This window comes from Sphingomonas sp., from assembly GCF_019635515.1.
Lineage (GTDB): Bacteria > Pseudomonadota > Alphaproteobacteria > Sphingomonadales > Sphingomonadaceae > Sphingomonas.
Map to the genome: position 1 here is coordinate 755,001 of NZ_JAHBZI010000002.1, position 54,774 is coordinate 809,774.

The 54,774-nt window shown below is 66.3% G+C and carries 56 protein-coding genes, 2 tRNA genes and 2 rRNA genes (1 of these 60 cut by a window edge); 36 read left to right on the forward strand and 24 right to left on the reverse strand.

All coding sequences use genetic code 11. The features are described 5' to 3' along the window. The 3 genes from KF730_RS16010 to KF730_RS16020 all read left to right on the forward strand — a co-directional run. Positions 1-2,505 (forward strand): 23S ribosomal RNA (locus tag KF730_RS16010) (it extends 290 nt beyond the left edge of the window). A 130-nt stretch (positions 2,506-2,635) separates the two neighbouring features. After that, positions 2,636-2,750: ribosomal RNA gene (gene rrf / locus KF730_RS16015) — 5S ribosomal RNA — on the forward strand. 91 nt (positions 2,751-2,841) lie between these two features. Then, positions 2,842-2,918: transfer RNA gene (locus KF730_RS16020), tRNA-Met, on the forward strand. A gap of 74 nt (positions 2,919-2,992) precedes the next feature. Here the strand turns inward: KF730_RS16020 and KF730_RS16025 are convergent. Beyond that, a complete protein-coding gene (locus KF730_RS16025) occupies positions 2,993-4,168 on the reverse strand; it encodes a crosslink repair DNA glycosylase YcaQ family protein (RefSeq protein WP_294099047.1) in 1,176 nt (391 codons plus the stop codon). A gap of 173 nt (positions 4,169-4,341) precedes the next feature. Between KF730_RS16025 and KF730_RS16030 the strand changes: the two genes are divergently transcribed. Next, positions 4,342-5,583, forward strand: a complete 1,242-nt coding sequence (locus tag KF730_RS16030; protein WP_294099049.1) for a threonine synthase — start codon at positions 4,342-4,344, stop codon at positions 5,581-5,583. 388 nt (positions 5,584-5,971) lie between these two features. Here KF730_RS16030 and KF730_RS16035 read toward each other — a convergent pair whose 3' ends face one another. Further along, on the reverse strand, positions 5,972-6,478 hold the full coding sequence (locus KF730_RS16035; protein ID WP_294099051.1) for a rhodanese-like domain-containing protein: 507 nt from the start codon (positions 6,476-6,478) through the stop codon (positions 5,972-5,974). A 121-nt stretch (positions 6,479-6,599) separates the two neighbouring features. Between KF730_RS16035 and KF730_RS16040 the strand changes: the two genes are divergently transcribed. Beyond that, complete coding sequence (locus KF730_RS16040) at positions 6,600-8,039, forward strand: amino acid permease (protein WP_294099053.1); 1,440 nt, start codon at positions 6,600-6,602, stop codon at positions 8,037-8,039. An 82-nt stretch (positions 8,040-8,121) separates the two neighbouring features. Next, the gene (locus KF730_RS16045) at positions 8,122-8,604 is read left to right on the forward strand and encodes an FKBP-type peptidyl-prolyl cis-trans isomerase (protein WP_294099055.1); all 483 of its coding nucleotides are present in this window, start codon (positions 8,122-8,124) and stop codon (positions 8,602-8,604) included. A gap of 349 nt (positions 8,605-8,953) precedes the next feature. Here KF730_RS16045 and acnA read toward each other — a convergent pair whose 3' ends face one another. Further along, complete coding sequence (gene acnA, locus KF730_RS16050) at positions 8,954-11,623, reverse strand: aconitate hydratase AcnA (RefSeq protein ID WP_294099057.1); 2,670 nt, start codon at positions 11,621-11,623, stop codon at positions 8,954-8,956. A 273-nt stretch (positions 11,624-11,896) separates the two neighbouring features. Here acnA and KF730_RS16055 point away from each other — a divergent pair, with 273 nt between their 5' ends. From KF730_RS16055 to KF730_RS16070, 4 genes are all read left to right on the forward strand, one after another. Then, a complete protein-coding gene (locus KF730_RS16055) occupies positions 11,897-13,252 on the forward strand; it encodes a hypothetical protein (RefSeq protein WP_294099060.1) in 1,356 nt (451 codons plus the stop codon). A 74-nt stretch (positions 13,253-13,326) separates the two neighbouring features. After that, a complete protein-coding gene (locus tag KF730_RS16060) occupies positions 13,327-14,385 on the forward strand; it encodes a hypothetical protein (protein WP_294099062.1) in 1,059 nt (352 codons plus the stop codon). 29 nt (positions 14,386-14,414) lie between these two features. Then, positions 14,415-15,449, forward strand: a complete 1,035-nt coding sequence (locus tag KF730_RS16065) for a hypothetical protein (RefSeq protein WP_294099065.1) — start codon at positions 14,415-14,417, stop codon at positions 15,447-15,449. Positions 15,450-15,509: 60 nt separating this feature from the next. After that, positions 15,510-16,037, forward strand: coding sequence for a superoxide dismutase family protein (locus KF730_RS16070; protein WP_294099068.1), 528 nt, complete (start codon positions 15,510-15,512; stop codon positions 16,035-16,037). A gap of 1 nt (position 16,038) precedes the next feature. Here the strand turns inward: KF730_RS16070 and KF730_RS16075 are convergent, their stop codons facing one another. After that, positions 16,039-17,598 carry an MFS transporter gene (locus KF730_RS16075; protein ID WP_294099072.1) on the reverse strand — a complete coding sequence of 520 codons (1,560 nt, stop codon included), beginning with the start codon at positions 17,596-17,598 and terminating at the stop codon, positions 16,039-16,041. A 234-nt stretch (positions 17,599-17,832) separates the two neighbouring features. Here KF730_RS16075 and KF730_RS16080 point away from each other — a divergent pair, with 234 nt between their 5' ends. Together KF730_RS16080 and KF730_RS16085 are read left to right on the forward strand one after the other, a co-directional pair. Beyond that, on the forward strand, positions 17,833-19,338 hold the full coding sequence (locus tag KF730_RS16080; protein WP_294099074.1) for a DUF389 domain-containing protein: 1,506 nt from the start codon (positions 17,833-17,835) through the stop codon (positions 19,336-19,338). Positions 19,339-19,418: 80 nt separating this feature from the next. Next, entirely contained in the window at positions 19,419-20,744 is a 1,326-nt protein-coding gene (locus KF730_RS16085; RefSeq protein ID WP_294099075.1) for a Xaa-Pro peptidase family protein, read from the forward strand. A gap of 5 nt (positions 20,745-20,749) precedes the next feature. Here KF730_RS16085 and thpR read toward each other — a convergent pair whose 3' ends face one another. Beyond that, positions 20,750-21,283 carry an RNA 2',3'-cyclic phosphodiesterase gene (gene thpR / locus KF730_RS16090; RefSeq protein WP_294099076.1) on the reverse strand — a complete coding sequence of 178 codons (534 nt, stop codon included), beginning with the start codon at positions 21,281-21,283 and terminating at the stop codon, positions 20,750-20,752. A 123-nt stretch (positions 21,284-21,406) separates the two neighbouring features. Between thpR and KF730_RS16095 the strand changes: the two genes are divergently transcribed. The 3 genes from KF730_RS16095 (at position 21,407) to KF730_RS16105 (ending at position 23,635) form a co-directional block, all read left to right on the forward strand. After that, complete coding sequence (locus KF730_RS16095; RefSeq protein WP_294099077.1) at positions 21,407-22,147, forward strand: Bax inhibitor-1/YccA family protein; 741 nt, start codon at positions 21,407-21,409, stop codon at positions 22,145-22,147. A 143-nt stretch (positions 22,148-22,290) separates the two neighbouring features. Next, a complete protein-coding gene (locus tag KF730_RS16100) occupies positions 22,291-22,656 on the forward strand; it encodes a hypothetical protein (protein WP_294099079.1) in 366 nt (121 codons plus the stop codon). A 28-nt stretch (positions 22,657-22,684) separates the two neighbouring features. Further along, positions 22,685-23,635, forward strand: coding sequence for a cation diffusion facilitator family transporter (locus KF730_RS16105; protein WP_294099082.1), 951 nt, complete (start codon positions 22,685-22,687; stop codon positions 23,633-23,635). A 57-nt stretch (positions 23,636-23,692) separates the two neighbouring features. On the opposite strand, the gene KF730_RS16110 is transcribed toward KF730_RS16105, so the two are convergent. From KF730_RS16110 to KF730_RS16125, 4 genes are all read right to left on the reverse strand, one after another. After that, positions 23,693-24,124, reverse strand: coding sequence for a hypothetical protein (locus KF730_RS16110; protein WP_294099084.1), 432 nt, complete (start codon positions 24,122-24,124; stop codon positions 23,693-23,695). 147 nt (positions 24,125-24,271) lie between these two features. After that, the gene (locus KF730_RS16115; RefSeq protein ID WP_294099085.1) at positions 24,272-25,654 is read right to left on the reverse strand and encodes an RNB domain-containing ribonuclease; all 1,383 of its coding nucleotides are present in this window, start codon (positions 25,652-25,654) and stop codon (positions 24,272-24,274) included. A gap of 1 nt (position 25,655) precedes the next feature. Further along, positions 25,656-26,057, reverse strand: coding sequence for a DUF559 domain-containing protein (locus tag KF730_RS16120; RefSeq protein ID WP_294099086.1), 402 nt, complete (start codon positions 26,055-26,057; stop codon positions 25,656-25,658). A gap of 74 nt (positions 26,058-26,131) precedes the next feature. Beyond that, positions 26,132-27,436, reverse strand: coding sequence for an amidohydrolase (locus KF730_RS16125; protein WP_294099088.1), 1,305 nt, complete (start codon positions 27,434-27,436; stop codon positions 26,132-26,134). Between KF730_RS16125 and KF730_RS16130 the strand changes: the two genes are divergently transcribed. Then, positions 27,435-28,064 (forward strand): hypothetical protein, encoded by a 630-nt coding sequence (locus tag KF730_RS16130; protein WP_294099091.1) that lies wholly within the window; start codon positions 27,435-27,437, stop codon positions 28,062-28,064. The two genes, KF730_RS16125 and KF730_RS16130, sit on opposite strands and share 2 nt — an antisense overlap. Positions 28,065-28,152: 88 nt before the next feature. After that, positions 28,153-29,250: a hypothetical protein gene (locus tag KF730_RS16135; protein WP_294099093.1), complete on the forward strand. Its 1,098-nt coding sequence runs from the start codon at positions 28,153-28,155 to the stop codon at positions 29,248-29,250. Positions 29,251-29,283: 33 nt separating this feature from the next. Here KF730_RS16135 and KF730_RS16140 read toward each other — a convergent pair whose 3' ends face one another. From KF730_RS16140 to KF730_RS16150, 3 genes are read right to left on the reverse strand one after another with little or no spacing between them, the layout of a single operon-like run. Further along, positions 29,284-29,907 carry a DUF4893 domain-containing protein gene (locus KF730_RS16140; protein ID WP_294099094.1) on the reverse strand — a complete coding sequence of 208 codons (624 nt, stop codon included), beginning with the start codon at positions 29,905-29,907 and terminating at the stop codon, positions 29,284-29,286. A gap of 13 nt (positions 29,908-29,920) precedes the next feature. Continuing rightward, positions 29,921-30,703 (reverse strand): 3-hydroxybutyrate dehydrogenase, encoded by a 783-nt coding sequence (locus KF730_RS16145; RefSeq protein ID WP_294099095.1) that lies wholly within the window; start codon positions 30,701-30,703, stop codon positions 29,921-29,923. A 14-nt stretch (positions 30,704-30,717) separates the two neighbouring features. Continuing rightward, a complete protein-coding gene (locus tag KF730_RS16150) occupies positions 30,718-31,851 on the reverse strand; it encodes a patatin-like phospholipase family protein (protein ID WP_294099098.1) in 1,134 nt (377 codons plus the stop codon). A gap of 122 nt (positions 31,852-31,973) precedes the next feature. Here KF730_RS16150 and KF730_RS16155 point away from each other — a divergent pair, with 122 nt between their 5' ends. From KF730_RS16155 to KF730_RS16195, 9 genes are all read left to right on the forward strand, one after another. Then, positions 31,974-32,864, forward strand: coding sequence for a neutral zinc metallopeptidase (locus tag KF730_RS16155; RefSeq protein ID WP_294099100.1), 891 nt, complete (start codon positions 31,974-31,976; stop codon positions 32,862-32,864). Positions 32,865-32,943: 79 nt separating this feature from the next. Beyond that, complete coding sequence (locus tag KF730_RS16160) at positions 32,944-34,023, forward strand: YjgN family protein (protein WP_294099102.1); 1,080 nt, start codon at positions 32,944-32,946, stop codon at positions 34,021-34,023. Further along, positions 34,007-35,080: a M48 family metallopeptidase gene (locus KF730_RS16165; protein WP_294099104.1), complete on the forward strand. Its 1,074-nt coding sequence runs from the start codon at positions 34,007-34,009 to the stop codon at positions 35,078-35,080. The genes KF730_RS16160 and KF730_RS16165 overlap by 17 nt, the downstream gene beginning before the upstream one ends. A 24-nt stretch (positions 35,081-35,104) precedes the next feature. Beyond that, positions 35,105-35,848 (forward strand): alpha/beta hydrolase, encoded by a 744-nt coding sequence (locus KF730_RS16170; RefSeq protein ID WP_294099107.1) that lies wholly within the window; start codon positions 35,105-35,107, stop codon positions 35,846-35,848. Beyond that, a complete protein-coding gene (locus KF730_RS16175) occupies positions 35,827-36,558 on the forward strand; it encodes a tetratricopeptide repeat protein (RefSeq protein WP_294099110.1) in 732 nt (243 codons plus the stop codon). The genes KF730_RS16170 and KF730_RS16175 overlap by 22 nt, the downstream gene beginning before the upstream one ends. Positions 36,559-36,590: 32 nt before the next feature. After that, the gene (locus KF730_RS16180) at positions 36,591-37,007 is read left to right on the forward strand and encodes a VOC family protein (protein ID WP_294099112.1); all 417 of its coding nucleotides are present in this window, start codon (positions 36,591-36,593) and stop codon (positions 37,005-37,007) included. Between the two features lie 137 nt (positions 37,008-37,144). Then, the gene (gene gloB, locus KF730_RS16185; RefSeq protein ID WP_294099114.1) at positions 37,145-37,876 is read left to right on the forward strand and encodes a hydroxyacylglutathione hydrolase; all 732 of its coding nucleotides are present in this window, start codon (positions 37,145-37,147) and stop codon (positions 37,874-37,876) included. A 36-nt stretch (positions 37,877-37,912) separates the two neighbouring features. Then, positions 37,913-38,302 carry a hypothetical protein gene (locus tag KF730_RS16190; protein WP_294099116.1) on the forward strand — a complete coding sequence of 130 codons (390 nt, stop codon included), beginning with the start codon at positions 37,913-37,915 and terminating at the stop codon, positions 38,300-38,302. An 11-nt stretch (positions 38,303-38,313) separates the two neighbouring features. Then, on the forward strand, positions 38,314-38,712 hold the full coding sequence (locus tag KF730_RS16195) for a DUF6491 family protein (protein WP_294099143.1): 399 nt from the start codon (positions 38,314-38,316) through the stop codon (positions 38,710-38,712). A 6-nt stretch (positions 38,713-38,718) separates the two neighbouring features. Here KF730_RS16195 and KF730_RS16200 read toward each other — a convergent pair whose 3' ends face one another. The 5 genes from KF730_RS16200 to hslV form a co-directional block, all read right to left on the reverse strand. Then, positions 38,719-39,147, reverse strand: coding sequence for a hypothetical protein (locus KF730_RS16200; RefSeq protein ID WP_294099144.1), 429 nt, complete (start codon positions 39,145-39,147; stop codon positions 38,719-38,721). Between the two features lie 205 nt (positions 39,148-39,352). Continuing rightward, entirely contained in the window at positions 39,353-40,645 is a 1,293-nt protein-coding gene (gene hslU, locus KF730_RS16205; RefSeq protein WP_294099153.1) for an ATP-dependent protease ATPase subunit HslU, read from the reverse strand. A 48-nt stretch (positions 40,646-40,693) separates the two neighbouring features. After that, positions 40,694-41,764, reverse strand: coding sequence for an FAD-dependent oxidoreductase (locus KF730_RS16210; protein ID WP_294099172.1), 1,071 nt, complete (start codon positions 41,762-41,764; stop codon positions 40,694-40,696). 17 nt (positions 41,765-41,781) lie between these two features. Next, positions 41,782-42,150 (reverse strand): hypothetical protein, encoded by a 369-nt coding sequence (locus tag KF730_RS16215; protein ID WP_294099174.1) that lies wholly within the window; start codon positions 42,148-42,150, stop codon positions 41,782-41,784. Then, on the reverse strand, positions 42,147-42,704 hold the full coding sequence (hslV, locus tag KF730_RS16220; RefSeq protein ID WP_294099181.1) for an ATP-dependent protease subunit HslV: 558 nt from the start codon (positions 42,702-42,704) through the stop codon (positions 42,147-42,149). Before hslV ends, KF730_RS16215 begins: the two co-directional genes overlap by 4 nt. Here hslV and KF730_RS16225 point away from each other — a divergent pair. From KF730_RS16225 to KF730_RS16240, 4 genes are read left to right on the forward strand one after another with little or no spacing between them, the layout of a single operon-like run. Further along, positions 42,703-43,281, forward strand: coding sequence for a helix-turn-helix transcriptional regulator (locus KF730_RS16225; RefSeq protein WP_294099182.1), 579 nt, complete (start codon positions 42,703-42,705; stop codon positions 43,279-43,281). The two genes, hslV and KF730_RS16225, sit on opposite strands and share 2 nt — an antisense overlap. Positions 43,282-43,323: 42 nt before the next feature. Next, on the forward strand, positions 43,324-43,665 hold the full coding sequence (locus KF730_RS16230) for a hypothetical protein (RefSeq protein WP_294099184.1): 342 nt from the start codon (positions 43,324-43,326) through the stop codon (positions 43,663-43,665). Positions 43,666-43,707: 42 nt separating this feature from the next. Then, positions 43,708-44,130 carry a hypothetical protein gene (locus tag KF730_RS16235; protein WP_294099185.1) on the forward strand — a complete coding sequence of 141 codons (423 nt, stop codon included), beginning with the start codon at positions 43,708-43,710 and terminating at the stop codon, positions 44,128-44,130. A gap of 14 nt (positions 44,131-44,144) precedes the next feature. Further along, a complete protein-coding gene (locus KF730_RS16240) occupies positions 44,145-44,516 on the forward strand; it encodes a hypothetical protein (RefSeq protein ID WP_294099187.1) in 372 nt (123 codons plus the stop codon). 130 nt (positions 44,517-44,646) lie between these two features. On the opposite strand, the gene KF730_RS16245 is transcribed toward KF730_RS16240, so the two are convergent. Next, positions 44,647-44,723: transfer RNA gene (locus KF730_RS16245), tRNA-Pro, on the reverse strand. Between the two features lie 158 nt (positions 44,724-44,881). Here KF730_RS16245 and yajC point away from each other — a divergent pair. The 5 genes from yajC to KF730_RS16270 all read left to right on the forward strand — a co-directional run bounded on the left by yajC (position 44,882) and on the right by KF730_RS16270 (position 49,483). Continuing rightward, positions 44,882-45,226, forward strand: a complete 345-nt coding sequence (gene yajC, locus KF730_RS16250) for a preprotein translocase subunit YajC (protein WP_294099188.1) — start codon at positions 44,882-44,884, stop codon at positions 45,224-45,226. Then, entirely contained in the window at positions 45,226-46,818 is a 1,593-nt protein-coding gene (secD, locus tag KF730_RS16255; protein WP_294099190.1) for a protein translocase subunit SecD, read from the forward strand. Before yajC ends, secD begins: the two co-directional genes overlap by 1 nt. A 12-nt stretch (positions 46,819-46,830) precedes the next feature. After that, positions 46,831-47,799 carry a protein translocase subunit SecF gene (gene secF / locus KF730_RS16260; protein ID WP_294099193.1) on the forward strand — a complete coding sequence of 323 codons (969 nt, stop codon included), beginning with the start codon at positions 46,831-46,833 and terminating at the stop codon, positions 47,797-47,799. Beyond that, a complete protein-coding gene (locus KF730_RS16265) occupies positions 47,800-48,171 on the forward strand; it encodes an Mth938-like domain-containing protein (protein WP_294099195.1) in 372 nt (123 codons plus the stop codon). It begins immediately after the preceding gene. A gap of 193 nt (positions 48,172-48,364) precedes the next feature. Then, positions 48,365-49,483 (forward strand): DUF3089 domain-containing protein, encoded by a 1,119-nt coding sequence (locus tag KF730_RS16270; RefSeq protein WP_294099197.1) that lies wholly within the window; start codon positions 48,365-48,367, stop codon positions 49,481-49,483. 104 nt (positions 49,484-49,587) lie between these two features. Here the strand turns inward: KF730_RS16270 and KF730_RS16275 are convergent, their stop codons facing one another. From KF730_RS16275 to KF730_RS16285, 3 genes are all read right to left on the reverse strand, one after another. Further along, positions 49,588-50,028, reverse strand: a complete 441-nt coding sequence (locus KF730_RS16275; RefSeq protein ID WP_294099201.1) for a hypothetical protein — start codon at positions 50,026-50,028, stop codon at positions 49,588-49,590. Positions 50,029-50,049: 21 nt separating this feature from the next. Then, entirely contained in the window at positions 50,050-51,243 is a 1,194-nt protein-coding gene (locus KF730_RS16280; protein ID WP_294099204.1) for a glycosyltransferase, read from the reverse strand. A gap of 77 nt (positions 51,244-51,320) precedes the next feature. Beyond that, positions 51,321-51,680: a glycine zipper 2TM domain-containing protein gene (locus tag KF730_RS16285; RefSeq protein WP_294099205.1), complete on the reverse strand. Its 360-nt coding sequence runs from the start codon at positions 51,678-51,680 to the stop codon at positions 51,321-51,323. Between the two features lie 988 nt (positions 51,681-52,668). Between KF730_RS16285 and KF730_RS16290 the strand changes: the two genes are divergently transcribed. Then, positions 52,669-53,070 carry a low affinity iron permease family protein gene (locus KF730_RS16290; RefSeq protein WP_294099206.1) on the forward strand — a complete coding sequence of 134 codons (402 nt, stop codon included), beginning with the start codon at positions 52,669-52,671 and terminating at the stop codon, positions 53,068-53,070. An 11-nt stretch (positions 53,071-53,081) separates the two neighbouring features. Here the strand turns inward: KF730_RS16290 and KF730_RS16295 are convergent, their stop codons facing one another. The 3 genes from KF730_RS16295 to KF730_RS16305 form a co-directional block, all read right to left on the reverse strand. Next, complete coding sequence (locus KF730_RS16295) at positions 53,082-53,510, reverse strand: OsmC family protein (RefSeq protein ID WP_294099207.1); 429 nt, start codon at positions 53,508-53,510, stop codon at positions 53,082-53,084. A 65-nt stretch (positions 53,511-53,575) separates the two neighbouring features. Continuing rightward, entirely contained in the window at positions 53,576-53,983 is a 408-nt protein-coding gene (locus KF730_RS16300) for a glycine zipper 2TM domain-containing protein (protein WP_294099208.1), read from the reverse strand. Between the two features lie 61 nt (positions 53,984-54,044). Beyond that, the gene (locus KF730_RS16305; protein ID WP_294099209.1) at positions 54,045-54,758 is read right to left on the reverse strand and encodes a hypothetical protein; all 714 of its coding nucleotides are present in this window, start codon (positions 54,756-54,758) and stop codon (positions 54,045-54,047) included. Between the last annotated feature and the right edge of the window lie 16 nt (positions 54,759-54,774).

Here is a 54,774-nt window from a genome sequence, read left to right on the forward strand (position 1 = left end):
GAGCGAACGCGGACCAGGCCAGTGCCTTCAATTCAAGTAGCAGAACACTCTGGAAAGTGTGGCCGTAGCGGGTGACAGCCCCGTATGCGAAACTGATGTTGAAGGACTTGAGTAGGGCGGGACACGTGTAATCCTGTCTGAACATAGGGGGACCACCCTCTAAGCCTAAATACTCGTACATGACCGATAGTGAACTAGTACCGTGAGGGAAAGGTGAAAAGCACCCCGATGAGGGGAGTGAAACAGTACCTGAAACGGATTGCCTACAAGCAGTGGGAGCCTCTTTATGGGGTGACCGCGTACCTCTTGCATAATGGGTCTGTGACTTAATGTACCAAGCAAGCTTAAGCCGATAGGTGTAGGCGCAGCGAAAGCGAGTCTGAATAGGGCGAATTAGTTTGGTGTATTAGACCCGAAACCCGGCGATCTAGGCATGACCAGGATGAAGGTGCGGTAACACGCACTGGAGGTCCGAACCGATTAACGTTGAAAAGTTACCGGATGAGTTGTGTTTAGGGGTGAAAGGCCAATCAAGCCGGGAAATAGCTGGTTCTCCGCGAAAACTATTGAGGTAGTGCCTCGCATGTTTACCGTAGGGGGTAGAGCACTGGATGGGCTAGGGGGTCGCGAGATCTACCAAACCTAACCAAACTCCGAATACCTACGAGTATAGTGCGGGAGACAGACGGCGGGTGCTAAGGTCCGTCGTCAAAAGGGAAACAGCCCTGACCTACAGCTAAGGTCCCCAAGTCATCACTAAGTGGGAAAGCATGTGGGAATCCCAAAACAACCAGGAGGTTGGCTTAGAAGCAGCCATCCTTTAAAGAAAGCGTAACAGCTCACTGGTCTAAATAAGGGTTCCTGCGGCGAAGATGTAACGGGGCTAAAGTGATGCACCGAAGCTTAGGATGTGATCTTTTAGATCACGTGGTAGCGGAGCGTTCCGTAAGCCTGTGAAGCAGTCTGGTAATGGGCTGTGGAGGTATCGGAAGTGCGAATGCAGACATGAGTAGCGATAAAAAGGGTGAGATGCCCTTTCGCCGAAAGACCAAGGGTTCCTGCGCAAGGCTAATCCGCGCAGGGTGAGCCGGCCCCTAAGACGAGCCCGAAGGGGGTAGTCGATGGGAACCACGTTAATATTCGTGGGCCTGGTGGTGTGTGACGGATCCCGTGTGTTGTATGCTCTTATCGGATTGAGCATGCTTCGAAGGGGTCCCAGGAAATAGCCCCACCGTATAGACCGTACCCGAAACCGACACAGGTGGTCAGGTAGAGTATACCAAGGCGCTTGAGAGAAGTGTCCTGAAGGAACTCGGCAAATTGCCTCCGTACCTTCGGAAGAAGGAGGCCCTCATCTTGCGCAAGCAGGTTGAGGGGGCACAGGCCAGGGGGTAGCGACTGTTTAGCAAAAACACAGGGCTCTGCTAAGTCGGCTTCAAGACGACGTATAGGGCCTGACGCCTGCCCGGTGCCTGAAGGTTAAGTGGAGGGGTGCAAGCTCCGAAATGAAGCCCAGGTAAACGGCGGCCGTAACTATAACGGTCCTAAGGTAGCGAAATTCCTTGTCGGGTAAGTTCCGACCTGCACGAATGGCGTAACGACTTCCCCACTGTCTCCAGGACATGCTCAGCGAAATTGAATTCTCCGTGAAGATGCGGAGTACCCGCGGTTAGACGGAAAGACCCCGTGCACCTTTACTGCAGCTTCAGAGTGGCATTAGGAAGGAACTGTGTAGAATAGGTGGGAGGCTTTGAAGCCATGGCGCCAGCCGTGGTGGAGCCACAATGTGAAATACCACCCTGTTGTTTTCTGATGTCTAACCTCGATCCATGAAACTGGATCAGGGACCCTCTGTGGCGGGTAGTTTGACTGGGGCGGTCGCCTCCTAAAGAGTAACGGAGGCGCGCGAAGGTTGGCTCAGGCCGGTTGGAAACCGGCTGTTAGAGTGCAATGGCATAAGCCAGCCTGACTGCGAGACTGACAAGTCGAGCAGAGACGAAAGTCGGTCATAGTGATCCGGTGGTCCCTCGTGGAAGGGCCATCGCTCAACGGATAAAAGGTACGCCGGGGATAACAGGCTGATAACCCCCAAGAGCTCATATCGACGGGGTTGTTTGGCACCTCGATGTCGGCTCATCACATCCTGGGGCTGGAGCAGGTCCCAAGGGTTTGGCTGTTCGCCAATTAAAGTGGTACGTGAGCTGGGTTCAGAACGTCGCGAGACAGTTTGGTCCCTATCTGCCGTGGGCGTCGAAATTTGAGAGGAGTTGACCCTAGTACGAGAGGACCGGGTTGAACATACCTCTGGTGTACCTGTCGTCGTGCCAACGGCGCAGCAGGGTAGCTATGTATGGACGGGATAACCGCTGAAAGCATCTAAGCGGGAAGCCTCCCTCGAGATAAGATTTCTTAGGACGGTGAGAGACCATCACCTTGATAGATCGGATGTGGAAGCGCGGTAACGTGTGGAGCTAACCGATACTAATTGTCCTATTCGCGCTTGAGAGTCCCACCATCAATGACAGCCTTGGTTCGTCCAATGGTTTCATTGACGTGGATAATCAGTCGCAGCTTGTTTGCCCAAACAGGTGCACATCGATTTGAAACCCAACCCCGCATTGCACCGGCTTCATTGCTTGGTGACCATAGCGTCTGTGCCCCACCCGATCCCATCCCGAACTCGGCCGTGAAACCAGACAGCGCCGATGGTACTATCGCTTAAGCGATGGAAGAGTAGGTCGTCGCCAGGCATTGTAGCCGGTGCAGCGCGGGAATTGCGTTTCGTTGAAGAACCCATTCACAATGCCAGAAGGCGAATTACTGGTCATTTTGGCCAGTTGTCGCGGGATGGAGCAGCCCGGTAGCTCGTCAGGCTCATAACCTGAAGGTCGCAGGTTCAAATCCTGCTCCCGCAACCAACGCGACACTTTCTACAAAAGCCGCTGACCTCCGGGTCGGCGGCTTTTGTCGTTTCCGGGCCCGGCGGAGTCCGTCAAAGCCCGGTCGTCTCACCGATCCGAACCGCATCCAGCCCCAGCCAGTCCGCCATTCGCACGAGCTCGATCGCCAGACGCTCCATCGTCTCGGCCGGCGCGCCGGGTTCGATCGTGATGCGGCGCGCGAGGAGCAGGCCGGCCTGGCGGTCCGCCTTGAGGTCGACGCGCGCGACCAGCGCCTCGTCCATCAGGAACGGCAGGACGTAATAGCCGTGCACGCGCTTGTCCTGCGGCACATAGATTTCAATGCGATAATGGAATCCGAACAGGCGCTCGGCGCGGCTGCGCTCCCAGATCAGCGGGTCGAAGGGCGCGAGCAGCGCCGCGCCGGTTACCCGGCGGGGCAGGTGCGCGTCGCGGTGCATCCATGCCTTCTGTCCCCATCCCTCGACACGGGCGGGAACCAGCACACCCGCTTCGGTCAGGTCCGCGATCGCATGATCCGCCTCGCCGGGTTTGAGCCGGTAATAGTCCCGCAGATCCGCGGCGGTGGCGACGCCCAGTGCCCGGGCGCTCCGCTCGATCAGGGCGCGCTGCGCGCTGGCGGCATCCGGGGTGGGCAGATCGAGAATGGTTTGCGGCAATACGCGCTCGGTCAGGTCATAGACCCGCCCGAAACTGCCTCGGCGGGTGGCGGTGGTGATCCGGCCCGACCAGAACAGCCATTCCAGCGCGTGCTTGGTGTGGCTCCATTCCCACCAGCCGCTCCTGCTCGCGCCGCCCTCGAAATCGGCGGCGGTCATCGGCCCTTCGCTACGAATCCGTTCGAGCACCGCTTCCGCTTCGGGGCGGCGTTCGTGCGCGAAGCGCTTCAGCGCCTGATACCCGATCTCGCCGCGTTCGGCACGAGCCATGCGCCAGCGCAACAGCGGGTGGAGAGCGAGCGGCAGCAACGACGCTTCGTGCGCCCAATATTCGAACAGGCGCCGCTGGCGCATCGGCCCCCATGCGTCGCGCTCCAGCAAGGCGCGATCATAGCTGCCGAGCCGCGAAAGGGCCGGGAGATAATGCGCGCGCGTCAGCACATTGACGCTGTCGATCTGGAAGAGCCCGAGCCGGTCCACGGTCTTGCGCAGATGCGCGGCGCCGGGCTTGTCCGGGTGGCGATCGGCGAAGCCCTGCGCCGCGAGCGCGATCCGCCGGGCCTGTTTGAGAGAAAGACTGCTGGTCACGTCCGTTTCGTGGGGGCGCGATGCGGCAAGCGTCAATCCCGTTGCGCCCGGCATCTCCTATCTCGACATTCGCGGCGCTTGGGCCGAGCATGCGGGTCAAGGGTACGAGGAGGCTGGCATGGCGACTGCGCTGTTTCGCGAAACCGATCTGGCTGGGCGCCGAAGGATCCGATTTGCTGCACAATGACAATCTGACGATCGACCGCCCGACCTTCGTCACCCATCTCGAATGCTCGATGTCGGGCGAGCGGTACGAGGCCGATACGTTGCAGGGCCTGTCGCGCGTCGGGAGGCCGCTGCTGGTGCGCTATGATCTTGAAGCGGCCGGCAAGGCGCTGACCAGGGAAGCGCTGGCGCGGCGCCCTGCGGATTTGTGGCGTTATCGCGAGCTGCTGCCCGTCCGCCATACCAGGAACATCGTCAGCCTCGGCGAGGCCGCGACGCCGATCGTTCCGCTTGACAAGATCGCGGGGCAGCACGGCGCCGCCAATCTCTGGGTCAAGGACGAGGGGCGCCTGCCGACCGGCTCGTTCAAGGCGCGGGGGCTGGTGATGGCGATCGCGATGGCCAAGGAGCTGGGCGTCACCACCATCGCCATGCCGACCAACGGCAATGCCGGCGCCGCCGCGGCGGCCTATGCCAGCCGGGCCGGTATCGAGAGCGTCATCTTCTGTCCCGCCGACACGCCCGAGATCAACGTCCGTGAGATCGCCGCGCAGGGCGCGCGGGTCTACAGGGTCAACGGGTTGATCGACGATTGCGGCAAGCTGGTCGGGCGCGGTGCGAAGGAGCGCGGCTGGTTCGACCTCTCGACACTCAAGGAGCCATACCGGATCGAGGGCAAGAAGACGATGGGCCTGGAGCTCGCCGAGCAGCTCGGCTGGCAGCTCCCCGACGTCATCTTCTATCCCACGGGCGGCGGCACCGGCCTGATCGGGATGTGGAAGGCGTTCGCCGAGATGGAGGCGCTCGGCTGGATCGGCCCCGAGCGCCCGCGCATGGTCGCGGTTCAGGCCGAGGGTTGCGCGCCGATGGTCCGCGCCTGGGAGCAGCGCGAGCGCCACGCCACCCGCTGGGAGGGCGCGCATACCGTCGCGATGGGCATCCGCGTGCCGCAGGCGGTCGGCGATTTCCTGATTCTCGATGCCGTGCGCGCCAGCAACGGCTTCGCGATGGCGGTCGGTGATGCCGCGATCATCCAGGCCGTCGACGATGCCGCGCGCCAGGACGGGTTGCTGCTCTGCCCCGAAGGCGGCGCGACGTTGGCGGCATGGCGCGAGGCGATGGGCCGGGGGCTGATCTCGCCCGACGATCGCGCGCTGCTGTTCAACTGCGCGACGGGCCTCAAATACCCGATGACGGACCAATCGCGCACGCTCGACAAGGACGGCGAGATCGACTTCTCACAGCTGTGACCGTCTTCCTGGCTTCGCTCACTCTGAGCGTGTCGAAGGTCGGCCGCGAACGTGCCACCCGAAAGGCAATCCTTCGACGGGGATCCCGAAACACCGCTTCTGGTTCCCCGCCTCCACGGGGATGACGAGACAACGCCATTGTAATGTAGGATTTCGCCTGCTTGGCTCGGGCGGCCGGATAGTGTCGGCCGCTCTTTGAACCTTGAATATGTCGCGAACCCGTAGCGCAGCTGTCGCATCATGTTGCCTGGATGTCGCGCCGGTGTCGCGCCGGCGTCCTGTAGGTGTCGCTCGGGTGTCGCGTTCGACAACATTCGCGGGCATCGCCTCAGAGGGCGCGAATGTTGACCCCTTCGAAAACACTAAACTTCCTCAACATTCGCCGTGGCTAGCCCTTCACCCAGCCGACCTTGGGATCGTCGAAATCGACCACGTCGCGCAGCTCCCAGACGTTCGCATAGCCATAGCCGACCAGATTGATGAAGGTCTGGATGTTGAGCGCCAGCGGTGCCGATTTGAGCGGGACTGGCGCGCGATGGTTCGAGAAATTGTTGTTGCAATAGATCAGGATCGCCCGGCCGCGATTCCTGCCGATCACCTCGGCCAGCGCCTCGGCGGTGAAATCGGTGAGCGGCAGATTGACCGCCCCGGCGATATGCCCCGCCGCGAACTTGTCCGCCGAACGCGCGTCGAGGATCAGCGCGCCTTTCTCCGCCGCCTTGGCCCGGAACGCGTCGAAGCCGAGCAGCCGCCTAGCGCGGAGCGCGCGGACGTCGCGGGTAAGCGTTGCGAAGCCGGCATAGTCGATCTGCGGATTGGTCCCTCGCAAACTGGTTTTGGGCGCGGGATCGTTTGGAACGGCCATCGTCAAAGCGAGCGCGGTGAGCAGCAGCATGGGTGCCTCCGGGGAATGCGGGCGTAACAATTCACTCATTCGCCCTGCACCGGGGATGAACGATTGCACGCTCGCGCCGCCGCGCTATCACCGGGCGCAAGGACAAAAGGGGAGGATAGCAGTGGCCAGCCTGTTTCGCCTGAAGACGATCGTCGCGGCGCATGAGCGGCCGCCCGAGCATCAGCTCCAGCGCACCTTGTCCTGGCCGCATCTGGTGGCGCTCGGTGTTGGCGCGATCGTCGGCACCGGCATCCTCACCCTGATCGGCGTCGGCGCCGACCGTGCCGGGCCTGCGGTGATCCTGTCCTTCGCGGTGGCGGGCGCGATCTGCGCCTGCGCCGCGCTCGCTTATGCCGAGATGGCGACGATGATCCCGGCCTCGGGCAGCGCCTATACCTATAGCTATGCCGTGCTCGGCGAGGTCATCGCCTGGGTGGTCGGGTGGAGCCTGCTCGCCGAATATACCCTGGTGGTGGCGACGGTCGCGGTCGGCTGGTCGGGCTATGCGACCGGCTTCCTCCACGGACTGGGGATACATCTGCCCGCCGCGCTCACCCATGGTCCGGTGATGATCGACGGTCATATCGCCGAGTGGGGCGTCAATTTGCCGGCGCTCTTCATCGTCGCATTGGTCGCCGGGCTGCTGCTGGTCGGCACCAAGGAAAGCGCTACGCTCAATGCGATCCTGGTAGTGGTCAAGATCATCGCGCTGATCGTGTTCGTCGCGGTGGCGCTGCCCTATTTCAACGCCGCCAATCTCGAGCCCTTCTCGCCCTTCGGCTTCACCGCCCACAGCGTCGCCGGTGCTGACGGCAAGGTCGTCGAGCGTGGGGTGATGGCGGCGGCGGCGATCATCTTCTTCGCCTTTTACGGCTTCGACGCGATCTCAACCGCGGCGGAAGAGGCCAAGAACCCGGGCCGCGATCTCGCCATCGGCATCGTCGGATCGATGATCGCCTGCGTCGCGATCTACATGATCGTCGCCGTCGCCGCGATCGGGGCACTGGCCTATACCAAGTTCGCCGACAGCCCGGAGCCACTGGCGCTGATCCTGCGCGGGATCGGCCAGAACAAGGCGGCGGCGTTCCTGGCCGCTAGCGCGGTGATCGCGCTGCCGACGGTGATCCTCGCCTTCCTCTATGGTCAGAGCCGCATCTTCTTCGTGATGGCCCGCGACAATATGCTGCCCGCCGGCCTCGCCAAGGTCTCGAGGCGCGGCACGCCGGTGCGGATTACCATCTTCACCGCCGCCGTGGTGACCTTCTTCGCCGCCTTTTTCCCGATCGACCAGATCGCCGCGCTCGCCAATGCCGGTACGCTCACCGCCTTCGCCGCGGTCGGATTGTGTCTGCTGGTGATGCGCCGTCGTGCGCCGAACGCCGAGCGGCCCTTCCGCACGCCCGCCGCCTGGGTTGTCGGGCTGGGCGCGATCTTCGGCTGCGCCTATCTGTTCATCAGCCTGCCGCATCAGACTCAAATGCTGTTCGGTGTGTGGAACCTGATCGGCCTGGGCCTCTATTTCCTCTACTCGCGCCGCAACGTCGATAGAGCCGCGGTCTGACGAGCGGGAAGTTCGCCGCCGTTTTGTTGTGAAGTTGCCTTTGCCCGGCTTGGACGGCCGACGATTTTCGAGAGGAGTGATCGTGAAGCGATTGATGGGACTGGCCGGGCTGACGATGCTGGTGTTGACGGGAAGCGCATGCGGGCAGACCGCGCCCGACCGCTCGCAGGATACCGCCTGGATCAACAGCCAGTCGCTGGCGCTTGCCAGCCTCAAGGCCAGCGACGGATGGCAGAGCCTCGAGCGCGGCCTGCGCTGGCGGCGGATCGCGGGCAACGGCAGCGGCAAGCACCCTTTGGTGAGCGATACGGTGACGCTGCATTATGCCGGGCGGCTGACCGACGGCACCGAGTTCGACAGCTCCTGGGCGCGCGGCGAACCGGCGACTTTCCCGCTCGGCGCGCTGATCGAAGCGTGGCAACTGGCGGTGCCGCAGATGGGGATCGGCGACACGATCGAGCTCGCGGTGCCCGCCGAGCTTGGCTACGGACCGCGCGGCAAGGGGCCGATCCCGGGCGGCGCCACCCTGTTGTTCAAGATCGAGCTGCTTGGGATCCGCGGCTAAGCCCGCGCGGCACCGCTGCCAGCGCGCCAGGCTTGCAATGTAGGATTTCACCTGCTTGGCCGGGATTGCCGGGCACTCCCGGCCGCTCTTTGGCTTTTGAATATTGCCGCAAATCCGCCACCGGTCGCGCCTCGGTGGTGGCTATCGGCGCGTTCGCGACAGCACAGGCGCATGCTCTCGATCTTGCCTGGCTTGGGCGCCGTGAACACACCCATGGTCAGTGCGACCATTGGGACCATTCGCGCTTTCGCCTCAGGCGCTCACGCCTCGAAACGGGCGCCGCCCTCGCCGCATGTCGACCCTCGGCAGGCGCCGGGGCTGACGATACGGCGAAGATGCGTGGCGCTGGTTATGCCGCGAGGTTACGCAGCACGTACTGCAGGATGCCGCCGTTGAGGAAATATTCCAGCTCGTTGACGGTATCGATGCGGCAACGGGTCATGAAGGTCTCGACGGTGCCGTCTTCGCGAGTGAGCGTGACTTCGACTTCCTGGCGCGGACGGATCTTGGCGACGTCCTTGATCGTGTAGAGGTCGCTACCCTTGAGTTTGAGGCTCTCGCGGGTCAGGCCCTCGCAGAACTGCAGCGGCAGGATGCCCATGCCGACCAGGTTCGAGCGGTGGATGCGCTCGAAGCTCTCGGTGATCACCGCACGGACGCCGAGCAGATTGGTCCCCTTCGCCGCCCAGTCGCGCGACGAGCCGGTGCCATATTCCTTGCCGGCGATGATCACCAGCGGAGTGCCGTCCTTCTTGTGGCGCATTGCGGCGTCGTAGATCGGCATCACCTGGCCGCCGTAGCGGGTCATGCCGCCTTCGATGCCGGGGACCATCTCGTTCTTGATGCGGATGTTGGCGAAGGTGCCGCGGACCATGACCTCGTCGTTGCCGCGGCGGGCGCCATAGCTGTTGAAGTCCTTCTTCGAGACCTGATGTTCCTGGAGGAAGGTGCCGGCGGGGCTGTCCGCCTTGATCGATCCGGCGGGGGAGATGTGATCGGTGGTGATCGAATCGCCCAGGATCGCCAGCGGCTTGGCCTCGATGATGTCCTGCACCGGCGCCGGCGTCATCGTCATGCCCTCGAAATAGGGCGGGTTGTGGATATAGGTCGAGCCGGCGCGCCAGGTGTAGGTATCCGAGCCCTCGACCTCGATCGCGCGCCAGTGATCGTCGCCCGCGTACACGTTGGAATAGCGCGCGCGGAACATGCGGTCGTCGATCGCGGAGTTGATCAGGCTCTGGACCTCCTCGTTGGTGGGCCAGATGTCCTTGAGATAGACCGGCCCGTCGGTGCCCTCGCCGATCGGCGTCTCGTACATGTCCTCGGTCACCGTGCCCTTGAGCGCATAGGCCACCACCAGCGGCGGCGAGGCGAGGAAATTGGCGCGCACGTCGGGCGACACGCGGCCTTCGAAATTGCGGTTGCCCGACAGCACCGAGGCGGCGACGATGTCGTTACCGTTGATCGCCGCCGAGATCGGCTCGGCCAGCGGCCCCGAATTGCCGATGCAGGTGGTGCAGCCATAGCCGACCAGGTTGAAGCCGATCGCGTCGAGATCCTCGCTCAAACCGGCCTTGTTGAGATAATCGGTCACCACCTGCGATCCCGGCGCCAGCGAGGTCTTGACCCAGGGCTTGCGGGTCAGGCCCAGCGCCCGCGCCTTGCGGGCGACAAGCCCGGCGGCGATCAGCACCGAGGGGTTCGAGGTGTTGGTGCACGAGGTGATCGCGGCGATGACCACGTCGCCGTCGCCGATATCATGCGCGGCGCCATCGACCGGCACGCGCGCCGGATGGTCCTTCTTGTAGACCTTGGTCAGATCGCCGTTGAACACCTCATCGACGCTGTCGAGGCTGACGCGGTCCTGCGGGCGCTTGGGGCCGGCGAGCGACGGGCGCACCGTCGACATGTCGAGCTCGAGCGTATCGGTGAAGATCGGATCGGCGGCCGAGGCATCGTACCACATGCCCTGCGCCTTGGCATACGCCTCGACCAGCGCCACGACCTCGTCGGGGCGGCCGGTCAGGCGCATATAGTCCATGGTCTTCTCGTCGATCGGGAAGAAGCCGCAGGTCGCGCCATATTCGGGCGCCATGTTGGCGATCGTCGCGCGATCGGCCAGCGTCATCGCCGGCAGGCCGGGACCATAGAATTCGACGAAACGGCCGACCACGCCCTTGGCGCGCAGCATCTGGGTGACGGTCAGCACCAGATCGGTGGCGGTGATGCCCTCGGCCAGCGCGCCGGTGAGCTTGAAGCCGACGACCTCTGGGATCAGCATCGAGACCGGCTGGCCGAGCATCGCCGCCTCGGCCTCGATCCCGCCGACGCCCCAGCCGAGCACACCGAGGCCGTTGACCATCGTCGTGTGGCTGTCGGTGCCGACCAGCGTGTCGGGATAGGCGACCTTTTCGCCCGAGGCGTCCTTCGACGACCATACCGAATGGGCGATATATTCGAGATTGACCTGGTGGCAGATGCCGGTGCCCGGCGGCACCACCGAGAAATTGTCGAGCGCCTTCGAACCCCATTTCAGGAACTCGTAGCGCTCATTGTTGCGGGCATATTCGAGCTCGACATTGTCCTCGAACGCCTTGGGGGTGCCGAACTCGTCGACCATCACCGAGTGATCGATGACGAGATGGACGGGCACCTGCGGATTGATCTTCTGGGCATCGCCGCCGAGCGACGTGATCGCGTCGCGCATCGCCGCCAGATCGACGACGCAGGGCACGCCGGTGAAATCCTGCATCAGCACGCGCGCCGGGCGATACTGGATCTCGCGGTTAGACCGGGCATCCTTCTGCCAGTCGACGATCGCCTGGGCGTCCTCGCGGGTGACGGTCTTGCCATCCTCGAAGCGCAGCATGTTCTCGAGCAGCACCTTCATCGAGAAGGGGAGCCGGCTGATATCGCCAAGCTTCGCCGCGGCCTTGGGCAGCGAATAATAGGCGTAGGTGCTGGTGCCCACGGTGAGGGTGTCGCGAGTGGCGAGTGCGTTGTTGCCGACGGCGGTCATTTTGGCGCGGGTCCTTCCCTGATTGTGCGCCGTAGCGAGCGTGGCGGGGAGGCGGGCTTAGGGAGCCAGCGCGAGCACGCGTGCTGCGGATGCGAAGAGTCGGGAGGGCCTTAGCAAGGGTGAGGGGGTGGGGGAAGGGGAGGTGCGGATGGGAGCCTTATGTAATGATGGTCGATAGCCAATAGGCGTGCGAGCGCCGTGCCATCACCCTATAGAAAATGCGCTGTTCGCTGCTAAGCTGCTTCCCAGGCGTCACTACAAGGGGAGTGTGGTGTGATCTTGATGCGCTTGCTCGCGCTTGCCTTGCTGCAGGATATGCCGAGCGGTCCGCCGCCCAATGCCGCGGGCTGGGTGCCGATCGGCGAGACCAATGGCGGCAAGCAGGCGATCCAGGTCTCGACGATGACTTGGAACGGGCGCCGGGCGACCGTGGAGGTCCGCCGCGAGCTTCCCCGGGCGACGCGCGACATCAAGTTCGTGGTGAGCCGCTATACGTATGATTGCGGCGCCAAAAGCTTTCGCATCGAAACCGAGAATCAATATGATGCGAAGGGGGCGTTCCTCACCAATCTCGACGCGTTTCACGAGAATCCGTCCTTTACCCCCGTGGGAGACGGGACACCCAGCGCGCTGACGATCAAGCAGGTCTGCGCGCTCGAACCCAAGGCCGCGCCGCCCTCGGCCGCGCTGCCGTCCGCCGCGCTGCGCTCACTGGGCCGCGATAAATGGGGCGATCCCCAATGCGGTTTTGTCGCGGTTCCCCAACTGACCATTTCGGAAGGGCAGTTTCGTACTGCGAGGTTCGAAGCGCGCTCGCGCGATCGCGGCGGTCAAAGCTATTTGTCGGTCAGCTTCCAGCCCGCCTTCAACACGGCGCAATGGCATGGGCTTTTGCCCGTGGCGCGCTTCATCGTGACGAACGATGCCCTTGTTTCGGCGCGTTACCCACTATCGGCGACGGTTACGATCGATGGCCGTACCTCGGCGCTCGCCACGTTCCTGAGCCGCGAGAACGGCGATCCGCTTTCGCGCATGGCGGTCGGTCTCAAGGCGATGGCCGACGAGATTCCCCGCGTCGGCGAACTGGCGGCAGGGTCGATCGCCGTCGTTCGCTTGTTCAACGCTTCGGGCGCCGAGATCAGCAGCGACACGTTCGACGTCTCCCAGTTGCGGCACGTGCCCGGCCTGTTGGGCGCGACCGGCTGGAAATGTCCGGCGCCCGGTGCAGTGTCGTCGAGCCCTTCCGCCACGGCAGCCGCACCGGCCTTCGCATCGGCGAGCGACGCACAGCGCGTGATCGTCCAGAGCGGCGACAAATCGACGTTCCTGTATCGCGGTAGCGTGCCGGCCGTACTGAGTAGCGTCGCGATACGATCCGATGGGCCGTGCCGGACCGTCACCACCTACACTTTCCCCCAACGTATCGAGAATGGCGTGACGCGGCCAGCGGATAGCTGGACGGTGACCACCGACTGGAAAAAGGTGACGGCAGCGGAGCAGAGCCCCGATGGGGAGGCGTTCGTCGACATCAGCGAAGGCGGCCCCAAACCGGCCTATGCGCTGCATCTGCCGGCCGACCACCAACGCGCGCTGGCGGCGGCGCGATATCTGATGAAGGCGTGCGCATGAAAGCCGATATCGCTCTTCCAATGTAGGAAATCGCCCGATAGCTGGTCTGCTTCCTTTGGGCGGGGAGCGTGGCGATGGTGGCTGCAAGCGACGACGAACCGGGGATGGCAGGCCCCACCCCGACCCAGCATCAGGTGAACAGCGCCCCGCGCTGTTCAGTCCATGCCGGGGGCATGGCCGACCCGATGCTCCTGAAGGGGAGGGGCTTTGAAGCTCCCAAGAAACCCTGGTGCAAATGGTCGGCGGATACCGAGCGGGCGTTTCTCGCCGCGCTCAAGCTTACGGGGCAGGTCAGCAAGGCGGCGGCGGAGATTGGACGGAGCAAGAGTTCGTGCCAGTCGCGGCGGCGGACGCGTCCTGAGTTTGCGAGATTGTGGGACGCGGCGCTTGCCGAGCAGCAGGCGGCGTGGATCGCGGCTTCCGGCAAGCGACTGGGGCCGGCCGATGACAGCGAGGAGGATGGCGCGGGCGGCGGGCGGCTGACGCCGTGGCGCGACAAGGCCGGGGGCTGGGATGCGCGCAAGCGCGGGCTGTTCCTGCGCACGCTGGCGCGGACCAAGCGGGTCGACGATGCCTGCGCGGCGGCGGGGATGTCCAACTCGGCGGCCTATTATCTGCGCGGGCAGTCGCCGCGCTTTGCCGCGGCCTGGGAGAAGGCGCTGCGCGGGGACGCGCCGCCCTCGGTGCTCGAAGCGGCGCTGGAGCGGGCGGTGACCGGCTGGACCGAGCCGATCGTGGCGGGCGGCAAGGTGGTCGGCGAGCGGCGGCGCTATTCGGACTCGCTGCTGCGGGCGCTGGTGCAGCGGGAGGCGGATGCGGAGAAGGCCAGTGCGCGTGCGCCCGAGGCGAAGCCGGGCCGCTCCAAACAGGCGCGGGTGGCGCGGGCGCGCGCGGCGGCGGAGGCAGCGGGCGGCTATTTCGCCGAGGGCTTTCCCGCGCCCGAGGAGACTGATGCCGTGCTGATGGCCAAACTCGCTGCGATCGATCGCCGGCGCGCGGACGACGCGGCCGAGGCACAGGCGCGCGACTGGGCGCGCTGGCGGGAATGCTGGGGCGCGCTGGGCTGGACGGCGCGGTCGCCGGGGGCGATCGACGCGCGCGAGGCCGTTGCCGGGGTGTGGCCGGCCGCTTAGGCTGGCGTCGATTTTGCCGGGAGGGTTCGATGCTGCGGTGGCTGATGGCGTTGGCGTTGTGGGTGCCCGGAACGGCGCTGGCGCAGGGCGTGGCGCCAATAGTGCCGGTGGCGGGCGAGCCCTCGGGCGCGGCGTGCCGGCAGGTGGGCGACATGCCGTTCGTGACCTTCGCGCCCGATAGTCTCCAGCGGCTGGGCGAGATCGGGCTGGGCCGTACGGAGATTTTCCAGCTGATGCGCGAGACCTCGATCCCCGAGACCGGGGGCTGCTGGGCCGAACCGGCGGGGAATTTCGACAGCCAGCTGATCTCGGTGGGGATGAGCCAGTGGAATTACGGGACCGGCAGCCTGCAGCCGGTGCTGAAGGCGTGGAAGAAGGCGCTGCGGGGCAGGTTCGGGCGGACGCGTAAAAGCCTGGCGCCGGTCTATGGCAAATTGCTGTTCTCGCGCGATTGTCTGGCCAGGCCGGTCAGGGACAAGTGCCGGGCGGGGATATTGGCGGCGCACGGGACCGACGGGCGGTTGAACGCGGCGCTGTTTGGCGAGCTGACCGCGATCTTCGAGAGCGACGCGATGATCCAAATTCAGGCCGATACCTATGTGGCGCTGCTCGAGGAATTGCGGCTCGACCTGCTGCGGGTGTTCAAGGGCCAGCCGATCACGATGCGCAAGGTGCGCTGGGCGATGGACACCAAGATCCAGCAGGGCTTCTTTCCGGCGGACGAGGATCTGGCGCGGCTGCGCGGCAAGCTGGCGAAGATGCCCGAGGCGGAGCGCTGGCAGCGGCTGCGAGCGATCTTCGACTGGTATCGCGCCTCGGCCAGCACGATCGACCAGGACGGGGTCGGGCGCGACTGGGCGTGGAACGCGGCGGCGTGGAACTGCATGATCGACAAGGGGCGGATCGATCCCGAAGCATATGAAATGCTCCACCTGACATATATCCGAAGCAGGACCGCGATAGGGAATAGCGGGCGCTGGCAGGCGCTGACCTTCGAGCGGCGGGCGAAGATCATCCTCGGGGTGGGCAGCGTCAGCGGCAAGGTGGACGGCAATTGCGGCTGACCCCTTGGAACCGCATGGGCGCGGGACCATTTGCATATCAGGCTGTTCGGGAGTGACGGGATGCGTGGATTGGCAGTTGCGGCGGTGGCGGGGCTGATGGTGGCCGGATGCGTGAGCGCGGAGAAGAATGCGCGCTACATGGCCGGGCATTTCCGGGCGCAGGCCGATCTGGCGACGCCCGACGGCACGCCGGTGGGCACCGCCGTCGCCGAGGAGATCGACGGCGACATCCGGGTGATCGTGGAGGCCAAGGGCATGGCCGAGGGCGTGCACGGGGTGCACATCCATGCCGTCGGCAAGTGCGAGGGGCCGGACTTCGCCTCGGCGGGCGGGCACTGGAACCCGACCGCGCACCAGCATGGCAAGGAAAATCCGATGGGCCCGCACATGGGCGACCTTCCCAACCTCAACCTCAACAAGGACGGGCGCGGCCAGATCACCTTCACGGTGAAGGGCGGAACGTTCGCCGGGCTGATGGATCAGGACGGAGCGGCGCTGGTCGTCCATGCCGGAGAGGATGATTACAAGACCGATCCTTCGGGGAACAGCGGCGGGCGGATCGCCTGCGGGGTGTTTCAGGCGCGGTGAGCTAGATCGGCTCGCCGGCCGCCCTTGCCCGCTCCTCTCGCGTGGCTTCGGCTTGGGGGACGAGCTTGTAGGCGGCGAGGGCGCAGCCGAAGGCGATCGGGAGCGTCGCCAGCAGCGACAGGATGCCGGCCGGGATGCTCTTGTAGATGTCGGCGATATGGCCGGCGATATACGGGCCAAGGGCCAGTCCGACCAGCGTGGTGCCGATGAAGAAGGCGGCGGTGGCGGTGCCGCGCATGCGGGGGAGGACGAGATCCTGCGTGGCGGCGGCGGCCGAACCCAGCGCGCAGCTGGCGAGGATCTGGGTGACCGGCAGCAGCGCGTAGAACAGATATTTGTCGGTGGTGGTGAAGGCGAGGATCAGCGTCGGCACCGGCGCGAGGCTGCCGAACAGGACGACCATGATCCGGCCGGTGGCGTATTTCTGGCGCAGGCGATCGGCGGCGATGCCGCCCAGCGTGACGCCGGCAAAGCCCGCGAGGATGGCGGGGCCGCCGATCCACAGCCCCGCCTCGGCGGCGCTGACCCCGAACGCGGCGGCGGCGTGGCTGGGCGCGAACGCCGCCACCGAATAGGCGATGAAGGCGTTGAGGCCATAGGCGATGACGACGCAGACAAAGGCCGGACTGGCGACGATCAGCCGATAGGTCGGCAAGTCGCGGTGGCGGAGCGCCGAGGCCCAGGAGAAGACGGCATAGACGCCGATGCCGACCGCGAGCCATTGCAGCGGCGCCGACTGGCCGCCGTCGAACAGGATCAGCCCCCAGGTCGCGGCGGTGATCAGAACCAGCGCGACGAGGTTCGAGACCAGCGAGCGGCTGCGCAGCGCGCCGATCAGCGTGAGGGGCGGAATGATCGTCAGCAGATCGGCGAAGAAGGCCTTGAACGGCGCGGGGTTGGCAGGCGCGACGAGCCCCTCCGACTGGCCGCGCATCGGCTCGCGCAGCGTCGCGACCCACAAGGCGAGGATCAGCCCTGGCAGGCCCACGGCCATGAACGCGGCCTGCCAGCCGACCAGCCCGAGCGGGCCGCCGCCGGGATAGGCGTGGTTCCATTTGTCGGCGATCGTGCCGCCGATGAACAGCGAGAAGCCGGCGCCGAAATAGAGCCCGCCCGAATAGATGGCGAGCGCGGTGGCGCGCTGGCGCTTGGGGAACCAGTCCGAGATCAGCGAATAGGCGGCGGGCCCCGCGCTGGCTTCGCCGACGCCGACGCCGATCCGCGCGCCGGCGAGCTGGATGCCGTTCCTTGCCAGCCCGGACAGCGCGGTCATCGTCGACCACAGGGCCAACCCGATCGTCATCAGCCGGATGCGGTGCCAATTGTCGGCCAAGCGCCCGAGCGGGATGCCGAACAAGGCGTAGAACACCCCGAACGCGGTGCCGTAGAGAAAACCGATATCGGCCTGGCTGAGCCCGAGATCCTTGCGGATATGCGGGGCGAGGATCGTCAGGATCTGGCGATCGATGAAATTGAGCGCGTAGACGAGGAAGAGGACGAAGAGGACATACCAGGCATAAGGGCGCGCCCTGGCCTGCTCGGGTACAACCGCTTCCGCCATCAAACTCTCCCGGCCTCGTTTCGCGCGAGGCTAGCAGAGCATACCCGATTTACGAAAGACGTTTCGTGCCGTGACCCGCGCGAAAGAATCGCGGCGGCCGCTCGATACATCCAACAAATGGCTCGCTTTGGCTGATGCGGCGGGTCCGCGGCGGGTCTTTACGGGGTTTCGTCCTCGCGCCGCGCTTCCGTTTTTCCTAGCAGCGGCGGTCAACCAGCATGGTCATGGGGCGCGATGAAGGTAGCGAAGGCAGGCGGCGGCAGGAACAAGTTTCGCCGGTGGTGGAGTTTATGGGTGACCGGCGGCGTGGATCACGACGCCGTGCTCCGCGAGATCGCGGCGGAATCCGGATGGTCGGGCCGCTACGCCTTTCTGATCATCGTCTCGGCGGCGATCTCGCTGCTGGGCCTGCTGATGCCGTCGGTGGCGGTGCTGATCGGGGCGATGCTGCTTTCGCCGCTGATGATGCCGATCATCGGCCTGGGCTTCGGCATCGCCACGCTGGATTTCCATGAGGTTCGCCGCACCGGCTTCGCGCTTCTCGCCGGAGCGGGGCTGGCCATCGCCCTGTCGTTCGCGCTGGTCTCGATCTCTCCGGTGCAGACCATCACCAGCGAGATCGCCGGCCGCACGCAACCGACACTGTTCGACCTGCTGGTCGCGCTGCTTTCCGCGATCGCCGGAGCCTATGCGCTGATCCGCGGCCGTGGCGGCACGGTCGTGGGGGTGGCGATCGCCATCGCGCTGATGCCGCCGCTGGCGGTGACCGGTTTCGGCATCGCCACCGGCAACTGGACGGCGTTCGCCGGATCGCTGCTGCTGTTCCTGACGAACGCGGTGACGATCGCGCTTACCGCCGCCCTGGTCGCGCGGGTCTATGGCTTTGGCGGCCATCTCTCGCCGCATCATACCGGCTGGCAATTGGCGCTGTTCGTCGTCGCGCTCGGCGCCCTTTCCGTCCCGCTGGGCGCCGGGCTGCGCCAGATCGCGTTCGAAGCGCTGGCGCAGCGCCAGGTGCGGATGGCGATCGAGAACCACTTTCCGCGCGGCGCGCGGCTCAGCCTGCTCGACATCGACTACAAGGCTTCGCCGGTGCGGATACGCGCGGTGATGCTGACGCCGCGGATCGATCCGCGCGTCGACGCGGCGCTGGCAGCGCGATTGCGCGAGCAGCTGGCGCGGCCGATCGACTTCCATATCGACCAGCTGCGCATTTCGCTGGATCCGGGTGCCGCCGAAGCGGCGCAAATCGCGGCGGCTCCGAACGGCAAGGCGGTCGATGTGACGGCGGCGCGCGATAGGGCGGTATCGGAGCTGGCGCTGATCGCGGGGACCGATCGCGCCGCGGTCAAGGCGGACGGTGCGGCGCGGACCCTGACCGCGACCGCCGCGCCGCTGCCGGGAATGGGGCTGGCGGGATATCGCATGCTGGAAGCCCGGGCCGAGAATGCGCTGGAGGACTGGAAAGTCAGGCTGGCCCCGGCCGCCGAGGCCGCGCTGCCGGTCATCGCGGTGGCGCATGGCGTGGTGGATGGCGCGGCGCTCGACCTTGCCGGCTGGGCCTCCAACCGGACGGCACGCAAGCTGACGGTGCAGGGCGGCAGCCCCGCGCTGCGCGGGGCGGTGGCGCAGGGGATCGTGTCGCGCGGCGGAGAGGCAGAGGCCGGAAGCAAGGCCGGCCGCTTGCGGGTCGAGTGGAGCGCGCAGCCCGGCGGAACGGATCCGGCAGCGCGGGATTGACCCTCGCCCGTGCGCCGCTCCGGCCGCGCTATTGCCGCCTTGGTGGGACTATGAAACACACGCGGCAAGGGAGAGCGGGCATGCAAAGGCGGACAGTATTGGGCGCGGCGCTGGCGGGCGTGGCTGGAGCGGGGACGGCGTTCGCGCAGGATCTGCGGCCGAGCGCGACGGGCACGCCGGCGGGGACGGTGCCGTTCGCGCCGGAAGTGTTCCGCGAGCGGCGCCAGCGGGTGATGGACGCGATGAAGACCGGCATCGCGGTGCTCTACGGCGCCGACGAGATCAATCCCGGGCAGAGCGAGGAGGAAGCTTCGCAGCAGATCGCCAATTTCGCCTGGCTGACCGGTATCGTCGACGAGCCCGGCGCGATCCTGGTGCTGGCCCCCGCCGAGCGGACGGTGCGCGAATGGCTGCTCCTGCCGTCGCGCAACCAGGAGGCCGAGCGCTGGGACATCGAACGGATGCCGCTGGGCGACGAGATCGAGCGGCGGACCGGGTTCCAGAAGGTGATTCGGACCTCCGGGCTGGGCGGCCTCGTGACGGGGCTGGCGCAGCGCAACAAGGAATTGCGCTTTCTGGGACCGATTGTCGGTCCGACCTCGGCGGTGCCGGCGGTGCTCGATCTCTATGGCAAGGTCTCGCAGCGCGTGCCGGGCGCGCGGACGGTGGACGATACCGCGCTGCTGCCCTCGATGCGGATCGTCAAGGAGCCGCGCGAGCTGGCGCTGATGCGCAAGGCGGTCGACGCGACCCGCGCCGGGCATCTCGCGGCGATGCGCGCGGTGCGGCCGGGAATGACCGAGCGGGCGCTGAAGGAGATCATGGAAGACGCGTTCCGCAAGGCGGGCGGGACCGGCCTCGCCTATGAGAGCATCGTCGCGGCGGGGCGCAACGCGGCGTCATTGCACTATCGCGGCGGCAACGGTGTGATCGAGCCGGGCAGCCTGGTGCTGATCGACGCGGCGGCTTCGGTCGGCGGCTATGCCTGCGACGTGACGCGGACCTTCCCGGCGGACGGCCGCTTCACGGCGACGCAGCGCGAGACCTATGAGACGGTGCTGGCGGCGCAGGACGCGGCGGTGAAGGCGCTGCGCGCGGGCGCCTATTACGAGGATGTCGACGCGGCGGCGCGCGCGGTGATCCGCAAGGCCGGCCATGCCGACGATTTCTACCATGGCGTCGGGCATCTGGTCGGCACCGAGGTGCACGATGCCGGCGATACTTCGAAGCCGCTGCCGGCGGGGGCGGTGATCACCGTCGAGCCGGGCATCTATGTGCAGGCGCAGAATTACGGGATCCGCATCGAGGACCAGTATCTGATCACCGCCACCGGCAACGAGCGGATGTCGGTGGGCATCCCGCGGACGATCGCCGAGATCGAGGGGCATATGGCGGGAGGCCGGTAGACTTCCTAGCCCAGCGGATAGCGCTCGACCGCCTCGTAGCGCGCGCCTTCGCGGCCGAGATGGCTTTCGTAGAGGTGGAAATGGGTGAGCGTGAAGGGCCGGCTGGCGAGGCCGGCATGTTCGGCGAGGAACTTGCCGGCGGCGCCGCTCTGCGCGTTCATCCTGGCCAGGGTGATATGCGGGAGGTAAGCGCGGGATTCGGGCGGCTGGCCGGCGCGGACCAGCGCCCGATCGACCTTCCTGTGAAGCCCGGCCAGGGCATCGTGCGGCGTGACGCCGGCCCAGACCGCATTGGGGCGGCCGCGGCTTTCGAACTGGCCGGTGCCGGCGAGGGCGATCTCGATTTGCGGGTAATGGATGGCGGACAAAGCGAGCGCGGCGTCCTCGGCGGCGTGGCGGTCGACCTCGCCGATGAAGCGGAGGGTGAGATGGAGCTGGTCGTCGCGCTGCCAGCGGGCGCCGGGGATGCCGCCGGCGAGCGTGAGGAGCTGTTCGCGGATCGCGGCGGGGACGGGCAAGGCGACGAACAGGCGGTGCATCGAGCGAAGCTTACGCGCTTCCCGCCCTCTCCGGGAGGAAAATAGACCGGTTTTGCTTGAAAACCGCCGTTTCGAGGGCGATATTGGTGCTGACCGGCGGAGGGCCGGGCAAAGGAGTTTGAAATGGCTGATTGGTCTGATCCCCAGGCGACCGCCGCGCCTTATGCTGGCGCGCAGGCGGATGTCCGCGACGCCGGGCTGCGGTCGCACATGCTGTCGGTCTATAATTACATGGCATCGGGCGTGCTGCTGACCGGCATCGTCTCGCTGATGTTCGCCAAGAGCGGCTATATCGGCATATTGTTCAACGAGGCCGGCACCGGTTTCGGTCCGCTCGGTTGGGTGGTGATGCTGGCGCCGCTGGCGATCGTCTTCGCGATGAGCTTCGGCGCGGCGCGGATGGCGACGGCGACGCTGCAACTGCTCTATTGGGCCTATGCCTTCCTGATGGGTCTGTCGCTGTCGACGATCTTCCTCGTCTATACCGGCACCTCGATCGCGCAGGTCTTCTTCGCGACCGCGGCGGGCTTTGCCGGCCTGAGCCTGTGGGGCTACACCACCAAGCGCGACCTGTCGGCTTTCGGTACCTTCTTCACGATGGGCCTATTCGGGCTGATCGCGGCGATGCTGATCAACCTGTTCCTGCGCTCGGAGGGGCTGTCGTTCGTGATCAGCGCCGCAGGCGTGCTGATCTTCGCGGGGCTGACCGCCTATGACACGCAGAAGATCAAGAGCCTCTACTTCCAGGTCGCCGGATCGGACATGCAGGGCAAGGCGGTGATCCTGGGGGCGCTGACCCTCTATCTCGACTTCATCAACATGTTCCTGTTCCTGCTCCGCCTGTTCGGCAGCTCGCGGAACTAAACCCAAGTTAAAAAGCGAAAAAGTTGCGGCCCGGCGGTGAAAATCGCCGGGCCGTTTCGCATTTCGGCCAACCGCTATTTTCATGCGGAACGCGAATCGGTGAGCGGTCGTTACAGCAGGGCAACGCTCAGGAGAGTGAAGTCATGGACGCGAACCCGATCAACCCGGCCCCTGTCGATGAGGCGATGGACCATATGTCGGTGGCACCGGGCCCCGATGACACCAGGGCCGCGCCGGTGATATCTGCCGACGCCGGCACCGACCAATCGATCACCGACCGGCTCTACAGCAATCCGGAGAGCAAGGAGGCGCGGCTCGACCGCGGTCTCGACGAGTCGATGGATGCGTCGGACCCGCCGGCCTCGACCCAGCCGGTGCACAGCCATTCGAGCAGCGACCTGCCCGAGAGCAGCGGCTTCAACCCGGCCAAGGAGGAACGGCTCGCCGCCGGCAAATCCGAGGAGCCGGGTCTGGTCGAGCGCGTGCTCAACAAGATCGGTCTTGGCTGAGGCGACAGCACCGATTAGGCGCTAGCCGATGCAGGCATCACCCGCGGGCGGCTGGCGCGCCAATCTGGTCATCTATGCGGCGCTTGCCGCCAATCTCGGGATCGCCGCCGCGAAGTTCGTCGCGGCGGCGATCACCGGTTCGTCCTCGATGCTCACCGAGGGCGTGCACAGCCTGGTCGACAGCGGCAATCAGGGCCTGTTGCTCTATGGCCAGCACCGCGCCCGGCGGCTGCCCGACGCGCAGCACCCGTTCGGCTATGGCCGCGAACTATACTTCTGGGCGTTCGTCGTCGCGATCCTGATCTTCGGGCTGGGCGCGGGCGTGTCGATCTATGAAGGCTGGAAGCATATCGCCGATCCCGAGCCGCTCCATGATCCGACGATCAACTATATCGTCCTCGCCATCGCCATCGCGCTCGAAGGGACGAGCTGGTGGATCGCGCTCAAGGAGTTCGCCGCGGGCAAGGGCGAGCTCGGCTGGTGGGAAGCGGTGAAAGAGTCGAAAGACCCGACCGGGTTCGTGGTGCTGTTCGAGGATTCGGCGGCGCTGGCGGGGCTGCTCGTCGCCGGCATCGGCATCTGGGCGGCGCATGCCTGGGGCGATCCGCGGATCGACGGGGCGGCATCGATCGTGATCGGCGCGATCCTGGGCGTGGTCGCGCTGTTCCTGGCGCGCGAGGCCAAGGGGCTGCTGATCGGCGAGCGCGCCGATCTCGGGATGATCGCCGAGATCCGCGCCACGCTCGAGGCCGAGGCGGCGATCACCCATGTCAACCATGTCCGCACGGTGCATTCGGCGCCCGAGCGGGTGTTCGTCGCGATCAGCGCGGATTTCGCCGACAGCCTCAGCATGGGAGAGGCGGAAAGCCTGGTCGAACGAATGGAGAAGACGCTGAAGACGCGGATGCCGGTGATCAGCTCGATCTATATCCGGCCCGAGAAGCGCGAGGACGCGATCGACGCTTCGCCGATCGGGTGATCCTTTGGTCCCGACATGGTCGCCCCCGGACTGGTTCTGGGGTGACGAACAGAATTTTCAGGCAGCGCGAAGGTAGCCCGCCCCGCCTTCATCGTCGTTGGAGGGTGTCGGGCGCTGCGGACGCCGCGCGCGGGTAGTGCGGGCACGGGGGCGCAGGCTGCGCAGGAATGTGGAAACGCGCGGGAAGCGGACGCTGGTAGCAACAAGTATGATGCCGATAACGGCATCGACCAAGGTGCCGACCTCGATCGTCGCCAGCCAGGCGATGGCTTCTGGCGACATCGATATGGCGAGGACCAGCTCCTTGTCGAGCAGGGCGATCGCCGCGGCGATAAGGGCAACGGTGATAACATGGCCGCGCCCGACTTTCGCGAGGCCGCGGATGGGCAGTTCGACCATCGCGTGACGAAGCAGATGGGTGAACGGCGCATCGGGGGCGAATACCAGCAACGCCCAGAGTCCGAGAAATGCGAGTCCGAGTTCGACCATGGTTCCTCCCCTTGGATGGGAAGTGGGGAGGGCGGCGGCTTTCGCCAAGTACCGCCTTGTCGTCATCCTGACAGAAGTCAGGTTCCCAAGTTACGATGAGAATCGCCGAGTATTTCTGAATCCCGGATCGAGCCCGGATCGACGAAGCTATGCCGCCGCGAACGCGATCGTGCCCGCGAGCGTGTCGGCGGCGGCGAGGCGCAGGGTCAGCCTGTCGCCCGGGGCGGCGGCGGCGCCCTTGAGATTGGCGACCACCGGCAGGTCACGGAGCTGGACGCGGAACCCTTGCGTGGTGACGTCGGTGACGATCGCGGCGAAAGTCTCGCCTTCGCGGCCATGGAGCATCACCGCCTCGGCGAGATCGATGACGGCGCGGTCGATCTTGCCGGCGAGCGCGTCGGCGCGGGCCATCACCGGCGGGAGCTTCGCGAAGGCTTCGGTTACGGCTTGCGGGACCGGCTCGCCGTTGGCGAGGGCGAGCGCGGCGCGGACGACATAGCGGTCGGCGAGGCGGCGCAAGGGGGCGGTGGCGTGGGCATAGGTCGCGGCCATCGCCGCGTGCCATGGCGTCTCGCTCGGCGCATAGGGCGCGTAGGACGCCCCCTGGCCGGCGCGGCGGATCGCGAGCATGAACGCGGCCTCGGCGGGAACCTGCGCGCGGAGGCTGCGCTCAAATTCCTTGAGCGGCATCGAATGCGGCCAGTCGAGGCGGAAGGCGCGGGCGGTATGGCGGAGGCGATTGACCGCCTGATCATCGGGCGCGGCCATGACGCGGAACAGGCCGGTATGGTGCGCGAGCAGCGCATCGGCGATAGCGAGGTTGCAGGCCAGCGACAGCGCGGCGTTGTTCTCCTCCGAGGCGAGATAGGGGCGGAACGTGAGGGCGTAGCCGTCGCCTTCGACGCGCTCGACCTGCTGCTCGGGCGGATCGACGCGGGCGGCGCCGCGGCGGGCTTCGGCGATGTGCATGCGTCTGGCGAGATCGGCGAAGCCTTCGGGAAGGTCGGCATCGGTGACGCTGTCATAGGCGAGCTTGGCGCGGCTGTGGATGATCGCGCGCTCGGCGCCGTCGAGGCGGACTTCGCCGTCGGGGGCGACGCGGACGGTGAAGATCACCGCCGGCCGCGGACCATCGGGAAGCAGGCTGGCGGCGTTTTCGCTGAGGGACTGGGGGTAGAGCCCGGCCTTGCCATCGGGGAGATAGAGCGTGGTGCCACGGTTCCACGCTTCCCGATCGATCACGCCGCCGTCTTCGACGAACCAGGCGATATCGGCAATGGCATAGCGGAGCAGGATGTCGGCGCCGGCGCGCTCGATGTGAAACGCCTGGTCGAGATCGGTCGAGGTGGCGGGATCGAGGGTGACGAAGGGTAGCGCGGTGCGATCGGTGTGTTCGGTGGGGGCGCGGGCGGCGGCTTGCCCGGCGGCGGCTTCGACCTCCGGCGGGAAGCCTTCGGGCACCTGGAATTTGGCGCGGATCGCGGCGAGGCCACGCGTGAGGGCATTGTCGCGGTCGGTGAGGGCCTTCATTTTAGCCCTCTCCCGTCTTCACGGGAGAGGGTTGGGTGAGGGTCTTCTGCTTCTGTTCGACCCGCGCATTCGCAACCGCCCGGATTTGCAAAAGCACACCGTTGAGATTTTCGACGATATCGGTGTTCCAGAAACGGAGGATGGAGAAGCCCCGCTCTTCCAGGAAGCGCGTGCGGCTGGCATCAGCCGCTTCGGAATGCTGGCTTCCGTCGAGTTCGACGATCAGCATGGCTTCGAGGCAAGCAAAGTCAGCGATGAAGGGGCCTATCGTGCTCTGTCGGCGGAATTTGTAATTGCCGAGCTGACGGTTGCGGAGCGCAGACCAGACTATGCGCTCGACATCCGTCGATTCCCGACGGAGGCGCGCGGCGTGTGGGCTGATCTGGCGGCGAACCGGATGCATGCGCGAACCGTAGAAGAAAGAAGACCCTCACCCAACCCTCTCCCGTGAAGACGGGAGAGGGCTAAGAAGGGTGCTCACTTCTTCAATATATCCAGCGCGCCCGCAGTCATCGCCTCGGTGGCGGTCGCGATGACCTTTTCGGCGTCGGGCGCCCAATAGGCGCTGTGGAGCGAGGGGAGGGTGGCGCCGCTGGTTTTGGCGGCGTCCCATTTGTCCTGCGGCACGCCGCCAACCCAGAAGATCAGACTCTGGATCGAATTGTCCGCCAGATAATAGCGGCCGAAATCCTCGCCGCCCATCACCGCGGGGGTGGCGACGACGCGGTCCTTGCCGAAACGGTTGCTCCACAGCGCCTGCATGCGGCCGGCGAGCGGGGGCGTGTTGAAGGTCGAGGGCGTGAACTCGTCCTTGACCGTCATCACCGGCATGCGGTCCTCCGGCATGCCGGCGGCGATGGCTTCGCCACGCGCGATGCGGGCGATGCCGTCGAGCAGGAACTTGCGCATTTCGGGCGAGAAGCTGCGGACGGTGAGCAGCATCGTCACTTCGCTGCCGATGATGTTGTGCTTCGAGCCGCCCTGGATGCTGCCGACCGTGACGACGGCGGCGTCCTGCGGATCGATCTCGCGGCTGACCAGGGTCTGCAGCGCGCCGACGATGCGGGCGGCGAGGACTATCGGGTCCTTCGTGGTCTGCGGATAGGCGCCATGGCCGCCGACGCCGCGCACGTGCAAGTCGACGCTGTCGACATTGGCGAGGGCATAGCCGGGGGTGACGCCGATCTGGCCGGCGGGCTGCGCGGCGCTGTCGTGGAAGGCGAGGGCGAATTGCGGCTTGGGGAAGCGCGTGAACAGCCCGTCATCGAGCATCATCTTGGCGCCCATGCCGCGCTCCTCGGCGGGCTGGGCGATCATGATCAGCGTGCCTTTCCACTGGCTCTTCATCGCCGCCATGTTCTGCAGCGTGCCGATCCAGCTCGCCATATGGGTGTCATGGCCGCAGGCGTGCATGACGCCGGTCTCGAGGCCCTCGTCGGTGGTGGCGCGGACCTTGGAGGCGAAGGGAAGGCCGGTCTGCTCGACCACCGGCAGCCCATCCATGTCGGCGCGGATCATCAGCACCGGGCCGGCGCCATTGCGCAGGATCGCGACCACGCCGGTGCCGCCGACCTGTTCGGTGACTTCATAACCGGCATCGCGCGCGGCCTTGGCGAGCTTGGCGGCGGTCGCGGTTTCGTGGAGGCTGAGCTCGGGATTGGTGTGGAAGTCGCGATAATGCGCCATCAGGCCGGGCAGCGCCTTTTGGGTGGCGTCGTGGACCGGATCGGCGGCGGCGGGCGCGGCGAGGATCGCGGTGGCGAGAAGGAACGTGCGCAGCATGGATTTCCCCGGCATGATCGAGCGCATGGTGTCGCGTGGAGGATCGGGCGTGTCAAATCTGTCGCGAAGGCTGGTGATCGCGGGGCTGGGTGCGGCGTGCGTGCCGCTGCCCGCCCGGGCGGCGGACGATTTCACGATCGACTGGCAGGGCGGCGAGCGGACCCCGGAAGTGGCGGCATCGCTGGCGGCGCAGATCGCCCTGGTGCGCTCGCTCAAGGTTTCCGAGGAGGCGATGGCGTTCTTTCGGGCGCAGGTGATCACTGTCGATCGCGAACTGGGCACCGCGACGCGGGCGGGGCCGCGCGGGGTGTTCTTCGAGCGCAGGCCGATGCCCGCCGAAAATCCGGTCCTGCTCCATGAGCTGATCCACCGCTGGCAATTGCTGCGGATGGCGGATGGCGCGCGCAATGCCGAGGTTCGCGGCTTTTACGAGGCTGCGAAGGCGAGCGGACTGTATCCGGCGGAAAGCTATATGCTCAAGAACCCGTTCGAATTCTTCGCGATGACGGCGAGCGTGGTGCTGTGGGGCAAGGCGGCGCGGCCGCCGGGGACGCGAGGCAATGTGCTGGCGAAATCGCCCGAGCTCCATGCCTTCATCGTCCGCACATTCGGGCTGCGCCTCACCTAAAATTGATCATTTCTTTATTTGCCGCCGCGACGCGGCTGATCGAGGCTCCCTCCCGCACCGGCGCGCCTACGCCTGGGATGGAGACGATATGAAATGGAGCTTGTTGGCGCTTGCCCTTTGGGCCGCGCCCGCGCTTGCGCAGGACTATCCGCTGACGGCCGAGCATTGGGAGCCGGGCGGGCTCGCGCGGTTCGTTGACAAGGACGGGCGCAAAGCCGTGCTGCTCGGGCCGGGCGACGGCAATTTGAAGGGCGGCGAGGCGACGCTGAAAGGCGTGAAGTTCAGCACCGGGGTGCTCGAATATGACATGCTCGCCAGCGGCGCGCGTGATTTCGCCGGGGCGTTCTTCCGCGCCGATGAGGCCGGCAATGGCGAGCTCTATTATATCCGCCCGCACCAGAACGGGAACCCGGACGCGGACCAGTACACGCCGTTCGTCAATGGCAGCTGGGCGTGGCAGATCTTCAGCGACGAAGGCTTCACCTCGAAGGTCAAATTCAACATCGGGCGGTGGATGCATGTGCGGATCGATGTCTATCGCGATTCCGCGCTGGTGACCGTCGATGGTGCGGAGGCATTGGCGGTGCCCGATCTCAAGAGCGACACCAGGGACGGGATGCTCGGCGTGACGGCGGCGGGCGGCACCTATTTCGCCAATTTCAAGGTGACGCCGATCGCGGACTATGCCGATCCGCGGCCGGCCCCGGCGGTCGCGCCGCTGCCGGCGGGATCGGTGCGCACCTGGCGGGTATCGACGGCGATGCCGGAGGAGGCGGCGTTGGCGCGGACGGCGAAGCGCGACTGGGCCGGCATGACCAGCGTGCCGGTCGCGGTTGAGACCAACGGCATCGCCAATCTGTCGCGGGCCGGGCCCGACGGCGATGCCGGGCACAGCTATGTCGCGCGCTTCATCGCCGACAGCGGCAAGGCGCAGAGCGTGAAGATGGACTTCGGGTTCAGCGACTCGGTGCATGTCTATCTGAACGGGCGGCTGTTGTACGCGGGCTCGGACAAGCAGGCGTCGCGCGACTATCGCTTCCTGGGGATCGTCGGCTTCTGGGACAGCTTGTTCCTGCCATTGACGGCGGGGGCGAACGAAGTGGTGTTCGTGGTCACCGACGGCACCAATGGCGGCACCGCGGCGGCGGCGCGGTTCGATGCCGCGGCCGGGCTCAGTTTTCGCTAGCGGTGGTTCCCCGGCTTCGGCCGGGGAACGGAATCAGCCGATCGGCACCAGTTCGATGATATCGAGTACGGACTCGAAATGCGGCCGGGGCAGCACGAGGCGCCAGCGGCGCTCGCCGATACGCTCGACATAGCCGATCATGTCGCGGCGGGCGTCGAGGCCGTAGCGCAGCGGCGAGGTCTCGTCGCCGAGGATCAGCGTGCCGAGGAAGATCGTGCGCGCGTCGGTTTCGGGAAAGAGCATGCCGACCGGGCGCTGGACGCCGTTCAGCTTGTGGAGGCTGTCGATCTTGCCGCCCTCCGACACCTCGCAATCGAAGGCGGGATAGGTGGTGAACTCCCGCATCGCCGTGCCCGAAGCGCCGAGCTTGAAGGTGCGGCAGCGATATTTGCCCGGCGGCAGCACGGCGCCGCCCAGCGCGCGATCGGGATCGAACAGCAGCGGATCGGCGGCCATCGCGCCGGCATCATGGCCCCTGGCATCGGCCAGCGCCTCGGTCCACACCTTGCGCCAGTTGCGCAGGCGATCGCGGTCCGCGTCGGTGGCGATGGCGCGCCACGGCTGGGTGAGGTCGGGCCGGGCGGCGGTCGCCTCGCGATAGACGTTGCAGCCCGCCAGGCTGAGCAGGATCGCGGCGGGGGCAAGCAGGCGCTTCATGCAAGGGTTCCTATCACGCCGCGGTCCATCCGCCATCCATCGAATAGTTCGCGCCGGTGATCGAGGCGGCTTCGTCCCGGCACAGGAATACCGCCAGCGCGGCGACTTGTTCCGGATGGACGAACTGCTTGGTCGGCTGGGCGGCGAGCAGCACGTCGTTCATGACCTGCTCGCGGGTCATGCCGCGCGCCTTCATCGTGTCCGGAATCTGGTTCTCGACGAGCGGCGTCCAGACATAGCCGGGCGAGATGCAGTTGACGGTGATGCCCTGCGTGGCGGTTTCGAGCGCGACCGTCTTGGTCAGGCCGGCAATGCCGTGCTTGGCCGCGACATAGGCGGACTTGTTGGGGCTGGCGACGAGGCTGTGCGCCGAGGCGGTGGTGATGATCCGGCCCCATTTCTTCGCCTTCATCGCCGGGAGCGCGGTGCGCATCAGGTGGAAGGTCGAGGTCAGGTTGATGGCGATGATCGCGTCCCATTTTTCGGGCGGGAATTCGTCGACCGGGGCGACATGCTGGATGCCGGCGTTCGAGATCAGGATGTCGGCGCCGCCCATTTCCGTGTTGGCGCGCTCGACCATCGCCGCGATCTGATCGGGCTTCGACATGTCGGCGCCGTCATAGAGCGCCTTGCCGCTGACCGCCTCGAGCCCGGCGCGCTCCTTCTCGATCGCGTCGGCATCGCCAAAACCGTTGATCATGACCGCGCAGCCCTCGGCGGCGAGCGCCTTGGCATAGGCGAGGCCGATTCCCGAGGTGGAACCGGTGACGATTGCGGACTTGCCCTTGAGGAACATGGGAGGACTCCTGACTAACGATGGGTGAGGTCGAAGGCGGCGGTCTTGCCGTCAAGGATGTTCCGCGCGACGAGCTCGGAACTGGCCATGGTCTCGGCGACCGCCTCGCGGCCGGCCTGCCAATGCTCCCGCATCGAGCGTTGCGAGAATTCGAAATCGCGGCTGCCGCCTTCCCAGGCATTGGCGCGGTAGATCAGCTGGACGAGGCTGACCGGATATTCGGAGACGCGCTGGCGCAGCGCCCGGACCTCGGGATCCTCGGCCAGTTCGGGCGGCAGCCGGTCGAGCAATTTGCAGACCATCTGCCGTTCCTGGCGGAGCTTGAGGCGCTCGTCGGAAACCGCGCGGGTGCGGCTGGAGAAGCGGATCTCCTTCTCGCGCGCGGCGACATCGGTGATCGTGCGCGGCAGCGCGGCCTCGGCGGAGAAGAGATCGACCTGGAAGACCAGCGTATCGCCCTGCTGGCGGTCGAGGATATGGGTCAGCGGGGTGTTCGAGACCAGGCCGCCGTCCCAATAGAGGCGTCCGTCGATCTCGACCGGAGGCAAGCCCGGCGGGAGCGCGCCCGAGGCCATGATGTGGCGGGCGTCGAGCCGCGCATCGGCGGTGTCGAAATAGCGGAAATTGCCGCTGGCGATATCGACGGCGCCCACCGAAAGCCGGACCGGACCGGTGTTGAGCAGATCCCAGTCGATCAGTTTGTCGAGCGTCGCGCGCAAAGGGGCGCTGTCGTAGAAGCTCAGCGCCTCTGGCGTGCCGGGGACGGCGAGCGTCGGCGGCAGCAGGCGCGGGCTGAAGAAGCCGGGCACGCCGACCGCCATCACCGCCGCCGCCGACCATTCGTGGAGCGCTTCGCGCAGCGGATCGAGCGGCAGGATCGGGAAGCTCGGCAGGGCGCTGGCCGCGGTGTCCCAGAAGCCGCGGATCGCTTCCATGCGGCGTTCGGGCGGGTTGCCGGCGAACAGGGCGGCGTTGATCGCGCCGATCGAGATGCCGGCGACCCAATCGACGCCGATCCGGGACTCGCCGAGCGCCTCGATCACACCGGCCTGAAAGCTGCCCAGCGCGCCGCCGCCCTGCAGCACGAGCGCCACCGTATCGGGGAGCGGCAGGCCCGGAGCGCTGCGGCGAGACTTGGCATTGGCCATGGCGAGTGCTCTGGCGCATCGCCGCCGCCGGGGCAACGGCGGAATGTGGATGCAACACTTGGAGCTTTGGGGCATTGTCGCGGCCACAGAACGACGCACCCGAACGAACCAAGGGGATGGCCATGCGCCTCGACGATATCGATCCGACCAGCAATGCGCGCGACCGTGGTTTTGGCGGCGGCGGGGGCGGAGGCGGCGGGCTGTTCAACCTGCTCTTCTTCCTGCCGATGATCTTCGGCCGCAAGATCGGCTGCCTGATGATGGTCGTGATCCTGGGCGCGGTGGCGATGTTCGGCATGTTCGGCGGCGGCGGGATCAACACCGGCACGGTGCCGGCGAGCCAGGTGGCGCAGGGCGGCGCGAGCGGCGGCAAGGCGGCGTGCAACACCGCCGAGCGCGTCGAATCGTGCAAGGTGATGACGCTGGCCGACCGCACCTGGGACCAGATCTTCCGCGAGGCCGGCGAGAAATATACGCCGGCGACGATCAACTTCTTCACCGGCAGCGTTCAATCGGGCTGCGGATCGGCATCGTCGGCGGTGGGGCCATTCTATTGCCCGGCGGATGACGGCGTCTATCTCGACACCAAGTTCTTCGACGAGCTCAGCCAGCGATTCGGCGCCAAGGGCGATGTCGCGCGCATCTATGTGATCGCCCATGAGATGGGCCACCATATCCAGGATCTGCTCGGCACCTCGGACCAGGTCGCGCGGCAACAGGCGCAATCGGACGAGCGCGGAGCGAACCGGCTGTCGGTGCAGCTCGAATTGCAGGCGGATTGCTTTGCCGGGGTGTTCTTCGGCCGCAACAAGGACCGGCTGGAGAGCGGCGATATCGAGGAAGGCATGACGGCTGCGAATGCGATCGGCGACGATACGCTGCAGCGCGGCGCGCAGGGCGGGGTGCGGCCCGAGACCTTCACCCACGGCACTTCCGCCCAGCGCATGGCGTGGCTGCGCAAGGGGCTGGAAAGCGGCGATCCCGGTGTGTGCAACACCTCCGGCGAGGGTTGAAGTAAGCCATTGTGGACGGGAAATTTTCTTGACGGCTCCCCTCACGGTACGGTGAACTGTGCGCGGGGGGATCCAATCCATGGAAGAACAGGCTTCGGGCGCGCGCGCCTTCGAATTTCACGGCACGTGGCGTGAATTCGCGCCGATCGCGTTCACCAATCTGCTGCTGACGATCGTCACGCTGGGCATCTACAGCTTCTGGGCGCGGACCCGCGAGCGGCAATATCTGTGGGGCCAGACGCGTTTCATCGACGACCGGCTGGAATGGACCGGCACCGGCGGCGAGCTGCTGATCGGCTATATCATCGCCCTGGTGGTGTTCGGCATTCCGCTGGGCGCGCTCAACTTCGTCGTCCAGGCGCTGGCGATGCAGGGGCATGACGGTGGCGCCGCGCTGTTGATTATCGTCATCTATCTCGCCTTGTTCTTCCTGTTCGGCGTCGCGGTGTTCCGGGCGCTGCGCTACCGGCTGAGCCGGACCTTCTGGCACGGCATCCGTGGCGGCAGCGATGCGCAGGGCTTCGGCTACGGGTTGACGCATCTGTGGAAGACCTGGGTCGGCGGGATGGCGCTGGGGCTGATGGTGCCATGGGCGATGACCGGGCTGTGGAATCAGCGCTGGAACGCGATGAGCTTCGGCCCGCACGCCTTCACTTCCGACGCCGACTGGCGGCCGGTCATGGGGCGCTATCTGCTTTACTATCTGGCGCCGATCCTGCTGGTGGGCGGCGGTGTCGTGTTCGCGGCGATGTTCGCGCCGACCCGGGCGCAGGGCACGCGCGAGGAAGTCATGCAGAGCATCGCCGTGGCCGCGGCGATCGGCTATTTCATATTCTTCGTCGTGCTCGGGCTGATCGCGATCGTTTTCTACGCCGCCTATTTCCGCGAAGTGGTGAGCAATCTCTCGCTCGCTGACCTCGATTTCCGCTTCGAAGCGCGAACCTGGGACTGGTTCAAGCTGATGATCGGCAATTTCTTCCTGGTGGTGCTGACGCTCGGCATTGGTTTCATCTTCGTCGGATATCGCAACTGGGCGTTCTTCATCCGCCACATGAACGCGTTCGGCACGCTCGACCTCGACAGCTTCACCCAATCGACCACGCGCAGGCCGGGTCAGGGCGAGGGGCTGCTCGACGCGTTCGATGTCGGCGCGTTCTGAGATGCGGGTTCCGGTCTGGCATTATGACGGGCAGAGCGGCGTGCGGCAGGCGCGCGAGCTGGTCGTCGCGGCGCAGGGGTTTTTCCTGAGCGGTGCGGGCGGCGAGACCGGACCGTTCGCGTTCGCGGACCTGATCCCGCACGGGCGGACCGATGGCTATCCGCAATATGGGCTGCGCAAGATGCCCGGCTGGCGGATCGGCTTCACCGACGCGCCACCGGCGGAGTTGGCCGGGCTGCTGCCGGGCAAGCGGGGCTATGGCCGGCTGATCGACAAGGTCGGGCTGTGGCCTGCGGTCGGCGTGTTTGTCGCGCTGTCGGCGGTCATATTGTGGCTGCTGGTGACGACCCCGCCGATGCTGGTGCGGATGATCCCGCAATCGATCGAGAAGCAATGGGGCGCGGCGATGATCGGCGATTTCGGCGGGCGTACCTGCACCGCCGCGACCGGTACCGCCGCGCTGGCGAAGCTGGCCGGGCGGCTGGGCGCCAGGGACATGGACGTTCGCGTTGTCGATGTTCCGATCGTCAACGCGGTGACGCTGCCGGGCGGACACATCATGCTCTTCAGCGGGCTGCTCGACGAAGCCGAATCGCCCGACGAGATCGCCGGCATATTGGCGCACGAGATGGGGCATGTCCGCAATCGCGACGTGCTCGAATCGCTGGTTCGCCAACTGGGCCTGAGCATGGTGCTGGCGGGCGCCGACGGCAGCGTCGGCGGCTATACCAACGCGCTGCTGTCGGCGAGCTATTCGCGCGCCACCGAGGCGCGGGCGGACGGCTTCGCGCTCGATCGGCTGCACGCGGTGGCGATCCCGACGGCGGCGACGGCGGGGTTCTTCCGCCGGCTCGCCAAGGTCGAAATGAGCCTGGGCGGAGCGGGGGCCCTGCTCGGCTATATGTCCAGCCATCCGCTCTCCGCGGAGCGGATGCGGCTGTTCGAGCAGGGTGCGCGGCCGGGCACGACCGCGTCGCTGGACGCGAACGAATGGACCGCGCTGCGGGGGATTTGCAGCCAGCGCGCGGCGGCGAAGGAACGGGGGTTCCAGTTCTGAGGTGTTAGCGGCTAGACGGGCGGCATGACCGATACCGAAACGCCCGAACGGCCCGCGCTCGCCTATCATCACACGCCCGGGACCGGGCCGACGGTGGTGTTCCTGTGCGGCTATGGCTCGGACATGCAAGGCACCAAGGCGCTGCACCTCGAGGCCTGGGCCAAGGCCAGTGGTCGCGCCTTTCTGCGCTTCGATTATGCCGGGTGCGGCCAGAGCGAGGGCAGTTTCGAGGATGAGACGCTCGCCACCTGGCGCGACGACGCGCTGCGGATGATCGACATGCTCGAAGGGCCGGTGGTGCTGGTCGGGTCGTCGATGGGCGGGTGGGTGATGCTGCTCGCCGCCAGGGAGCGGCCCGATCGCGTCGCCGGCCTGGTCGGGATCGCGGCGGCACCCGATTTCACCGACTGGGGCTTCACCATGGATCAGAAGATGGCGCTGCTCCAGCATGGCCGCTTCGAGAAACCTTCGGATTATTCGGGCCAGCCGACCGTCACCACCCGCGCGTTCTGGGCTTCGGGCGAGGCCAACCGGATGATGGTGCGGGCAATCGAGTTCGACGGGCCGGTGCGGTTGCTGCAGGGGCAGAAGGACAAGGAAGTGCCGTGGCAGCGCGCCGGGGTGCTCGCCGAGCTGTTTCGTTCAGACGCGGTGCAGACTGTGCTGGTCAAGGACGGCGACCACCGGCTTTCGCGCGACGAGGATCTCGCTCTGCTCGTCCGCGCGCTCGAGGATGTGATTGCGCTATGTTCCTTGCCCTCCTCCTGATTTCCCAGGACGCACCGGCCGAACCGCCGCGCTTCGCCGAATGCATGGACCTCGCGACCGGCGACCCGGTGGCGGGGCAGGCCAATGCGATCAAGTGGCGCGGCGAGGGCGGCGGCGCGCTGGCGCGGCAATGCCTGGGCGTGGCCTATGCGAATCAGAGCCGCTGGGACTCGGCGGCGGCGGCGTTCGAGGATGCCGCCAAGGAAGCGGAGCTGACCAGGAGCGCCAAGGTTGCCGATTATTGGGTGCAATCGGGCAACGCCTGGCTGGCGGCGGGCAACCCGGCGCGGGCGCGAGCGGCGTTCGACGCGGCGCTGGCGACGGCGACCCTGACCGGGCTGGCCCTGGGCGAAGCGAATCTCGACCGTTCGCGCGCGCTGGTCGCGGCGGGCGACATCGAGGGTGCGCGAGGCGATATCGACAAGGCGCTGGCGGATGCGCCGGCCGATCCGCTCGCCTGGCTGCTGTCGGCGACGCTGGCGCGGCGCGAGGGCGACCTCAAGCGCGCGGCGGCGGACATCGCCGAGGCGCTGAAGCGCTCGCCCGATGACGTCTCGGTGCAGTTCGAGGCGGGCAATATCGCCGCGGCCGCGGGCGACGAGGCCAATGCCCGCACCGCCTGGAGCCGGGTGATCGAGCTGTCGCCGGGCAGCCAGGCGGCGACAAGCGCGCGGAAGGCGCTGGAGCAGTTCGGGGCGACGGAGAAGTAGACCCCGCCGCTGCGCGGGCCTATCCCGACCGCATGAAATATCTCCATACGATGATCCGCGTCACCGACCCGCAGGCGACGGTGGCGTTCTTCGAATTGCTGGGTCTCAGGGAAGTCCGGCGGATGGACAGCGAGAAGGGGCGCTTCACGCTGATCTTCCTGGCGGCGCCGGGGGACGAGGATGCGGAGGTCGAACTCACGCACAATTGGGATCCCGAAGAATATGCGGGCGGGCGCAATTTCGGGCACCTCGCCTATGAGGTCGACGATGTCTACGCGACCTGCCGGCGGCTGATGGAAGGCGGGGTGACGATCAACCGCCCGCCGCGCGAGGGCCGGATGGCGTTCGTGCGGACGCCCGACAATATCTCGATCGAATTGCTGCAAAAGGGGCCGAATCTGCCGGTCGCCGAGCCTTGGGCATCGATGCCGAATATTGGCGAGTGGTGAGAGCGGTGGCGCTGATCCGGAAAACGGTGCCAGCGCTGTAAATGGCTTGTATATCGCGTGTATATTTGCGCGCGGAAATCGGCTCGAATTGCCGTTTTTGACGCATAAACAGCCCAATTTTGGGGTAAACGGCATCCATGGCACTCGAGATCGTCCGCATCCCCGCGCTCAGCGACAATTATATCTGGCTGGTCCATGACCCGGACAGCGCCGAGACGATGGTGGTCGATCCCGCCCAGGCCGAGCCGGTGCTCGCCGAGGCCGACAAGCGCGGCTGGGCGATCACCGCGATCTGGAACACGCACTGGCACCCCGATCACACCGGCGGCAATGCCGGGATCAAGGCGGCGACCGGCGCCGAGGTGATCGCGCCAGCGGGCGAGGCCGAGCGGATCCCGACCGCGGACAAGCTGGTGGGCGAAGGCGACGCGGTGATGCTCGGCCATCATGCCGCGCGGGTGATGGAAGTGCCGGCGCATACCGCCGGGCATGTCGCCTATCATTTCGCCGAGGATGGCGCGGCGTTCGTCGGCGACACGCTGTTCGCGATGGGCTGCGGGCGGCTGTTCGAAGGGACCGCGGCGCAGATGTTCGCCAATATGCAACGGCTGGCGAAATTGCCGCCCGAGACGCGGGTTTACTGCGCGCACGAATATACCCAGTCGAACGGGCGCTATGCCCTGGCCGCCGAGCCGGACAATGCCGCGATCGTCCGGCGGATGGCCGAAGTCGATGCGGCGCGGGCGAGGGGCGAGGCGACGGTGCCGACCACGATCGCCGCGGAATTGGCGACCAACCCCTTCATGCGCGCGCAAAGCGCTGAAATTTTGGCGGAAAGGCGCGCGGCGAAGGATGCATTTCGTGGTTGAATGCGTTATAGCGGCAGGGGGCTTCGGGAGAACTTCATGATCCGCTTCGCCCTGCCTCTGCTTCTTGTCGCCACCGCCGCGACCGGTGCCGCCACCGAGCAGCGTGGCGCGAGCTACGAACAAGCCAAGCTCCAGCGGGCGCTGAGCGGTCTGCATCCGGGCGCGGCCAAGCGCTGTGTGCGGCGTGACCGGGTGACCGAGGTGCGCGGGTTTCGGGACGAGATTTTGTTCGTCGGGGGGCGCGGCAAATTGTGGCGCAACCGCACGACGGGCAGTTGCGGCGGGTTGGCGCGCGGCGATATCATCGTCACCCATAGCTTTGGCAGCGATTATTGCGCGGGCGATGTGGTCAAGACGCGCTCGCCCAATGGCGGGATGGTCACCGGCTCGTGCGCGCTCGGCGATTTCGTGCCCTACACCAGATAAGGAGTGTCAGAATGCGAACGGCTGTGATGATCGGGGCGCTCGCGCTGGCAGGTTGCGCTGCGAACGCTGAACCCCAGAGCAAGGCGCAGCAACGCGCCGCCGGCGAACTGGCCAAGGCGCTCGACGGGCGCGTCGCGGGGTCGCCACAGGATTGCATCAGCGCGATGGGCACCGACGGCCCGCAGATCATCGACCGGCGGACGATGCTCTATCGTCAGGGCCGCAAGGTCTGGCGCAACGACCTGCCCGAGAGCTGCCCGGGGATGGACGACGATGCCTTGCTGATCGTCGAGATCTGGGGTTCGCAACTCTGCCGCAACGATCGTTTCCGCGCGCAGGAGCGGACTTCGATGATACGCGGGCCGAGCTGCCGGCTCGGGAAGTTCACGCCTTATGTGAAGGCGCGCTGAGCCGGCTCAGTTGCCGCGCGAATAGGCCTTCACCAGCGTGGCGGTGCCTTCGAGCAGCGCCTGCAGCTTGTCGGCGGTCTTGCCGATCTCGGTGCCCATCGCGGCGCCGTCCCTGGTGAGCTGACCGGCGAGCGCGACCGCGCGGCGGGTTCCGTTTTGCAGTTTCTCGTCGAAACGCGGGTCTTCGCGGCGGACCATATCCCCCAGCGTATCTCCGGGGCGGACGCGATCGGTGTAATGCGCCACCGGATCGATGCGGGTGTCGAGCACCGTATCGGCGAAGACGCCGACCAGCCCGGCGATCCCGGCCTGCACCGTGGGATTGGAGAGCGCGTCGCCGACCTGCTCGACGGTCACGGAGCGCGGCTCGGCGCGGTTCTGGGCATAGGCTTGGCCGGAGATTACGAGCGCCAGAGGCAGGATAAGCAGCCGCATATTACACCATCGACTCAGAGGGATAGGGTGCAGGTGCTGTAGCGGATTTTCGGGTGGAATTCCAGTTCGCGCTAATCCTCCCCCGGTGGGGGAGGTGGCAGCCGCAGGCTGACGCAGGGGGTTCAGCCACAGGCGGATCGCTTGCGGCTTGCCCCCTCCACCAGCTTCGCTGGTCCCCCTCCCCGTGCCGGGGAGGATTAATTACTTACAACACGTAGCGGCTGAGATCGTTGTTCCGCGCGATCGCCGAGAGCTGGCCATCGACATAGCCTGCATCGATGGTGATCGTACTGCCCGAGCGGTCCTCCGCCTCGAAACTGACTTCCTCGAGCAGCTTCTCCATCACGGTTTGGAGCCGGCGGGCGCCGATATTCTCGATCTCGGCATTCACCTCCGCCGCGACCTTGGCGACGGCGCGGATGCCGGCTTCGGTGAAGTCGATCGTCACGCCCTCTGTGCCGAGCAGGGCCGCATATTGCTGGACGAGGCTCGCCTTGGTGTCCGACAGGATCGCGACGAAATCCTCCTCGGTCAGCGCCTGCAGCTCGACGCGGATCGGCAGGCGGCCCTGCAACTCGGGGAGCAGGTCGCTGGGCTTGGCGACATGGAAGGCGCCCGAAGCGATGAAGAGGATGTGATCGGTCTTCATCGGCCCATATTTGGTGGCGACGGTGGTGCCCTCGATCAGCGGCAGCAGATCGCGCTGCACGCCTTCGCGCGATACCGAGCCGCCGCGCACGTCGCTGACCGCGATCTTGTCGATCTCGTCGAGGAAGACGATGCCGTTGGCCTCGGCGTCGGCGAGCGCCTGGCGGCTGACCTCGTCCTGGTCGAGGCGCTTGTCGGCTTCCTCCTCGACCAGCTTGGTCCAGGCGGCGCGGACGTTGATCCTGCGCTTCTTGAGCGGGGTGCCGGTCAGCCCTTTCATCATTTCGCCCAAATTGATCATCTGCGGCGCGGCGCCGGGGATATCGAACGGCATGGCCGGGGCCTGCTCGATTTCGATCTCGATCTCGGTATTGTCGAGCACGCCGTCATGGAAGCGCTGCTTGAAGGCTTCGCGGGTGGCGGTGCTCGAGTCCTTGCCGGTCAGCGCGTCGAGCAGACGGCCCATCGCCGCTTCCTCGGCCTTGTCCTTGACCGCGACGCGGCGGCGCTCCTTTTCGAGCCGGATCGCTTCCTCGACGAGATCGCGGGCGATCTGCTCGACGTCGCGGCCGACATAGCCGACCTCCGTGAACTTGGTCGCCTCGACCTTGACGAACGGCGCATCGGCGAGCTTGGCGAGGCGGCGGCTGATCTCGGTCTTGCCGCAGCCGGTCGGCCCGATCATCAGGATGTTCTTGGGGGTCACCTCGTCGCGCAGATCGGCCGAGAGCTGCTGGCGGCGCCAGCGGTTGCGCAGCGCGACCGCGACGGCTTTCTTGGCATCCTTCTGTCCGATGATGTGGGCGTCGAGGGCGGCGACAATCGCCTTTGGGGTAAGTGCTTCGTTCATAGGCTGGTGCATTTGGGCGCGGGGCGGCCCCAGTTCAATGCGGGTACTTCAACAGCGGAAGCCCGCGAACAGCTTCTGGTGCGAGGCGAGGATGCGGGCGATGTCCTCGGGCTGGGGCGTCGCGTCGTAGATGTCACGCTCCTGCGTGCCGCCGAGCAGGATGCCGTCGGCGCGGGGAAACATGTACCCGGCGCTGCCATTATAGGCGTAGTGGATCTCGGGTTGGGGGATCAGGATCGCGAGCTGGCCGCGCACCGGATGGATGCCGGTATCGCCGAACAGCGCGCCCGCGCCGAGCCCGGTGCAGTTGAACACCAGCCGCTCGGGCAGCGCGGCGACATCGGCCGGGGTGGCGAAGCGGCGGACGGCGATGCGGCCTCCGGCGATGTGGACGTCCCTGGTCAGCTCGCGCAGCATCCGGCCGGTTTCGACATACATGGTGTCGTAGCGGATCAGCTGGCTGGTGCCGAACGGCCATGCCTTGGCGTCGAGCTTCTCCCAGCCGGGCATATGCGGGCCCGGGCTGGTGCCGCGGCTTTCGACATAGGTCGGGACCCAATGCACGCCGTAATCGTCGCCGACCATGATCTGCCAGCGGCGCCAGCTATATTCCTCCGCGCGCTGCGCCTGATCGCGCCACGCCGGCGTAACCGCATCCCTGTCGAAATGGCCGAAGGCGTGGATCTGGCCACCGGCGATGTTCGATGTCGTGTCGGGTGGCAGCGCCGCGGTGTAGAGGGTGATGGGGAAGCCCGCTTCCTGCACCAGCCGGGCGGTGGTCAGCCCCATGACGCCCGCGCCGAGCACCGCGACGGGGCCCTGATGCCCGGCCAGGCCGAGATCGACGGCGAGCCGCGAGGTGCCCCAGCTCAACGTGATCCCGGCGCCGCCATGGCCGTAATTATGGACCAGCGCCTTGTCGCCCAGCGCCTCGCGCTCGACGCGGAAACCGGTGGGGCGGAAGGGCCGCAGACCGGCGACGGTGCGGATCACGCGTTCGGGCGAGACGCGGACCGGCGGCAGGCAGGCGGCGGTGGCGGCCGCGATGCGCGGGCGCGGCGGCTGGCAGGCCGGAAGGGCGAGCGCCGGGGCGGCGGCGAGGAGCTGACGGCGGTGCATGGCCGCACCCTAACGGCTCAGCCTTTGTCGGCAAGCCAGGCCTCGGCTTCCTCCCTCGTCAGGAAGGCGCGGAACCGCGGATGGGTCTGGGTGCGGTCTGCCTGAAGCTTGTTGAGCTGGCTGGCGACCACCGAGGCGGCGCGGCCGGTGGTCAGGGCAAGGCCGGCAAGGGTGATGCTCGGCAACAGATCGGCGACGTCGTTCGACTGGACGGGAAAGCCGGTGGTGTCGATCAGCACGTCGTAATCGGCGCGACGCGCGCGTGTCTCGTTGGCGAAGGCGCCGGAGGCCGCGGCGAATTCCCGGACCGTCTCCACGGTCCAGAAATCGCGCAGCTCAACGATGACGCGGTTTTTCGCCGGATCATACGCGAAGGCGTATTTCATGCGGTGGCGCTGTCCAGGCTCTCCACCGTCAGGCGATCGTTGGTGTAGACGCAAAGCTCGCCCGCGATCTTCATCGCGGCGCGGGCGATCTTTTCGGCATCGGCTTCGTAGTCGACCAGCGCGCGTGCGGCGGCGAGCGCGAAATTGCCGCCCGATCCGATCGCGGCGACGCCGCCCTCGGGCTCGAGCACATCGCCATTGCCGGTGACGACCAGGGTCACATCCTTGTCGGCGACGATCAGCATCGCCTCCAGGTTGCGGAGATATTTGTCGGTGCGCCAGTCCTTGGCGAGCTCGACCGCGGCGCGCAGCAGCTGCCCCTGATGGCGTTCGAGCTTGCTTTCGAGCCGTTCGAACAGGGTGAAGGCATCGGCGGTGGCGCCGGCGAACCCGGCGATCACCTTGCCGTCCCCCAAGGGGCGAACCTTGCGGGCATTGGGTTTCATCACGGTATTGCCGGCCGAGACCTGGCCGTCCCCCGCGATCACCACCTTGCCCGATTTGCGCACGGAGAGGATGGTCGTGCCGTGCCACGCGTTGCTTTGTTCGCTCATGTGCGGCGATATGGGGGCGGTACGCGGATGGTGCAAATCGGCGCTTTCTGTATCATCGGGATACGGCAGCGCGTTGTTCTTAAAGCGCTTCCGGCATATACGTACCGGAATGGCGCAAGATTCATCCGAACCGACAGTTATCCCGACGGATCGCCTGACCGACCGCGAGCGCGACGCGCTGCGGCTCTACAATGATCTCAATTCGGCAAAGGCGGTGGCGCAGAAACTCAACGTTTCGCACCATACGATCTATCAGCGGCTGGGCTCGGCCAAGGACAAGCTGGGCGTGCCGAGCTATATGGCGGCCGCGCGCCAGCTCGTCGAAAGCGAGCGCATCGCGGACCCCGAATCCTTCGCATACGAAAAATTCGGGATCGTGCCGGACCGGATTTCCGCCTCTCGTTCTCTCGTGTCGGAGCTGCCTTGGCCGTTTCCGACGCCGGGAAGGCCAGAGAATGATCTGAGCTTCGGGGGGAAATTGATCGCCGTTCTCGGCCTCGCCATTTTCATGATGGCGGTCGCGGCGCTCTACTTCATCGCCTTCGGAGTCTTCAGTTCGGCGCTCAGCCACTCCTGATCCGCAACAGGGCCGGGGCGCGTGCCGCGGCAGGGAGAATTTATGCTGAACGACAAGCTCAAGGCCGCTCGCGGCATCGCCACCAGCCTCGGCACTTCGGAAACCTCGGTCGATCAGTCGCTGATCGCGGGGGCGAACCTGCTGATATCGATCTGCGATGGTCGTCTGCGCACCGGCGTCGCCGCGGAGAACGCTTCCGACGCGGTGTCCAAGGCGGTTCAGGGACTGACCGCGCTCAACGACGCGCGCGACAATTTCGTGGCCTGCCATCAGGCGCTGGCGATCCTTCGCGATGCGCAGGGCCTGCGCGGTGACATGGTCGGCTGCACGCCCGACAAGCCGAAGGGCGAGATCCAGCCGCGGACGCTGTCCGCTGTCGCTTAAAGCGCAATTGACGAGGAGAGGCCGGCGTGGTGGGCTAATCGCATGAATGCCTTCTTTGCCGCTCTATTATTCTATTTGTTCGTCGTACTCGCGGTCTGCGCCTCGGCGCTGATCTGGGGTGGGCGGGATGAGCGAGCCGTCGCAACCGGATATATTGTTGCGGCGGCGGCGACCTGGGTCGTCGCGATGACCCAGAGAGTGCACTACCGCGAGCCGCAATATGCGGTGATGGCGGTCGATATCGTTTTCCTCGCCTACCTACTGCTGATTGTACGGCGCAGCCGGAGATTTTGGCCGTTATGGGTAGCAGCAGCGCATCTAGTAGGGATATTCACGCACATTGTGCGGATTCTTCAACCATCGACGTTGGCGGAAGCCTACGCCTCGGCGCAACCCTTCTGGGCATTCCCCATGTTGTTTGCGCTTGCGGTAGGCACCTTTCACAACCGGACCGCGCAGAACTGATCCAGACGCTGACCGTGCCGCGCGAGCCGCAGGGTTTCGGTGGCGAGGCCGGCATCCGCACCGGGCAGGACAAGGCGGTGGTCAAGGCCTCGCAACTTCTGACGGTGCTTCGCCGCCGGCGCGAAGTGATGCCAGGGCTCGATTGCGGCGACCCGACCTGGGAAATGCTGCTCGACCTCTATGTCCGCAAGGCCGAGGGGCAGGCGGTCAGCGTGACGTCCGCCTGTATCGGCAGCGGCGCGCCGAGCACCACCGCCAAGCGCCACCTCGGCACGCTGGAGGACCGCGGCTATGTCGCGCGCCGCTCGCATCCGGTCGATCGCCGCAGCACGGTGGTATATCTGACCGAGAAGGGCGCGGCGTCGCTGGAATCGCTGCTTGCCTGAAGGGCGCGGCCGGGGCGTCGACCGTCCGGCCCGGCACCTCTTGCCCATTTCGGGCGGAGGCTGTCGGGACGCGCGGGCCGTCGCGCGAAAGCGATGCTGGTGATGTGGCGTATCGCCTAAAGGTCTCAAATGGTCGGGGCGACAGGATTCGAACCTGCGACCCCCACACCCCCAGTGTGATGCGCTACCAGGCTGCGCTACGCCCCGACCAGAGACCTGCCCCGCCAAGAAGCGGGCTCAGGGGAGGGGCCTCTAGGCTGGTCGGGGCGAGGATGCAAGGCAGTTGCGCCTGCTCTTCACGCATGTTAGCGCGCGCCGCTTAGAGGGAGCGGTTTTCGTTCCCGTCTCCAGCCATTCGGGAAGCCATGTTCATCTCCCCAGCATATGCACAGGCCGCGGGCGCGGCGGGTCAGGGCGGCAGCGCCGCGGGCGCGATCGTCCAGCTCTTGCCGCTCGTCCTGATCTTCGTCGTCTTCTATTTCCTGATGATCCGTCCGCAGCAGAAGCGGATGAAGGAGCTTCAGGGCGCCGTGAACGCGGTTAAGAAGGGCGACACCGTCGTCACCGCCGGCGGGCTGATCGGCAAGGTCACCAAGGTCACCGACGATGAGGTCGAGCTTGATCTGAGCAGCACCGTCAAGGGCGTGCGCGCCGTCAAGTCGACGCTGCAGAGCGTGCAGCCGCTCGGCGGCAAGCCCGCGAACGACTGATGCTGGACTTTTCCCGCGCCCAGCGGCTGACGACCTTTATCGGCCTCGCGATCATGATCGCGCTGGCGATCCCGAGCTTCTTTCCGCAGAGCGCGCGCGAAAAGTGGCCGAGCTGGGTTCCCAAGCCGGCGATCAATCTCGGCCTCGATCTGGCGGGCGGCAGCTATCTGCTGCTCGAAGGCGACACCAGCGGCGTCGCCGGCGCCCGCCTGGAGCAGATGAAGGAACAGGTTCGCACCGAAATGCGCCGCGATCCGCGCATCGAGATCGGCGATATCTCGGTGCAGGGCGGCAAGGTGACCTTCATGGTCCGCGACCCGTCGAAGGTCGACGCGGCGCGTGAGAAGCTGCTGGCGATCACCGGCAGCGGCGTCGGCACTACCGGCCAGCGCGAATGGGACATCGCCGTCGTCAACACCTCGCAATTCGTGCTGACTCCGACCTCGGTCGGGCTCAACCAGAAGCTCGAAGAAGCGATGAACGACGCGCGCGAGATCGTCGACAAGCGCATCAACGCGCTCGGCACGCTCGAGCCGACCGTGATCCGCGAAGGCTCCAGCCGCATCGTCGTCCAGGTGCCGGGCCTGCAGAACCCGACCCAGCTCAAGGAACTGCTCGGCAAGACCGCCAAGCTCGAATTCAAGCTGGTCGACACCAGCGTCACGCCCGAGATGATCGCGCAGGGGCAGATTCCGCCGGGCAGCCAGGTGCTGCCCTATCAGGAAGGCGGCGGGCAGATCGCGGTGTTCCGCAGCGTGATCATCGATGGCGGCATGCTCGTCAACGCGACCCAGTCGTTCGACCAGCAGGGCCGCCCCGACGTGGCGATCACGCTCGACGGCGCCGGCTCCAAGCGCTTCGCCAAGGTTACGCAGGAGAATTCGGGCAAGCCGTTCGCGATCATCGTCGACAACACCGTGATCTCGGCGCCGAACATCAACGAGCCGATCCTCGGCGGCAGCGCCACGATTTCGGGCGGATTCACCGTCGATACCGCCAACCAGCTCGCCATCGCGCTGCGTTCGGGCAAGCTGCCGATCCAGCTCAAGGTGGTTTCGGAAAATACGGTCAGCCCCGAACTGGGGGCGGATTCGATCAAGGCGGGCGTGACGGCATCGATCATCGCGATCGTCGCGGTCATCGTCTTCATGATCCTGACCTATGGCCGCTTCGGCATCTATTCGACGATCGCGGTGACCATCAACGTGCTGATCATCCTCGCGGTGATGGGCATGCTCAACGCGACGCTGACGCTGCCGGGCATCGCCGGCTTCGTGCTGACGATCGGCACGGCGGTGGACGCCAACGTGCTGATCAACGAGCGCATCCGCGAAGAGCGGCGGCGCGGGCGCAATGTGACGCAGGCGATCGAGCTCGGCTACAAGGAAGCGAGCCGGACGATCTTCGAGGCCAACGTGACTCACGCCATTGCCGGCTTGATCATGCTGATCCTCGGCTCGGGCCCGATCCGCGGCTTCGCGGTGGTGCTGCTGATCGGTATCGTCAGCTCGGTCTTCACCGCGGTGGTCTTCACCCGCATGCTCGTCTCGATCTGGGTGCGCCGCAACCGGCCCACCGACATCCATATTTAAGGCACGCTCGTCATGCGGCTTCTGAAGATCGTTCCCGACAACACGAACATCGGCTTCGTCCGCGTTCGCCATATCGCCTTCGCGGTGACTACGCTGCTGACCATCGCCGCGATCGCCTTGGTGTTCGCGCGCGGGCTCAACATGGGCGTCGATTTCGTCGGCGGCGTTTCCATCGAGGAGAAGTTCGTCTCGCCGCCGCCGCTCGATGAGGTCCGCGAGACGGTCAATCATCTCGGCCTTGGCGAAGCGACGCTGCAGCAGCTCGGCAACAACAATATGGTGACCGTGCGCCTGCCGGTGCCGGAATCGAACGACGCCAACGCCGTCAACGCGATGGTTGAGAAGGTGAAGGTGGCATTGGCGGCGAAATTCCCCGGCGCCGAGTTCAGCAATTACTCCACCGTCTCGGGCAAGGTTTCCGACGAGCTGATCTTCAACGGCGTGCTCGCGGTGCTGCTCGCGATCATCGGCATCGCGATCTTCTCCTGGCTGCGCTACGAATGGCAGTTCGGCATCTCGACCGCGGTGGCGATCATCCACGACGTGCTGATGACCCTCGGCTTCTTCGCGCTCACCCAGTTCGTGTTCGACCTCAACATCGTCGCCGCGGTGCTGACGATCATCGGCTATTCGATCAACGACAAGATGGTGATCGACGACCGCATCCGCGAGAATATGCGCAAATACCGCAAGATGGGGATGAGCGAGCTGATCGATCTGTCGGTCAACGAAACCCTTCCGCGAACCGTGATGACCTCGGTGACGATCATGCTGGCGCTGGGCGCGCTGCTGATCTTCGGCGGGCACGTGCTGCGCGGCTTCACCGCGGCGATGATGCTGGGCATCGTCGTCGGCACCTATTCGTCGGTCTATGTCTCGTCGTCGCTGCTGATCACGCTGGGGCTGAAGCCCGGCGTGCGCGAGGAGAAGCCGAGCGCGGCGACCGGCGCCGAACGCGTGGGCCCGCGCGAAGGCCGCTAAATGGAAATGAACCGCCGCGGCGCCGAAGGGCCGGTGATCTCCGGCTTTTCGGGACGCGGGTTCAAGGTCGATGGCGGCGTCTATGAGGGGCTGCTGATCACCCCCGCACGTGCCGATGGCTGGGCGCCGCCGCCGCTCGAGGCGCTTGGCGAGGATGATCTGGCCGCCTTGCTGACGCTCGATCCCAGGCCGGAATTTCTGCTGCTCGGCACCGGCTCCGCGATGCGCCGGCCGCCGGTGGCGCTGGTGCAGGCGCTGGGCGCGCGGGGCATCGGGCTGGAGGCGATGGACAGCCGGGCGGCGGCCCGCGCCTGGGGCGTGCTGCGCGCCGAACTGCGCTGGATCGCGGGTGCGCTATACCCGCTGGATTGACGGCGGCGATCAACAAAACCCTGTCCTACACGGCTCCAGATGTGGTTGAATGGCGCGCTGCGAGGGCCGCCGGCGCCGCTCCGTCCGTCGTCTTCCGAAGGGTGACCGCGAATGTTGATACGGCCCTCGAAAACACTAAACTTCCTCAACATTCGCGGGTGCCCAATCCCGTGGTCTGGCCGGGAGAACTGACATGCTGACACTAGCCCTGGCGCTTGCCGCCGCCGCGCTCGGCGACGATCCCGATTACCGCCAGGACGGCAATTGGCTGTGCCGGCCCGAGCGGCAGGATGCCTGCACGCAGGATCTGACCACGACGGTGATCGCGGCGGACGGCAGCCGGACGATCGAGACGTTCGAGGCGGCGAGGGATCCCAAGTTCGATTGCTTCTATGTCTATCCGACCGTCTCGCTCGACACGACGCCCAACAGCGACCTGGTCCCGGGCACGGAGGAAATGCGGGTCATCCAGTTCCAGGCGGCGCGCTTCGGCGCCAAATGCCGGGTGTTCGCGCCGATGTACCGCCAGGTGACGCTGACCGCGTTGCGCGCGATCATGGCCGGCGGCACCCCGGCGGTCGATCGCGAGATGGCCTATCGCGACGTCGAGGCGGCGTGGAACGATTATCTGGCGCATGACAATAAGGGGCGCGGCGTCGTGCTGATCGGGCACAGCCAGGGCTCGCTGGTGCTGACCCAGCTTATCGGTCGCGCGATCGAGGGCAAGCCGGCGCAGAAACTGCTGATCTCGGCGATGCTGATCGGCAGCAACGTGCCGGTGCTGGAGGGCAGGGACACCGGCGTCTTCAAGACCATTTCCTATTGCCATACGCCCGACCAGGCCGGCTGTGTCGTCAGCTTCGCCAGCTTCCGTTCCGAATCGCCGCCGCCCGCGGACAGCCGCTTCGGCAAGGGCGACCGGCCCGGCACAGAGGCGATCTGCACCAATCCCGCCGCGCTTGGCGGCGGCAAGGCGGTGACGCGCAATTATCTGGTGACGGCGGGAAGCCTGCTCGGCGATGCCGGGGCGCCGCTGTGGAGCAAGGACGGCAGGCCGGTGACCACGCCGTTCGTCAGCGTGCCGGGACTGTTGTCCGCCGAATGCGTGCGCAAGGATGGCTTCCATTATCTGGCGGTGACAACCAATGCCGATCCCGCCGATCCGCGCACCGACGATGTTGGCGGCGACATCAAGGTGGGGCCGGGCGTGCTCAAATCCTGGGGCCTGCACCTGATCGACATGAACATCGCGCAGGGCGACCTGATCGCGCTCGCTGACAGCCAGGCCAAGGCATGGGCCGCAAAGCATTGATCCTATCCGTTTGATTCGGTTAGGCTAAGCCGACGGGGGCAAGGGGCGCATGCGGCTTCCACAAGGATAGCCGCAGATCAATGGCAGGCGGGTCGAGAGCCGGTTCAGGCCGTCTTGGGCTTGGTCGCCGCCCTGGGCTTGGCCGTCGTCCTCGGTTTGGCCGCCGCTTTGGCCTTGGCGGGAGCCTTGGGCTTGGCTGGCGCCTTCGCCGTGGCAGGCTTGGCGGCGGGCTTGCGGACACGCTTGACCGCGGGCGCGGTGGTGGCAGGCTTGGCGACGGCCGCCGCGACACCCGCTGCCGCCTCGGCCACATCCGCCGCGACATCGGCTGCCTTGCTGCGCGCCTTGGCGGCGGCGCGCTGGACCTTGGGCTCGTTCTTGAGCTTGGCGGCGAGCGCGACCAGCCCGGCGGCGAGCAGGTCGGCGACCACCGGATGCTTGGCGAGGTCGGTCAGCTTCTTGCGGATTTCCTTGGGCAGCTTGGCCCCGGCGATGCTCTTGGGGAGGATCGATCCGCCTTTGTCGCTCTTGGTGTCCTTCGCCATCGTCCGTCTCCCCGGGGGTGATCAGTTCGCGGAGACTAACCCGTTTCCATGCCCGCTGACCAGATGGGCAAAATAGGCGTGGAGGCGCTCGGCATTCGCGGCCCAGGTGAACGGCGCGACCGTGGCGCGGACTGCGCCAGGAGCGGGCGGATCGGCGAGGATCTCGGCAATGCCCGCGGCAAACGCTTCTGGCGTCCGGGCAACCAGCCGACCGGCGACGGCTTCGCGCACGACCTGGCGCGCCCCGCCGACCTCGGGGATCACCACTGGCGTGCCGCTGGCCAGGGCTTCGAGCCAGGCATTGGCGAGACCTTCGCGCTCCGAAGCGAGCGCCATCGCATCGGCGGCGGCGAGCCAGGCGGAGAGTTCCGCATGCGGGATATTGCCGAGCAGGCGGACGCGATCCTGCAGCCCGAGTTTGGCGATCAGATCGGTGAGGTGCTGCCGCTCCGGCCCCTCGCCGGCGATGCAGAGCATAACGCCGGGCATGCTGGACACCGCCTGCAGCACGATATCGTGCCCCTTGAGCGGAATCAGCGCGCCGACGGATAGAACCAGCGGGCCATGGACGCCGAGCCTGGCCTTGGCATCTGCGCGGTCGCGGGGGACAAAGCGATCGAGATCGACGCCGGTGATGATCGCCTCGATCCGTTCGCCAGGCATGCCGAGGGCAATCATGTCTTCGCGCATCGCCTCGCTAACCGCGAGCATGCCGTCGGCGGCGCGTCCGGCGGCGCGGACCTGCGCGCCGGTGCGCGGCAGGCGACCCCAGTGATGCACGTCCGAACCCCGCGCCTTTATCGAGACGGGCACGCCGAGGCGGCGGCCAAGCTCGACTGCGGCGACGCCGTCCGGGAAGAAAAACTCGGCCGCGATGATGTCGAAGGGGAAGTCGCTTCGGACTTCCTCGATCATGGGTGTCAGTGTCTCGATCAGCGCGGTCGCATGGAAGCGGCCACCAGTCATCGGCAGATTGAGAAAAGCCGGGCGGTAGACCTGCAGGCTCTTCCACTCCTCGCGTTCGGGCAAGGTGGCCAGCGCGCGGTAGCGAGGCAGCGTCCGCAGCGGCCAGGGCGGCAGGCCGCGCGGCGCGATCACGCTAAGCTCGGTATCGGCACGTTCCGCCAAGGCCAGCGTCTGGCGCTCGACGAAGCTTCCGAAGCGCGGACGGGAGGCGTCAGGAAACAGGGTCGAGAGGACGAGCACACGGAGCATGGCCGCCGGTATAGCGGCCGATGGTTAAAAGCGTGCTTGCGGTAAAGGGCCCGCCACTCTGGCGGGCCCATGACAAATCAACGGCAGCGATTGCGACTGCTGCTGCGATCGATCTCGCGGCCCGCCAGACCGCCGGCGATCGCGCCGATGATGGTGCCGCCCGAGCGATCACCGCGGGTATCGATGGTGCGGCCAACCAGCGCGCCACCCACTGCGCCGACGACCAGGCCGGTGGTGCCATCTGAACGGCGGCAATAGCGCTTGCCGTCACGGCCGCGCCATTCGCGATAGCTGTAGTGACGGCCACGGCGGCGCTGATCGAAAGCGGCGACCGATTTGGTGGTGGCGGCACCGGCCTTGGCGGCCGCGACGGGAACGACCATCGAGGTCGGGATCGCCATGGTAATCGCGCCGAGCGCGAGCATCATCTTTCGCATCACATCACTCCATCTGATTTGCAGGGGCACTGCAGGAACCGGGAGCGTAACGTTCCTTGCGAGCCGCAAGTTGCATGGACAGCGATAGCGCAGGCTTCGCGCTTGGCCTCGGAGCGGCGCACCGCTACAGGCACGGCACTTGCCGGGCAGGCGCGATTCGCCGCAGCAAGTCATCTTGGGCTTGTCCCCACTATCCACGTTATCAACAGGCCAGGCGGGCGATTTGGCGCTTTGCGCGAATCGGATTCGATGTCAGCTTCATAACTGTAAGAAGGCGGTGAGGCGGAGGGAAACCGAAGCGAAACCAAGGGCTTACCGGACTTGGCCGGCGCAGGTGCCTTCGGGAAACCAGCAGGTCAGGGACGAGGGATGCCAGCGACGGACAGTTGCGAGACCAACGCAGTGCGCAAGTACGGGCGGAGGGATCGAGGGACGGCCGAAGCGCGGTGGACCGGATGCCGAAGCGGTGCGCAAGCGCGGTGGAGGTTTGACGGGAAAGCCGGGATGGACGGCCCCGAAATCGCGGCGGCGCGAAAGCGCAGGACGTGGTGGCTGGGATACCGACACGAAGAGCGGACCATCGGCTCGGAAGCCGCGCAAGCGGTGGAACGGTCGAAGGGCCAATCGGGAAAGCATTCCGCGAGGCTCCAGTTTCGCCGCTTGCGGCGGATTTGAAGCGGGCCGCTGAGAGATCGGTGATGAAGCGTCAAGACCTTCGGGAAATGCGCAGCGTTCCGCCTCCAGCGACCGACGCGAAGCTCGCATGCCCTTGCCGGCGCGAGTGGAGCATGCCGCCGAAACCAGGCCATGCGATCCGTCCGGGTCAATTGGCCGAAGTCCGGTGACATGGGGGCTGGCAGCGATGCCGGCCCCCTTTTGCGTTTCGGCGTCCGCCTGGCGGAACCGGCGCTCCTTTCCCTCTTACATCTCGATCAGTGACCGCGGCAGCGGCGGGCGCTAGCGTTGTAGCGACTTGAAGGAGAGGTATGTGGGAAAGCTGTTCGAACGCTTCGCGCAATTGGTGGCCGGCTGGGCGGGGCGCCCGCCGGCCTTCGTGCTGGCTTTTCTGGTGGTAGTGATCTGGGGCGTCACCGGGCCGATCTTCCAATATTCCGACACATGGCAGCTGGTGATCAACACCGGCACGACGATCGTCACCTTTCTGATGGTGTTCCTGATCCAGAACGCCCAGAATCGCGACGCGGCGGCGATTCAGTGCAAGCTCGACGAAATCATCCGCGCGATCGAGAGCGGGCGCAACGAATTCATCGGGATCGAGCATCTCGGTGAGCGGGAGCTGATCGAGATCCGCGACCGGCTGGAGAAGGAATGCGGGCCGGACGAACCCGGCCGGCACGAGGGTGTCGGACGGTTGCTCAGGCGACGCTAGCCATCCGACTGTCAGGCCAGGGTCGCGGTGAGTGCGCTTTCCGCATTGAGGAGCTTCGAGACCGGGCAATTGGCGTGGGCGCCCTCGGCCAGGGCATGAAACTGCTCTGCGGCGATACCGGGCACCTTGGCGATCAGGGTGAGATCGGAGCGGGTGATCACGAAGCCGCCATCCGCGTCCTTCTCAAGCTTGACGACGGCTTCGGTCTCTATTGTCCCGTCCGGGAAGCCGGCCCGCGCCAGCGCGAAGCTGAGCGCCATGGTGAAGCAACTGGCATGGGCGGCGGCGACGAGCTCTTCGGGATTGGTGCCCGGCTGATCTTCGAAGCGGGTGGAGAAGCCGTAATATTGATCGGTGAGCACGCCCGATTGCGTGCTGACATGGCCGCGGCCTTCCTTTCCAAATCCCTCGTAGCGGGCGCTGGCGGTACGGATGGACATGTGCAGGCTCCCCAATCAAGACGAGGCGCGGCGAATGGTTTCGCCGCGCCCCGATTATTCCGGCCTTAGCGGCAGCGGACTTCGTTGCGATCGACCGAGGCGCCGACCGCCGCGCCCGCCGCTGCCCCCAGCACCGTACCCAGCACTTCGGAACCGCCGGGGGCGATGATGTTGCCCAGCACACCGCCGGCGATGCCGCCGACGATGAGGCCGGTGGTGCCATCCGAGCGGCGACAATAATAGCGGCCGTCCTGGCCGCGATAGACGCGGTCGTCACGGGTCAGCCGGCGCTCCTGATAGCGGCGGGCATCGTTGCGGTAATAGCGATCGGCATAATAGCCGCCATAAGCCGGATCGGGGCGGTTATAGTCGTAATCGACATAGGCGCTCGAATAGCTGCGCGACGGGCCGTAACCCTCGGTGCAGCCGGCCAGCGCGGTAGCCGCCAGCAATCCCAAAGCGATGACACGCATTATCATACTCCCATCCTGTTTGGATGTAGGGGAAATGCGCGGCACGGCATAAGGTTGCGGATCAGTGACGAACCGGCCCTCCCTCCGACGCGCTGGTCGGCGCGGCGGGGCGCAGCGCCTCGCGCTCGCTGTCCGGAACCGGGGCGGTGGGATCGGGACGGAAATCGGCGATGGCGCGGGTGCTGCCATCGGGATGGGTGTCGCCCATCAGGTCGGTCGGCTTGGTGCCCTCGGGCGCGGGGCGGCCGAAGATGCGAACGGCGCCGAGCACCGCGCCGCCGATCGCCGCGAAGATACCAGCAATGCCCGCGGCCTTGACCGGTACAGGGGCGGCCTGGACGCGCTCGACCAGCGTCGGCGCGGCGGCGGGAGCGGGCTTGGCGGCCTTGGGCGCCGCGGCTTTGGGCTTGGCGGCGGGCGCCTTTGGCTTGGCGGCGGCTTTGGTCGAAGCCTTGGGCTTGGCGGGCGCCTTGGCCGGGGCGGCCGCTTTTGGGGCGGCCGCTTTGACGGCGGGCTTGGCGGCCGCCTTTGGCGCAGCTTTCTTTGCTGTCGGCGCTTTGGGCGCCGCGGCCTTCGCGGCGGCGGGTACCTTGGCAGCTACAGGCTTGGCGGCTGAAGTCTTGGCGGCAGGCTTCGCCGCCGTCTTGGCCTTGGCAGGCTTGGTTTCGCCTTCGGACGTAGCGGCGGCGGCCGGCTTGGCGGCGGCGGGGCGCTTGGCGGTGGTGCGGCGGGTGGTGGCTCGGGGGGTACTGCCCGGGGTCTTGCGCGTTGCCATGTTCACTTCCCTGTCT

What these genes read in the sequence shown, in the direction of transcription:
- KF730_RS16285 (WP_294099205.1), bottom strand. Translation starts at nt 51,680, where the DNA reads ATGCGAAAGATGATGCTCGCGCTCGGCGCGATTACCATGGCGATCCCG.
- KF730_RS16275 (WP_294099201.1), bottom strand. Translation starts at nt 50,028, where the DNA reads ATGGCGAAGGACACCAAGAGCGACAAAGGCGGATCGATCCTCCCCAAG.
- gloB (WP_294099114.1), top strand. Translation starts at nt 37,145, where the DNA reads ATGGCACTCGAGATCGTCCGCATCCCCGCGCTCAGCGACAATTATATC.
- KF730_RS16265 (WP_294099195.1), top strand. Translation starts at nt 47,800, where the DNA reads ATGGAAATGAACCGCCGCGGCGCCGAAGGGCCGGTGATCTCCGGCTTT.
- KF730_RS16125 (WP_294099088.1), bottom strand. Translation starts at nt 27,436, where the DNA reads ATGCTGCGCACGTTCCTTCTCGCCACCGCGATCCTCGCCGCGCCCGCC.
- KF730_RS16035 (WP_294099051.1), bottom strand. Translation starts at nt 6,478, where the DNA reads ATGCTGCTGCTCACCGCGCTCGCTTTGACGATGGCCGTTCCAAACGAT.
- KF730_RS16135 (WP_294099093.1), top strand. Translation starts at nt 28,153, where the DNA reads ATGAAATGGAGCTTGTTGGCGCTTGCCCTTTGGGCCGCGCCCGCGCTT.
- KF730_RS16140 (WP_294099094.1), bottom strand. Translation starts at nt 29,907, where the DNA reads ATGAAGCGCCTGCTTGCCCCCGCCGCGATCCTGCTCAGCCTGGCGGGC.
- KF730_RS16175 (WP_294099110.1), top strand. Translation starts at nt 35,827, where the DNA reads ATGTTCCTTGCCCTCCTCCTGATTTCCCAGGACGCACCGGCCGAACCG.
- KF730_RS16180 (WP_294099112.1), top strand. Translation starts at nt 36,591, where the DNA reads ATGAAATATCTCCATACGATGATCCGCGTCACCGACCCGCAGGCGACG.
- KF730_RS16115 (WP_294099085.1), bottom strand. Translation starts at nt 25,654, where the DNA reads ATGAAGGCCCTCACCGACCGCGACAATGCCCTCACGCGTGGCCTCGCC.
- KF730_RS16100 (WP_294099079.1), top strand. Translation starts at nt 22,291, where the DNA reads ATGGACGCGAACCCGATCAACCCGGCCCCTGTCGATGAGGCGATGGAC.
- KF730_RS16150 (WP_294099098.1), bottom strand. Translation starts at nt 31,851, where the DNA reads ATGGCCAATGCCAAGTCTCGCCGCAGCGCTCCGGGCCTGCCGCTCCCC.
- KF730_RS16170 (WP_294099107.1), top strand. Translation starts at nt 35,105, where the DNA reads ATGACCGATACCGAAACGCCCGAACGGCCCGCGCTCGCCTATCATCAC.
- KF730_RS16065 (WP_294099065.1), top strand. Translation starts at nt 14,415, where the DNA reads ATGCTGCGGTGGCTGATGGCGTTGGCGTTGTGGGTGCCCGGAACGGCG.
- KF730_RS16210 (WP_294099172.1), bottom strand. Translation starts at nt 41,764, where the DNA reads ATGCACCGCCGTCAGCTCCTCGCCGCCGCCCCGGCGCTCGCCCTTCCG.
- hslV (WP_294099181.1), bottom strand. Translation starts at nt 42,704, where the DNA reads ATGAGCGAACAAAGCAACGCGTGGCACGGCACGACCATCCTCTCCGTG.
- KF730_RS16070 (WP_294099068.1), top strand. Translation starts at nt 15,510, where the DNA reads ATGCGTGGATTGGCAGTTGCGGCGGTGGCGGGGCTGATGGTGGCCGGA.
- KF730_RS16300 (WP_294099208.1), bottom strand. Translation starts at nt 53,983, where the DNA reads ATGCGTGTCATCGCTTTGGGATTGCTGGCGGCTACCGCGCTGGCCGGC.
- acnA (WP_294099057.1), bottom strand. Translation starts at nt 11,623, where the DNA reads ATGACCGCCGTCGGCAACAACGCACTCGCCACTCGCGACACCCTCACC.
- KF730_RS16120 (WP_294099086.1), bottom strand. Translation starts at nt 26,057, where the DNA reads ATGCATCCGGTTCGCCGCCAGATCAGCCCACACGCCGCGCGCCTCCGT.
- KF730_RS16295 (WP_294099207.1), bottom strand. Translation starts at nt 53,510, where the DNA reads ATGTCCATCCGTACCGCCAGCGCCCGCTACGAGGGATTTGGAAAGGAA.
- KF730_RS16130 (WP_294099091.1), top strand. Translation starts at nt 27,435, where the DNA reads ATGGATTTCCCCGGCATGATCGAGCGCATGGTGTCGCGTGGAGGATCG.
- KF730_RS16085 (WP_294099075.1), top strand. Translation starts at nt 19,419, where the DNA reads ATGCAAAGGCGGACAGTATTGGGCGCGGCGCTGGCGGGCGTGGCTGGA.
- KF730_RS16075 (WP_294099072.1), bottom strand. Translation starts at nt 17,598, where the DNA reads ATGGCGGAAGCGGTTGTACCCGAGCAGGCCAGGGCGCGCCCTTATGCC.
- KF730_RS16225 (WP_294099182.1), top strand. Translation starts at nt 42,703, where the DNA reads ATGTGCGGCGATATGGGGGCGGTACGCGGATGGTGCAAATCGGCGCTT.
- KF730_RS16200 (WP_294099144.1), bottom strand. Translation starts at nt 39,147, where the DNA reads ATGCGGCTGCTTATCCTGCCTCTGGCGCTCGTAATCTCCGGCCAAGCC.
- KF730_RS16060 (WP_294099062.1), top strand. Translation starts at nt 13,327, where the DNA reads ATGGTGGCTGCAAGCGACGACGAACCGGGGATGGCAGGCCCCACCCCG.
- KF730_RS16230 (WP_294099184.1), top strand. Translation starts at nt 43,324, where the DNA reads ATGCTGAACGACAAGCTCAAGGCCGCTCGCGGCATCGCCACCAGCCTC.
- KF730_RS16195 (WP_294099143.1), top strand. Translation starts at nt 38,314, where the DNA reads ATGCGAACGGCTGTGATGATCGGGGCGCTCGCGCTGGCAGGTTGCGCT.
- KF730_RS16110 (WP_294099084.1), bottom strand. Translation starts at nt 24,124, where the DNA reads ATGGTCGAACTCGGACTCGCATTTCTCGGACTCTGGGCGTTGCTGGTA.
- secD (WP_294099190.1), top strand. Translation starts at nt 45,226, where the DNA reads ATGCTGGACTTTTCCCGCGCCCAGCGGCTGACGACCTTTATCGGCCTC.
- KF730_RS16145 (WP_294099095.1), bottom strand. Translation starts at nt 30,703, where the DNA reads ATGTTCCTCAAGGGCAAGTCCGCAATCGTCACCGGTTCCACCTCGGGA.
- KF730_RS16215 (WP_294099174.1), bottom strand. Translation starts at nt 42,150, where the DNA reads ATGAAATACGCCTTCGCGTATGATCCGGCGAAAAACCGCGTCATCGTT.
- KF730_RS16160 (WP_294099102.1), top strand. Translation starts at nt 32,944, where the DNA reads ATGGAAGAACAGGCTTCGGGCGCGCGCGCCTTCGAATTTCACGGCACG.
- KF730_RS16235 (WP_294099185.1), top strand. Translation starts at nt 43,708, where the DNA reads ATGAATGCCTTCTTTGCCGCTCTATTATTCTATTTGTTCGTCGTACTC.
- thpR (WP_294099076.1), bottom strand. Translation starts at nt 21,283, where the DNA reads ATGCACCGCCTGTTCGTCGCCTTGCCCGTCCCCGCCGCGATCCGCGAA.
- yajC (WP_294099188.1), top strand. Translation starts at nt 44,882, where the DNA reads ATGTTCATCTCCCCAGCATATGCACAGGCCGCGGGCGCGGCGGGTCAG.
- KF730_RS16155 (WP_294099100.1), top strand. Translation starts at nt 31,974, where the DNA reads ATGCGCCTCGACGATATCGATCCGACCAGCAATGCGCGCGACCGTGGT.
- hslU (WP_294099153.1), bottom strand. Translation starts at nt 40,645, where the DNA reads ATGAACGAAGCACTTACCCCAAAGGCGATTGTCGCCGCCCTCGACGCC.
- KF730_RS16165 (WP_294099104.1), top strand. Translation starts at nt 34,007, where the DNA reads ATGTCGGCGCGTTCTGAGATGCGGGTTCCGGTCTGGCATTATGACGGG.
- KF730_RS16305 (WP_294099209.1), bottom strand. Translation starts at nt 54,758, where the DNA reads ATGGCAACGCGCAAGACCCCGGGCAGTACCCCCCGAGCCACCACCCGC.
- KF730_RS16280 (WP_294099204.1), bottom strand. Translation starts at nt 51,243, where the DNA reads ATGCTCCGTGTGCTCGTCCTCTCGACCCTGTTTCCTGACGCCTCCCGT.
- KF730_RS16080 (WP_294099074.1), top strand. Translation starts at nt 17,833, where the DNA reads ATGAAGGTAGCGAAGGCAGGCGGCGGCAGGAACAAGTTTCGCCGGTGG.
- KF730_RS16105 (WP_294099082.1), top strand. Translation starts at nt 22,685, where the DNA reads ATGCAGGCATCACCCGCGGGCGGCTGGCGCGCCAATCTGGTCATCTAT.
- KF730_RS16270 (WP_294099197.1), top strand. Translation starts at nt 48,365, where the DNA reads ATGCTGACACTAGCCCTGGCGCTTGCCGCCGCCGCGCTCGGCGACGAT.
- KF730_RS16095 (WP_294099077.1), top strand. Translation starts at nt 21,407, where the DNA reads ATGGCTGATTGGTCTGATCCCCAGGCGACCGCCGCGCCTTATGCTGGC.
- secF (WP_294099193.1), top strand. Translation starts at nt 46,831, where the DNA reads ATGCGGCTTCTGAAGATCGTTCCCGACAACACGAACATCGGCTTCGTC.
- KF730_RS16190 (WP_294099116.1), top strand. Translation starts at nt 37,913, where the DNA reads ATGATCCGCTTCGCCCTGCCTCTGCTTCTTGTCGCCACCGCCGCGACC.